Here is a 56,083-nt window from a genome sequence, read left to right as displayed (position 1 = left end):
TCGCCCTCGTTCGGCACGACGAGCACCGGCGTGCCGGCCGACATCACGACCGTCTCCGGAAAACGCTCGGCGACATACGCCTCCGGATCGCCGGGATCGCTCTGGCCGACGATCACGAGGTCCGCCGCGCGCGCGTGCTGCACGACATGCTCGACCGGATCGTCCGACGCGTCGCGCCAGTTGCCCGGCACCTGGCTCTGCGCGAGTTCGGCGCGGAACAGCCGCTCGATCGCGTCGCGGTGTTCATCGTGCAGCTGGCGGTGCTGCTCGAAATAGTCGGCGGTGCCGGCCATCACGTAGAAGCCGCGCGGGTCGGGCGAGAACGTCGCGAACAGGCCGTCGAGATGCGAGCCGAACGTGCGCGCGAGCCGCAGCGCGATCGACAGGCGAACGCGCGAGCGCGCGCTCGCATCGAGGTGGACCAGCAGGGTCTTGTAGCTCATCGCGAAGTCTCCATTGGTCGGTGATGCCGCGGGTGCATCCGCACCGCGGCCAGGCGTCGGGGTGCTTCGAGTCTAGAAATGACGTCGGCCGCACGCTTGATGCAAATCAACAGAGCGGCGGTGGCGGCGCGCCGGCAACGTTCTCGCGCACCAGCCCGTCGCGGCGCGCAGGCGAGCGTCGTGCCGGCGATCGTCAACGATCACGGACGACGACGGTCGGCCGCGCGGCACAGCGAGTCCGCGATGCGAGCCGTTTGAGTCAGGTCAATCGGGCACGACAAGACGCTTTCTACATTGAACGCGGTGGCCGTCCGGCGAACGGATCGTCGGGCGGCGCTGATCGTTCCGTCCGCGCGCGGCGCGGACGCTTCTTCCAGGAGGAATCGCAATGAGCAATCTGACGCGGTATGACCCGTTCTCGATCGACCCGGTATCGGATCTTTTCAACGGGCTGTTTCGGCCGCTGCGCGGCGGTCCAGGCGGCGCGGGCGGCGACGAGAATCCGCTCGCGTCGATCCGGATCGACGTGACCGAGAACGACGGCGCGTACACGGTGAAGGCCGAACTGCCGGGCGTCGCGAAGGAAAACATCGACGTGCAGATCGACGGCAATGTCGTGTCGATCCGCGCGAAGGTCGAGCGCAACGAGGAGAAGAAGGAGGGCGAGCGGGTGCTGCGCCGCGAACGCTACAGCGGCGCGTTCAGCCGCGTGTTCTCGCTGGCGACGGACGTCGATCAGGCGGCCGCCACCGCGCAGTACAACGACGGCGTGCTGTCGCTGACGCTGCCGAAAAAAGCGCCGGCCGAGCAGAAGCGGCTGACGATCGGTTAACGCCAGCCGAGGCGTGTCGCGGCGCGCAGGGCCGCTCGCCGCGACACGGCCGGCCACGGCGCACACGGCGCAGCGCAACAGCCTGCGCCGTTTTTTTGGGCAAGCGCGATGCATCGTGGAACCGATGCGGCCGACCGAGGCACGACGGCCGGCGATCGAAACACGCTTGATCGACATCAAGCCCGGAGCAAGGTCGTGAGCGATGCTGACGGAACGGATCGGCGTGTCCGCCACGCGCGGCGCGCCGCGATTTCTCCGCAGGTCCACCGGAGCCGCCAGATGAATCCCGAGGCCATGACTGTTTCTCGCACGCATCGCACGCCGCCGTATCCGCGCGTGTTCGCGGTGATCGACGACGTGACCGGACTCGCGCCGCTGGTCGAATGCGCGGCGGGCTGGGCGGGCATCGCGGCCGATGGGGGCAACGCGGCGCGCGTGCGCGTCGCCGCGCTGGCCGGCCGGCCGATGCCGTCGGACGCGACCCCGCACCGGCCGCGGGACGGCCTGTGCGGCACCGCATTGCTGATCGCCGCGTTGGAGACCGCGCGCGACGCGCTCGAAGCGCGCGGCCTCGACGTGGACATGGAACTGCTCGGCGCGGAACCCGACGGCGCGCCGCAGACCGTCGCGCTGGCCCACGCCGCGCGCCGCTGGAATACGCGGTTGCTGATCGGCGGCCCGGACGGCGCCGCGCCGCTCGCGGACGCGGCCGGCTGCCCGGTGCTCGTGCTGCCGCGCGCGCCGGTCGGCGGCGCGAGCCGCACGCCGCCGCAGCGCGTGTTCGTCGCGAGCGACGGCAGCGACGCGTCGGCCGATGCGGTCCGCGAAGTCGCGCGGATCGTCGCGCCGGGGACCGCGGTGCGGGTCGGCTACGTCGCGTGCGAGCCGCAGGCGGGCGCGCATCCGGCGGATTACGACGCGGTCGTGCTGCCGGCCGAACATACCGGCGACGACGTCGCGCACGCCATCGTGCAGGCCGCGCTGCAATGGCGCGCGGATCTGCTGGTGGTCGGCACGCACGGCGGCCATCCGGGCGCGCGCTGGCGGTTCGCGAGCGTCGCCGCGCAGATCGCGCGGCGCAGTCCGCTGCCGCTGCTGATCGTGCCGCGCGCCACGCCCGCAGCGTCCCGCCGTTGATCGCGGCGGACCTTTTCCCCAACGACGAACGGCAACGAGGAGCGCCATCGCGATGGACAAGAAGCTGGACCTGACCGGAATCGTGCTGTTCGCGAGCCTCGCGCTGATCATCGGACTGCAGTTGCTGTCGCTCAGGTCGTCGACGCCGCAGATTGCGTACAGCGATTTCCAGAAACTGCTCGACGAACGCCAGATCGACGACCTGACGATCAGCCCGACGCTAATCACCGGCGGGCTGCGTTCGTCCGACGCGCACGGCTTGCTGCCGGCGTCCGACGCGGCCGCGATCTCGGCCGAGGGCGCGCCGTACCGCTTCACGACGCTGCGCGTCGCGGACGACGGCCTGGCCGCGCGGCTCACGGCGGCCGGCGTCCGCTATCGCGGCGCGACCGACGGCGGCTGGTCGGACTCCTTGCTCGGCTGGCTCGCGCCGCTTCTCGTGTTCGGCCTGCTGTGGGGCTTCATGATGCGGCGCGGCGGCGGCGCGCGCGACTATACCGGCATCGGCAAGAGCAAGCCGCGCGTGTACATGCAGAAGGAGACCGGCACCACCTTCGACGACATCGCCGGCATCGACGAGGCGAAAGCCGAGCTTCAGCAACTCGTGTCGTTCCTGTGCCATCCCGAACGCTACCGGCGGCTCGGCGGCAAGATCCCGAAAGGCGCGCTGATCGTCGGCGCGCCCGGCACCGGCAAGACGCTGCTCGCGAAGGCCGTGGCCGGCGAGGCGGGCGTGCCGTTCTTCACCGTCAGCGGGTCCGCGTTCGTCGAGATGTTCGTCGGCGTCGGCGCGGCGCGCGTGCGCGACCTGTTCGAGCAGGCGCAGCAGAAAGCGCCGTGCATCGTGTTCATCGACGAACTCGACGCGCTCGGCAAGGTGCGGGGCGCGTCGCCGCTGTCCGGCAACGACGAGCGCGAGCAGACGCTGAACCAGTTGCTGGTCGAGATGGACGGCTTCCAGGCGAATACCGGCGTCATCATCCTTGCGGCCACGAACCGGCCGGAGATTCTCGATCCGGCGCTGCTGCGTCCCGGCCGCTTCGACCGGCACATCGTGATCGACCGGCCCGACCTGACCGGCCGCCGCCAGATTCTCGACGTGCATACGCGCCGCGTGAAGCTCGCGCCGGACGTCGATCTGGCCGAACTTGCCGCGCGCACGCCGGGTTTCGTCGGCGCGGACCTTGCGAACATCGTGAACGAAGCCGCGCTGCACGCCGCCGAGGCGGACCGGCCGGCGGTCACGATGGCCGACTTCGACGAGGCGATCGACTGCGCGATGGCCGGCGCCGAGCGCAAGAGCCGCGTAATGAACGAGCAGGAGAAACTGACGATCGCGTATCACGAAGCCGGCCATGCGCTCGTCGCGCAGAGCCGCGCGAACTGCGATCCGGTGAAGAAGGTGTCGATCATTCCGCGCGGCGTCGCGGCGCTCGGTTATACGCAGCAGGTGCCGACCGAGGATCGCTACGTGCTGCGGCGAAGCGAACTGCTCGACCGGCTCGATACGCTGCTCGGCGGGCGGGTGGCGGAGGAACTGGTGTTCGGCGATGCGTCGACCGGCGCGGAGAACGACCTGGAGCGCGCGACCGCGATGGCCTGGCACATGGTCGCGCGTTACGGGATGAGCGAGCGGCTCGGGCTCGTCACCTGCGCGGACGGCGACGGGCAGCCGGGCGCGTTCGTGCCGGCCGGCTACAGCGTGCGCTGCGGGCCGCAGACGGCGCAACGGATCGACGACGAGGTGCGCCGGCTGCTGGACGATGCGCGGGCGAGGGTGGCGAGCACGCTGAGCGAGCGGCGAGCGGCGCTCGACCGGGTCGCGCGGCGGCTGCTCGAATGCGAAGTGCTCGATCATGACACGCTGGTTGCGTTGATCGATGGGACGGAGGAGACGGCCGCGCGGGCGATGCCGGTCGTTGCGGTCGCCGGGAAAAATGCCGAAGCGCTGGTGCCGGCTGTGACGTCCGGTGCGCCGCAGCCGGTTGCGGACGGGGCGGCTTCGTAACGGGGCGGCGTGTCGTAGAAGCATGTCCTGGGAGCGAACCATAGAGTTCGCACAGTGCCCACAATAAATCAATTATTTAGTGAATCGTTCACGCAGTCGAAAGCGGTCCCCGAGTCACCGTCAGTGTGAAATATTCGACCCGCACTTCTGCGCCAACCGAACTGGAAAACGAGGCGATCTTCTTTCGCGGCCAGTCGCTGCCCCAAGGGTGCGCCTCCTCTAGCGCACTGACGGCGGATGTGTATTCGGCGGAATTGAAGTCATCAAGAATTTTCAATCGATAGACTATGTTCTCTGCGGCAAAGCCATTCGCCAGACAGCGCGACGCGCCTTCGAATACCAGTTGCGCCTGATCTGCCCTTGTTGTCGCCGTGCAAGACAATAGCAACGGTTTTCATCCCGGCTTCGACAGCGATTCCGACGAGAAACCAATCGCGAAATGAGGGGTATTGTTTCATTGTGGCTTCCCGTTAGGGGTTCCAGGGGCTGAAGGGAACGACATAATCACCCGAATCACGTCCGCCAAGTCCTCAATTATGGGCGTGAGCCTGGCCACGATGAATCAGGGCGGCTCTCTCGCGTCACGCCTGAAATCACGCACGGCGCGATGTGGTTTCCGATAACCCAGAACTCCGAATAACGAATTCCACCGATACCGCCAAAGCACCGCCCACCTCCACCCCCGCCACTTGACGCACGTCAATCGATCCACCGCTTTGCCCCGTACAGTGGCCTGCATCGCACGGACGTTCACTCCGGAATCCACACCCATGGCCTTACACGATCTGCGCACGAAGATCGCAATCGCGCTCGCACTGCTGCTCGCGCTGACCGCGGCCGGCGGTTACGCGGCGCTGCGCCTGCCGTCGCTGTTCGGCGCGCGGCACGCCGGTCCCGCGCCGATCGACGTGTCCGGCAACATCGAGGCGCACGAGAGCATGCTGAGCGTCACGCAGGTGCAGGCGCCGATCGTCTATCTGCCGTTCGACGAAGGCGCGCGCGTCGCGCGCGGCACGGTGCTCGCGCGCGTGGACGACCGCCTGTACCGCCGCCAGGTCGACATCGACCAGGCGAACCTCGACGTGCAGCTCGCGCAGGTCGATGCGAGCCGCAGCAATCTCGTGGCCGTCGAGCACAGCGTCGTCAGCGACCGTTTCGATCTGTCGGAGAAGCGGCTCGACGCGTCGCGCGCCGACGTGCTGGCCGCGCATCAGGCGGTTTCGCAGCAGAGCAGCGACCTCGCGCGCACCGCCGAGCGCCAGTCCGCCGCGACGCTCGCGCACGACGTCGCCCTCGTCGCCGCCGCGCGCAACAACGTCGCGCTGGCGCTGGCGAACGTCGAGGCGGCGCGCGCGCGTCTGCGCCAGGACGAGACGATGCTGTCGTACACCGAACTGCGCGCGCCGTTCGACGGCGTGATCGCGGTGCGCGAAGCGGAACTCGGTCAACTGGCCGGCCCCGGCGTCGCGATCATGACGCTCGACGAACTCGACCACGTGTGGCTGCGCGCGTACGTGAACGAGCCGGACATCGGCCGCATCCGGCTCGGCGAGGCGGTGGACGTGCGCACCGACGCGTATCCGTCGAAGGTCTATCGCGGCCGCATCAGCTTCGTGTCGCCGCAGGCCGAGTTCACGCCGAAGACCGTCGAGACCCATGCGGAACGAGTGACGCTGGTCTACCGCATCCGCATCGACATCGACAACCCGACCCACGAACTGCTGCCCGGCATGCCGGCCGACGCGTCGATGACCCCGCTCGCGAGCGGCCGATGAGCGCCGCGGCGAACAGCGACGCCGATACGGCCAATACGCCCGCCGCGGCGATCGTGGTGGAGAGCGTCGCGCGCCGCTTCGGCAGACTCGAAGCCGTGCGCGGCGTGAGCGTCACGATCGCCCGCGGCGAAATCTTCGGGCTGGTCGGCCCGGACGGCGCGGGCAAGACGACGCTGATGCGGATGCTCGCCGGCGTGCTGCGGCCGGACGCGGGCCGCATCGTGCTCGAAGGCATCGACGTGGCCGCCGATCCCGAGCGCGCGAAGACGTCGCTCAGCTACATGCCGCAGCGTTTCGGGCTGTATGAGGACCTGACCGTCGCGGAAAACGTGTTCTTCTACGGCGAACTGTTCGAGGTGCCGCGCGACCGCTATCGCACGCGCTCCGCCGAACTGCTCGACGCGGCAGGTCTCGCGCCGTTCCGGCGGCGGCTCGCGGGCCAGTTGTCGGGCGGGATGAAGCAGAAGCTCGGGCTCGTCTGCGCGCTGATCCATACGCCGAAGGTGCTGCTGCTCGACGAGCCGACGACCGGCGTCGATCCGGTGTCGCGCCGCGACTTCTGGGCGATCCTGTACCGGCTGCGCGAGGAAGGCGTGACGATCGTGATGTCCACCGCGTACATGGACGAGGCGGAACGCTGTTCGCGGCTCGCGCTGCTGTACGGCGGCGCGGTGCGCGAATGCGATACGCCGGCGCGGCTGAAGGCGCGGATGCCCGGCGCGCTGCTGGCCGTACAGGCGGACCGTCCGCGCGACGCGTATGCGGCGCTCGACGGCTTGCCCGGCGTGCTCGGCCTGCTGCTGATGGGCGACCGCGTGCACGTGCGCGTCGACGACGCCGCGCGGCGCACGCCGGAAGTGGCGGCGCGATTGAACGAACGAGGCGTCGCGGGCGTGTCGATCGCGACGGTCGAGCCGGGCATCGAGGACGTGTTCGTCGCGCTGATCGGGGAGGCCGCATGAGCGCGAATCGGCGCGATCCGGCCTCCGTGAATGCGGCGGACGGGCAGCCGCCGGAAGGCCCGGTCGTCGTCACGTCCGGCCTCACGAAACGCTTCGGCAGCTTCACGGCGGTGGACCGGCTCGACCTGTCGATCGCGCGCGGCGAGGTGGTCGGTTTCATCGGCCCGAACGGCGCGGGCAAGTCCACGACGATCCGGCTGCTGTGCGGGCTGCTCGCGCCGAGCGCGGGCAGCGCGACGGTCGCCGGCTTCGACGTCGGCACGCAGCCCGAGGCGGTGCGCGCGCACATCGGCTACATGTCGCAGAAGTTCTCGCTGTACGGCGACCTGACGTGCCGCGAGAACCTGCGGTTTTTCGCGGGCATCTATCGCGTGCCGCGCGACGTGCTCGACGAGCGGATGGCGTTTGCGATCTCGATGGCCGGCCTCGAAGGCCGCGAGGACGCGCTGGTCGGCACGCTCGCGGGCGGCTGGCGGCAGCGGCTCGCGCTCGGCTGCGCGATCCTGCACCGGCCGCCGGTGCTGTTCCTCGACGAGCCGACGTCGGGCGTCGAACCGCAGGCGCGGCGGCGCTTCTGGGACCTGATCCATCGCCTGGCCGGTGACGGCGTGACGGTGCTCGTGTCCACCCACTACATGGACGAGGCCGAATACTGCAACCGCATCGCGCTGATCGACGCGGGGCGGCTGATCGCGATCGGCAGCCCCGGCGAACTGCGCGCGCAGCAACTGGGCGGCACGCTGTTCGAGTGCGCGTGTCCCGCGCCGGGCGAGGCGGTCGCCGCGCTGCGCGGCCAGCCGGGCGTGCTCGACGCGTCGATCTTCGGCGACCGGCTGCACGTGCTGGTCGCAAACGGCGGGGCTGACACGATCGTGCAGGCGCTCGCGCGCGCGGGCATCGACGCGCAGCCGCCGCTCGAAATCCGCCCGAGCCTCGAAGACGTGTTCGTGCAACTGGTCGAGCGCACCGAGCGCGCGCGGAGCGCCGCATGAGCCTGCGCCGGCTGATCGCGATGGCGTACAAGGAGACGCTGCAGATCTGGCGCGACCCGCGCAGCCTGGCGATCGCGCTGCTGATGCCGATGATGCAGATGGCGCTGCTCGGTTACGGCGTGAGCCTCGACATCCGCCACGTGCCGCTGTGCGTGCACGACGAGGAGCGCAGCCAGGCGAGCCGCGAACTGGTCGAACGGTTCGTCGCGTCCGGCTGGTTCTCGGCGGTGCGGCTCGCCGGCAGCGAGCGCGACGTGCGCGCCGCGCTCGACCGCCGCGAATGCAGCGGCGTCGTCACGATTCCGGTCGACTTCTCGCGCACGCTCGCGCGCACCGGCAACGCGACCGTGCAGACCGTGTTCGACGCGAGCGACACCAACACGACCAACATCGCGACCGGCTACGCGCAGGGCGTGATCGCGCAGACGACCGCCGACTTCGGTACGCGGTGGGCGCAGGCGCATGGACTTCAGCCGCAGACCTTCGGCGCGGTCGATATCGAATCGCGGGTCTGGTACAACGAGGGGCTCGACAGCCGCAACTTCATCATTCCGGGCGTCGTCGCGGTGATCCTCGCGCTGGTCGGCGCGCAGCTCACGTCGCTGACCGTCGCGCGCGAATGGGAGCGCGGCACGATGGAACAGTTGATCTCGACGCCGGTGAAGCCGCTCGAAGTGATGTTCGGCAAGCTCGCGCCATACTTCGCGATCGGCTTCGCGAACGCCGCGTTCTGCCTCCTCGTCACCGTGTACTGGTTCGGCGTGCCGTTTCGCGGCAGCGTGCTGACGCTGCTCGCGATCACCGCGCTGTTCACGCTGGTCGTGCTCGGCATCGGTTATCTGATGTCGGTGCGGATTCGCAGCCAGCTCGGCGCGAGCCAGATCGCGCTGCTGCTGACGATGATGCCGACCACGATGCTGTCCGGCTACACGTTCGCGATCGAGCAGATGCCGAAGCCGGTGCAGGCGGTCACGTTCCTCGTCTACGCGCGTTATTACGTGACGATGCTGCGCGCGGTGTTCCTGAAGGGCAGCCCGCTCGCGGACATCGGCTGGCCGTTCGCGGCGCTCGCGCTGTATGCGGCCGTGATCGTGTGGCTCAGCGTGCGCGCGTTCCGCAAGCACCTCGACTGACCGGACGCGACCATGTTCGAACGCGTGCACGCGATGCTGGTGAAGGAGTTCCTCGAACTGCGCCGCGACCGCTGGGCGATGTTCCGGCTCGTCGTGCCGCTCGCGATCCAGGTGCTGGTGTACGGCTACGCGGCGACCTTCACCGTGAACCACGTGCCGACCGCCGTGCTCGACCTCGACCACAGCGCCGCGAGTCGCGAGCTGGTGTCGCACTTCGTCGCGACCGGCCGCTTCGACGTGATCGACGCGGCGCACTCGCAGCGCGAACTCGGCCGCGACGTGGACACCGGCCGCGCGAGCGTCGCGGTCGTGATCCACGCGGGTTTCGCGCAGTATCTGCAGAACGGCCGGCGCGCGCCGTTGCAGGTGATCGTGGACGGCACCAACTCGAACACCGCGCTGATCGCGCTCGGCTACGTGAACCAGGTGGTCGCGCAGTTCCAGGCCGACTGGGCGCGCGAAGCGTGGCCGCGCGACGCGGGCGCCGCGCCGCCCGCGCTTGCGGTCGCGCTGCACGAGCGGCCGTGGTTCAACCCGGGCATCGACGACCGCTGGTTCTTCATCCCGGGCGTGGTCGGCACGCTGACGCTGATCCAGGTCGTGAGCCTGACCGCGTTCGCGGTGGTGCGCGAACGCGAGGTCGGCACGCTCGAACAGATCATGGTGAGTCCGATCCGGCCGGTCGAATTCATCCTCGGCAAGACCGTGCCGTTTTTCCTGATCGGGCTGGGCGACGTCGCGATCGTGACCGCGATCGGCATCGGCTGGTTTCGCGTGCCGTTCGTCGGCAACTGGCTCGTGATGCTCGCGGCCGTCACGCTGTTCCTGCTCGCGACGCTCGGCATCGGCCTGCTGCTGTCGACGTTTTCGCGCACGCAGCAGCAGGCGTTCGCGCTGAACTTCTTTCTCGTGAATCCGCTGTTCATCCTGTCGGGTTTCGCGTTTCCGATCGACGCGATGCCGCGCGTGCTGCAATGGCTGACGTTCGCGAACCCGCTGCGTTATTTCCTCGTCGTGCTGCGCGACGAGTTCCTGAAGGGCGTCGGCATCGGCGTGCTGTGGCCGCAGTTCGCCGGGCTCGCGGTGCTCAGCGTCGTGATGCTCGGCGCGAGCGTGCTGCGGTTCCGCAAGTCGCTGGATTGAGCGCGGCGTCCGCGGGCGCTTGACGTGAATCAAGCGGTTAACGGCGAGCCATAGCACCCTCGCCGTATGGACCGCGACGGCCGTGAAGGCGCGCGGCGCGGACGGCACAACGAACCAGGAGAAAGCGATGGACTGGCTGGCGGAGTTCTTCAGGCAAAAGACGGCGACGATCAACCTGTCGTTGTGGGCGTATCCGCCGCTCGCGCTCGGGCCGGACGGTCCGGTCGCGCCGCAGGGGTACTGCCTGCCGTATCCGGGCGTGCCGCTCGCATATGTGCCGGCTTCGACGGTCGAGCGCGACGGCGCGACGTGGACGCTGCCCGCGCATTACCGGACGAGCGGGCCGCTCGTCACGCATATTGCCGGGCCAGGCGACAACGGCGGCGGCGCGCCGGCGCTGTTCCGCTCGGTCGCGATCTATGCGCCGTCGCCCTTGAACGAGCACGCGCTGGTCCGCATCAACGACACGTTTGCGTTCGTGCCGCTCTTTTCGGCCGACGGCGCGCCGGGGTTCACCGGCACGAGCTTCGGTGAAACCGGACTCGATGCGCTGCCGCCGTCGATGAAGCTGCCGTGGACGTTCGATGGCTACGTGACGATCTGAACGACGACAACGACAAAACCACAGGGAACCCGATGACCGGCATCGTCACCGTGACGTTGAATCCCGCGATCGACGTCGCAACGTCCGTCGCGCAGGTGACCGACACGCACAAGCTGCGCTGCGCGTGTGCGCGGCGCGACCCGGGCGGCGGCGGGATCAACGTCGCGCGCGTGATCCGGCGGCTCGGCGGCGACTGCGTGGCGCTGTATCTCGCGGGCGGCGCGGTCGGGCAGATGCTGCAACGGATGCTCGACGCGGAACAGGTGCGCAGCGCGTGCATCGGGATCGCCGGCGACACGCGCGAGAACTTTTCGGTGCGAGAGACGACGACCGGCCGCGAATATCGCTTCGTGCTGCCGGGGCCGGTCGTCGGCGCGGACGAATGGGAGCGGGTGCTGCGCCACGTCGAGTCGCTCGATCCGCCGCCCCGTTATCTGGTGCTGAGCGGCAGCCTGCCGCCGGGCTTGCCCGACGACGCGTATGCGAACCTCGCACGGATCGCCCGCGCGCGCGGCGCGCGCGTGGTGCTCGACACGTCCGGCCCCGCGCTGAAGAAAGCGTTGAACGAACGCGTATTCCTCGTGAAGCCGAGCCTGAGCGAACTGCGCGAGCTGACCGGCGCGCCGCTCGAAACGGAGGACGAATGGCGCGGCGCGGCCGCGCGGATCGTTCGCGACGGACGCGCGGAAGTCGTCGCGCTGACGCTCGGCGAACGCGGCGCGATGGTCGTCGCGGCCGGCCTCACGCTGCGCGCGGATGCGCTGCCGATGGCGGTGTCCAGCGCGATCGGCGCGGGCGACAGCTTTGTCGGCGCGATGGTGTGGGCGCTCGATCGGGGCGATGCGCTCGACGTCGCGTTCCGTCATGCGGTCGCGGCCGCGTCCGCGACGCTGCTCGCGCAAGGCACCGCGTTGTGCCGGCCCGACGATCAGCAGCGGCTGTATCGGGTGCTTCAGGACCAGCCGCTGCACGACAGCCGGGCCGGCCCCACTCCGGCGACGCTCTGCGTGGAAGCCAGCCCGCGGCTGTAAGTCCCTCTTCAAAGCGTATCCGGCGATACCGCGTTACCGCATGCGCGACGCTCGTTGTGCAAACGGGCCACGCTTCTGCTTCGGACATCGACGCACACCGATGTCCGGCTGGATCGTCGCGCATCTGTTAGCTCCGCTTCATACGCTGTGCAGCGCGCGCCGCTTACCGGCGCGCGGCGCGGCCGTTACGCTTCGTTCATGGCGCGCCGCGTCCCGTGGCGCGCACGAGCGGAACCCTCATGGCGAAGCTGATCGCGAGGTATCGGCATCCGGACGATCCGGCTGCATTCGACCACCACTACTTCAACGTGCACGTGCCGCTCGCGCGCCAGTTGCCGGGGCTGACCGGCTACGAGGTCAATCGCGGCGACGTGGGTGGCGGCGCATGGCATCTCGTCGCGATCCTGACGTTCCGCTCGTTCGACGCGATGACGGCCGCGCTCGAATCGGAGATCGGCCACGCGGCGCACCATGACCTCGCGAATTTCGCGGGCGCGGGCGTCGAAGCGATCGCGTTCGACACGCAGGCCGCGTGAGCGACGGCCGCCACCATTCAACATCGGGCCATGCAACGCGATGCGTGTTCGGCCCGTTCCTTCGAGGAGTCCACGATGAGCAACGAACAGCCGTTCAAACGGGTGTGGCTAATTACCGGCGCGGCGCGCGGCCTGGGCGCACAGATTGCCGGCGCGGCGCTCGCGGACGGCAACGCGGTGATCGCGGCCGGCCGCAATACGGCGGCGATCGTCGAACGCTTCGGCGACAACCCGGCGGTATTGCCGGTGAAGCTGGACGTGACCGACGAAGCGCGGGCCCGCGCGGCGGCCCAAGCGGGGCTTGCCCGTTTCGGCCGCATCGACGTGCTGGTGAACAACGCGGGTTTCGGGCTGCTCGGCGCGGTCGAGGAGTCGAGCGACGCCGAAGCGCGGCGCATGTACGACACGAACGTGTTCGGCCTGTTGAACGTCACGCGCGCGGTGCTGCCGGCGATGCGCGCGCGGCGCTCGGGGCATGTTATCAACGTGTCGTCGATCGGCGGCTTTCGCGCGTCGGCGGGGTTCGGCGTGTACTGCTCGACGAAGTTCGCCGTCGAGGGGCTGACCGAGGCGCTGCACGCGGAACTGGCGCCGCTCGGCATTCACGCGACGGTGATCGAGCCGGGTTACTTCCGCACCGAGTTTCTCGATGCGTCGTCGCTCGTCGTGTCGCCGAACGTGATCGCGGATTACGCGGCGACCTCGGGCGCGACCCGCGAGCGGGCGGCGGGATTGAACCGTCAGCAGCCGGGCGATCCGGCGAAACTCGCGGCGGCGCTGGTGACGCTGGTGGACAGCAACGAGCCGCCGCTGCGGCTGCCGCTCGGCAACGATACGCTGGACGCGATTGCGCGGAAGCTCGCTTTTGTCGCGACGGAGACCGATGCGTGGAAGGCGCTGGCTTCCTCTACGGGGTTTGCGGGGTAGGGGCGATGACGCGACGCGTGGGTCGATGTAACGCCGACGCGTCGTTTGAAGCCGTGCGGTTTTCGTTGCGAGGCCGTGCCGTCGCAGGCATTCCCAACCGGGTTTGACGGCCGATACGTGCGCCTTGTGCGCAGACGTATCGCGCATCGCGCCGAACACGATGCGACGAACGGCGCGACAGGGTCCGACCATCCGCATCCACAGCCGCATAAAAAAACGCGACGCCCTCCGAAGCAGCCATCGGCCGCGCCATCGGGCGTCGCGTCATCCGTCAATACGACGGGCGATCAGCGCCGTTCAACCTTCCGGAAAGTCCGCGCCCGCCGACACCGTCTCCCAGCCGTCGAAATCGCGCTTCAACGCATCGAGCTTGAGCCGCGCGTTCGCGAGCGCGGCCTTGCCGAGCAGCAGGCGCAGCGGCGGGTTCTCGCTCTCGACCGTCTTCACGATCGCGTCGGCCGCGCGCACCGGGTCGCCCGGCTGTTTGCCGCTATAGCCGCGGATCATGTCGGTGCGGGCCTTCGCGGTGTTCGCGTAGTCGTCGATCGTCTGCGGCGCCTGGTTCGCGGAACGGCCCGCCCAGTCGGTGCGGAACGGACCCGGCTCCACGACCAGCACCTTGATGCCGAGCGGCGCGAGTTCCTGCGACAGCGACTCGGACAACGCCTCCACGGCGAACTTCGTCGCGTTGTAGAAGCTGAGCGCCGGGAACGCGATGATCCCGCCGACCGACGAGATGTTCACGATCGTGCCCGAACGCTGCTTGCGCATCTGCGGCAGCACCGCGCGGGTCATGTCCGCGAGGCCCCACACGTTGATGTCGAACATCGTGCGGACTTCGTCGCGCTCGCTTTCCTCGAACGAGCCGAAGTAGCCGATGCCCGCGTTGTTCACGAGCACGTCGATGCGGCCGAAGCGTTCGATTGCCGCGCGCGTCGCGGCCTCGATCTGCGCGGCCTTCATCACGTCGAGTTCGAGCACGAGCGCGAGGTCCGCGTACTCGTTCGCGAGATCGGCGAGCGTGGACGGATTGCGCGCGGTAATGACGGTCGGGTAGCCGAGGCTCAGCGTCTTGCGCGCGATCTCGCGGCCGAAACCGGTCGAGCAGCCGGTGATGAACCAGACGGGCTTGTCGTTCTGCGTAGCCATGAGTGCTCCTGTTTTCTGTGAACTGCATGAAGCGCGGATGCGCGGCGGCCGGCAAACGGAATACGGCCGCCGCGTCGCGCGGGATCTCGTGATTGTGGCGGTGCGCGGTCCTTCGCGCATCCCCCTGTGCGTGCATACCTTTTTAAGCGGTACTGCAAGCGGACGGCGTAAATCGTTTCAAGCGGGCTTTATGCGGGCCTCCAGCCGGCTTCACGCGGCGCCCGCCGTGTCGTGCTCGTAGCGCGGTGCGCCGTTCGGCCGCGCGCCTGGCGACGCCGCATGCAGCGAGTCGGCGGCAAGCGGTCCTTCCGCTAACCGGCCGTCCGCGAAATGCAGCACGCGGTCCGCGAAGCGCGCGGCCGACGGCCGGTGCGTGATGAACAGGCAGGTGCGCCCGGCGAGCCGTTCGCGCAGGCCCGCGAGCACCGCCTGTTCGGTGTGCGCGTCGAGCGCGGACGTCGCTTCGTCGAGCACGACGATCGGCGCGTCCGCGAGCAAGGCGCGCGCGAGCGCGATGCGCTGCCGCTGGCCGCCGGACAGCTTCACGCCGCGCTCGCCGACCATCGTGTCGTAACCGTCCGGCAACGCCGCGATGAAACGATCCGCATGCGCGGCCCGCGCGGCGTCCTCGACTTCCGCGCGGCTCGCATCGGGCCTCGCATACGCGATGTTGTCGAACACCGTGCGATGGAACAGGTCCGGCTGCTGCGCGGCGACCGCGATCGCGCCGCGCAATGCGTTCAGCGGCACCGTCGCCGTATCGACGCCGTCGATCGCGATGCGGCCGTGGTGCGGCTCGTACAGCCGTTGCAGCAGTTTCACCAGCGTCGATTTGCCGGTGCCGCTCGGCCCCATCACCGCGACGATCTCGCCGGGCTCGATCGACACGTTCAGATGCTCGCAGATCGCGCGCTTCGCGCCCGGATACGCGAAACCGACGTCGTCGAACACGATCCGGCCGCGCGTGAACGGCGATTCGTCGTTCATCGGCGCGACGTCTTCCGATCGTTCGTGCCGCAGCGCGACCGCATCGGATACGTCGTCGAAACCGCGCTGCAACTGCCGCACGTTCTCGCCGACGTTGCGCAGATAACCGCTCATCACGAGAAACGACGTGATCGCAAACGCGATGTCGCCCGCGTCGGCGCGCGCGTGGGTCCATGCGTTCAGCATCGCGGCGGAAAGCCCGGCGAGCAGCGCGAGCAGACACAGGTTCTGCAGCAGCCCCATGTCGATGAAACGGTTCCACGTGACGAGGATCGACGCGCGCCACGCGGCGGTCGCTTCGGCGATCCGCGCCGCTTCGCGAGGCTCGGCCGCGAAACTCTTGACCGCGCCGTTCGCGCCGAGCGAGTCGTTCAGCATGCCGCTCAACAGCCCGTCGCGCCGGTTCGACAGAAGATTCGCGGGCCGCACGTAGCGCACCGTGAGCAGCACGCTGCCGGTCACGAACACGCAGACGACGCCGAGCGCGACGAGGCCCGCAACCGGCTCGCGCCAGCACAGCGCGACGCACAGGCCGACCAGCACGACGAGCGACGGCACGAGCCAGATCGTGAATGCGTCCGTCACCGCGTCGTAGCCCCACATCGCGCGGACGACGCGCCGGATCGTCTCGCCGCCCGCGTGGTTCGCGTGCCATTCGGCGGGCGCGGCCTGCAGGCGGCCGAACACCTCGTTCGTCATCGCCTCCATGTTGAACGCGGCGATCCGCGCCCACAGCCGGAACGCGACGTTGCGGACGATCGCATACGCTGCGAACAGCAGCAGGTAGGCGCGCCAGGCGAGCCATGCGCGCGGCGCGTCGGCGGGCAGCGGCGCGACCGCCGCGATCAGCCGCGACGACGCCATCGGCAGCGACAGGTCGAGGCCGGTCCATACGAGCGTCAGCACGCACGCGAGTGCGAACGTGCGCCGGCGTTTCATCCAGAACGACCAGACGAACGCGAGCACCTCGCGGTTGGTGACGGAGCCGGGCGCGGCGCCGGGTTGCGGGTTAAAGAACGTCATTGTCGGGTGGCGGCGCGCGGCATGAAATGCCTGCGCCGGGGTCTTGCGTGGGTTCCTGTGGGAGCGACGAAGGCGGTTTCGGCGCGCGCGCTACGGGGCGGCCTGCCCGAAAAAACCTTTCATTTGCGTTATTGTCGCGAGACGCGGGCAAACAGCGATGCGCCGATGCGAGCCGCAGTATCGCATCCGCGCGCGAGCGGGAGCGAACAGATTTGCTTCAAAGCGTGTTAAGCGCCGTTGCATAGGCAGCGCGGGCCGGATCGATTACCGTGCGCTTCGGCCGGCTGCCGGTGGGGCGGCCGCGCGAATTTCGACAGCAACCATCTTGCATGGGATCGGCGTAAGCGGAGTAAGCGCTGAAGCGCTAACCCCGATCGACAGGAGCATCGAGCGATGACGAAACAGGACAACCCGGCTCGCGGGCCGGCGCCGGACGACGACGCGGCCCCGTCCGCCGGCGAACACGGCGCGCGCAGCGGCATGTCGCGGCGGCGCTTCTTGCAGTCGGCCGGCGCATCGGGCCTCGCGGCGGCGGGCGGCGGCCTCGTGCCGGCCGCATCCGCACAGGCAGCGGACGCGCCGCCGGCGGACACCGCTGCGGCCGCCGACACGGCCGCGCGCGACGGTTATCCGGTGCGGCTCATGGTGAACGGCGTCGAACGCCGGCTGCGCGTCGCGCCGAATGCGATCCTGCTTGACGTGCTGCGCGACGAACTCCAACTGACCGGCACGAAAAAGGGCTGCGACCACGGCCAGTGCGGCGCGTGCACGGTGCACGTGAACGGCGTGTCGGTGAACTCGTGCCTGTCGCTCGCGGTGATGCACGACGGCGACGCCGTGACGACCGTCGAGGGGCTGTCGCGCAACGGCCGCCTGCATCCGGTGCAGCAGGCGTTCTGGGATCACGACGCGTACCAGTGCGGCTACTGCACCGCCGGCCAGATGATGAGCGCGGCCGCGGTGATCGCGGACACGCGCATCCCCGCCGACGACCATTCGCTGCGCGAAGCGATGAGCGGCAATATCTGCCGCTGCGGCGCGTACAAAAACATCGTCGCGGCGATCCAGCAGGCGCGCGGCACGACGCGGAGGGCCGGCTGATGCGAACCTTCGACTACGTCCGCGCGACCGGCATCGACCACGCGCTCGCCGCGTTCGCGGCTCCTCCGCCCGGCGGTGACGCGGTGTTCCTCGCGGGCGGCACGACGCTGCTCGACCTGATGAAACTCGACGTGATGCGCCCGGCGCGGGTCGTCGACATTCACCGGCTCGGCCTCGACCGCATCGACGTGCTCGACGACGGCCGCGTGCGCGTCGGCGCGATGGTCACGAACACGGATCTCGCGCGCAACGAGTCCATCCGCCGCGCGTATCCGGTGCTGTCGCAGGCGCTGCTGTCCGGCGCGAGCACGCAGCTGCGCAACAAGGCGACGACGGCCGGCAACCTCATGCAGCGCGTGCGCTGCGGGTACTTCCGCGACGGCGTGTCCGCGTGCAACAAGCGCGAACCCGGCTCGGGCTGCGCGGCGGTCGGCGGCGCGAACCGCAACGTGCATGCCGTGCTCGGCGGCTCGGACCAGTGTTTCGCCGCGCATCCGTCCGACATGTGCGTCGCGATGGCCGCGATCGGCGCGACGATCCGCGTGCAGGGGCCGAGCGGCGAGCGCGACATCGCGTTCGGCGATTTCCATCTGCTGCCCGGCGCGACGCCGTGGAAGGAACACGCGCTCGCGGACGGCGAAATCATCACGCACGTGACGCTCGACGCGCCGCTCGCGCACGGCCGCTCCGCGTATCTGAAGCTGCGCGACCGCGCGTCGTATCAGTTCGCGCTCGCATCGAGCGCGGCGATTCTCGTGGTCGACGGCGGCACGATCCGCGATGCGCGGCTCGCGCTCGGCGGCGTCGCGACGAAACCGTGGCGCGCGACGAACGCCGAAGCGGCGCTGAAGGGCCAGCCGGCCACCGTCGAAACGTTTCAGCGCGCGGCGGCGGTCGCGTTCGACGGCGCGCGCTCCTATGGACAGAACGGCTTCAAGATCGCGCTGGGCCAACAGGCGATCGTGCGCAACCTGTCGTCGCTCGCCGGCTGAGGGAAACATGAACATGAATGAACCGACTACCCCGCAAAGCGTCGGGCAATCGCTGCGGCGCGTCGACGGCCGGCTGAAGGTGACCGGCGCGGCCCTCTACACGGCGGACCGCAACCCGCCCGGCATGGTGTACGCATACGGCGTGTTCAGCACGGTCGCGAGCGGCCGCGTGCTGCGCATCGACACGACCGACGCGCGCCGCGTGCCCGGCGTGATCGACATCTTTCATCACGAGCATTTCCCGCGCCTTTATCGCGCGCCGCGCTCCGCGATCTCGCCGGCCACGATCCTCACGTCGACCGTCACCGACGAAAGCCGGCTGCCGTTCGAGGACGCGACCGTTCGCTACGCGGGCCAGTTCGTCGCGCTCGTCGTCGCGGACACGTTCGAGCACGCGCGCGAAGCCGCGTTCCGCGTGCACGTCGACTACGCGACGAACAAGGCGCTCGCCGGGCTCGACCAGGGGCTCGCGGCCGGCGAGCCGCGCGACGGCGGGCGCGGCCATTCGCGCGGCGACCCGCAGCCCGCCTTCGACGGCGCGCCGCACCGGATCGACCTCGCGTACCGCACGCCGGTCGAAACGCACAACCCGATGGAACTGCACGCGAGCGTCGCGTCGTGGCAGGGCGATTCGCTGCATCTGTACGAGGCGTCGCAGGGTGTAACGGTTCACCGCAACACGATCGCGCGCGTGTTCGGCCTCACGCCGGAACAGGTGACGGTCGAAGCGCCGTTCATCGGCTCCGGGTTCGGCAGCAAGCTGTTCATGTGGCCGCATTCGGTCGCCGCGAGCGCGGCGTCGCGCGCGGTCGGGCGTCCGGTGAAACTGGTCGTGCCGCGCGCGCAGATGTTCACGACGACCGGCCATAGGCCGGAAACGTTACAACGGCTGCGCCTGTCCGCCGACGCGGACGGCAGGCTCACGTCGCTGCGGCACGAGTCGGTGAACACGACGTCGTTCACCGACCAGTACACCGAGAACTGCGGAGGCGTGTCGCGTTCGCTGTACTCGTGTCCGAACGTGCTGGTCAGTCATCGCACGATCCAGGTGAACCACGGCTCGCCGACGTCGATGCGCGCGCCGGGCGCGGCGCCCGGACTTTTTGCGCTCGAATCCGCGATCGACGAACTCGCGGAGCAGGCCGGCATGGACCCGATGCAGTTCCGGCTGCTGAACATTTCGACGCGCGACGAGGCGGCGAACCTGCCGTGGTCGAGCAACCATCTGCGCGAAGCGATCGGGCAGGGCGCAGAGCGGTTCGGCTGGGCGCGGCGCGACCCGCGCATCGGCGCGATGCGCGACGGCCACGAGGTGATCGGCTACGGGATGGCCGCGTGCAACTGGGACGCGTACCGCACGCCGGCCGAGGCGCGCGTGCAGTTGCGCGACGACGGCACCGCATCGGTCACGTGCGCGATCCAGGACATCGGCACCGGCACGTACACGATCGCCGCGCAGGTCGTCGCGGAACTGACCGGGCTGCCGGTCGAGCGGATCGAGGTGAAGCTGGGCGACTCGTCGTTCCCGGCCGCGCCGGTATCCGGCGGATCGTGGGCGACCGCGAGCGTGATGCCGGCGATCGCGGAGGCGACCCGCAACGCGATCGCGCAACTGCGCACGTTCGCGACCGCGAGCAATGCGATCTTCGCGGGCGACAAGCCGGAGTCGATCCGCTTCGAGCAGGGCCGTCTGATCAGCGGCGCGCGCCCGGTGGATTTCGCCGCGGTGCTGAAAGCGCAGCGGCTCGCGAACGCGGAAGGCTACGCGCACACGCAGGGCGCGCCGACCGGCCAGTATTCGTTCCGCTCGTTCGGCGCGCATTTCGTCGAGGTGCGCTGGGACCCGGGCATCTCGCATCTGCGCGTCGCGCGCGTGGTCAGCGCGATCGACGTCGGCCGCGTCGTCAACCCGCTGACCGCGCGCAACCAGGTCGAAGGCGCGGTCGTGATGGGCGTCGGGATGGCGTTGTTCGAGGCGACCGAATACGACTCGCGCACCGGCGTGCCGGCGAACAACAACTACGCGGAATATCCGGTGCCGGTGCATGCGGACCAGCCGGACATCGACGTGATCCTGCTCGACTATCCGGACTTCGCGCTGAACGAGTTCGGCGCGCGCGGGATCGGCGAGATCGGCATCACCGGCCTCGCGGCGGCGGTCGCGAACGCGGTGCATCACGCAACCGGCAAGCGGATTCGCGATCTGCCCATCACGCTCGACAAGCTGATCGACGTCGAGCATCCGTTCAGCGCGTGACGGGCGTGCGGCGGCGATCCAATGGAAACGTCGCCGCGCATCGAAGCCGCGTTACATGCTTGTGCTTCGAAGAAGCCCCGCGCCGGATCGTGAACGTCCTCGCGCCGCGCGAGCGGCCGGGATATCAACCCGTCAGCAGATCGGCTTCCGGATGCGCGGGCGTCCACTCCTCGCGCAGGAAGTCGATCAGCGCGCGCAGCTTCGCCGGCACGCGGCGGCGCGACGCGTAATACAGCGTGAAGCCGGGCAGCGGCGGACTCCAGTCCGCGAGCAGCCGCACGAGCCGGCCCTGTTCGACGAGGCGCTCGACGTAGCCGTTGATCATGTAGACGATCCCGATGCCGTCGAGCGCCGCCTGCACGAGCGCCGCCGAATCGTTGACGATCAACTGGCCGTTCACCGCGAGGTCGATTGCTTCGCCATCCTTGCTGAACGACCAGCGTTCGATCTGGCCGCTCGTGCGGTGGCGGAACGACACGCACTCGTGGTTCATCAACTCGCGCGGATGCGCGGGCGTGCCGCGCCGCTGCAGATAGTCGGGCGCCGCGAGTATCCATGCGGCGATCGGCGGCCCGACCTTCACCGCGACCATGTCGCGCTCGACGAGATCGCCGAACCGGATGCCCGCGTCGAAGCCGCGCCCGACGATATCGACGAGCGTGTTGTCGATGCACAGGTCGATGCGGATATCGGGGTAACGGTCGAGGAAGCGGCGCAGCACCGGCTGCATCACGATCATCTGCCCGGCGCGCGCGACGTTGATGCGCAGCACGCCGGCAGGCCGCTCGGCGGCGGAGCCGAGTTCCTCGGACGCGAGGACCAGTTCGCGCACGGCCGGGCCGATCCGTTCGAAATACGTTTCGCCTGCTTCGGTGAGGCTGACGCCGCGCGTGTTGCGGTTGAACAGCGCGAGGCCGGTCCGGCGTTCGAGATTGCGGATCGCCTGGCTGACCGCGGAAGGGGACACGCCGAGCTTGATCGCCGCGGCGGAGAAGCCTTTTTCTTCGGCGACCGCGATGAACGTCGCGATGCCGTCGAGATAATCCTGTTGCATGCGGGCACTCCGGAATGCAGATGTGCCGGGCCGGAGTCCGGCGGTTCGGCTGAAGTTGCGCGTCGGATGATAGCAGCTATGGCTGCGATGCCGCGCGGGGCTTACTTTCCGGTAGGTCGCTTACTTTCTCGTGCGTTCTTGCTGCGCGAGCGGGGCGCGCGGACAATCTCCGGACTGTCGTTTGTTACGAATCTGCCACGAGGACCCATGCGAAATGAGCGTGCCGCTACCCGAATCCATCACCGCGTTTTTTCATGCGAGCAACGACGGCACCGCAGCCGCGCCGCTGAAAAACGCGTTCACCGCAAACGCGGCCGTCGTTGACGAACACCAGACCCATCAGGGTTACGAAGCGATCGAAGCGTGGCTGGCCGATGCGCAGCGCAAATACGCGTACACGGTCGAGCCGCTGTCCGCGACGACGGACGGCGACACCATCACCGTGCTCGCGCGCTGCGCCGGCAACTTTCCGGGCAGCCCGGTGCAGCTCGAACACGTGTTCAAACTGTCCGGCGACCGCATCGCACGCCTGGAGATCCGCTGATGACGACTCGACTCGAACTGGCGGGCAAACGCGCGCTGATTACCGCCGGAACGAAGGGAATCGGCCATGCGGTGGTCGAACGGTTCCGCGAACTCGGCGCGACCGTGTTGACGACCGCGCGTTCGCAGCCCGCAACCATGCCCGATGAGATGTTCGTCGCGGCCGACCTGACCACCGTCGAGGGCTGCGAAGCGACGGCGCGGGCGGTGAACGACCGGCTCGGCGGCGTGGATATCGTCGTGCACGTGCTCGGCGGATCGTCCGCGCCCGCCGGCGGCTTCGCGGCTTTGAGCGACGCCGAATGGCAAAAGGAATTGAACCTGAACCTGTTCCCGGCCGTGCGGCTCGATCGCGCGCTGCTGCCCGGCATGCTCGCGCAACGCGCGGGCGTGATCGTCCACGTGACGTCGATCCAGCACCGGATGCCGCTGCCCGAATCGACGACCGCGTATGCGGCGGCGAAGGCCGCGTTGTCCACGTACAGCAAGAGCCTGTCGAAAGAGGTGACGCCGCAGGGCGTGCGCGTGGTGCGCGTCTGTCCGGGCTGGGTGGAAACCGACGCGGCGGTCGCGCTCGCGCAGCGTCTCGCGGACGACGCCGGCACCGACTATGAAGGCGGCAAGCAGATCATCATGAACGCGCTCGGCGGCATTCCGCTCGGCCGTCCGGCGAAACCCGCCGAAGTCGCGGACCTGATCGCGTTCGTCGCGTCGCCGCGCGCGTCCGCGATCAGCGGCGTCGAATACGTGATCGACGGCGGAACGGTGCCGACCGCTTGACGCCGCGCGCGGAAATCGTTTCAACCGGCGGATAAACCCGGCATCGCGTCAAAACGCGCCCGCGAAAACGGGCGCGCTCGACCTCAGATGAACGTAAAGACCTGCTCGCGCGGCAAACGGGACTTCGGAAGCGCGGCGTTGAAATCCTGCTCGCTGCGATAACCGAACGACGCCAGCACGACGCTCGTCAGGCCGCGTTCGCGCAGCCCCAGTTCGAGGTCGAGCGCGCGGGCGTCGAAGCCTTCCATCGGCGTCGCGTCGATGCCGAGCATCGCCGCGCCGAGCAGCAGGCCGCCGAGCGCGAGGTACACCTGCTTCTCCATCCACTGCGGGATGTCGCGCTGTTCGTAGCGATGGATGTCCACGTACGAGCGGCGGCTCTTGTCCTGCCCGGCCTTCGCGCCTTCGATCCGGAAGCGGCCGTCGCGCTCTTCCTGCGCGAGGATCGCGGCCAGATGCGCGTCGTCGATGTCGCTGTGCATGCACAGCGCGATCACGTGCGACGCGTTCAGCACCTTCGGCTCGTTGTACGCGAACGCGCCGGTGGTCGCCTTCGCGATCCGCGCGCGGCCCTCGGGCGTCGATGCGACGACGTAGTGCCACGGCTGCGAGTTCACGGACGACGGGCTTTGATGCAGCACCGACAGCAGCGCGTCGATCTGCTCCTGCGGCAGCGGGCGGCCGCCCTCGAAGGCCTTGACGGTGTGGCGCGCGTGAACGGCATCGGACAGGTTCATGACTGACTCCTTGTTTGAGAGGTAAAAAAAAACGGAATGCGGGCGGTTCAGCGCGTCGGCGCGGGCGGCGCGTCGATGCGCACGCGAAACAGCGCATACGGCTTGCGGCGCAGGTCCTTGCCGCCGTGGAAGCCGGGCTGCCGGTGCAACTGGTTCGCGGTGAAGTACAGGTAGCCGTCGGGGCCGACGGACAGCGTGTCGGGCCACAGCACGCGCGGGTCGTGCACGATCGTCGTCCAGCCGCCGTGCGGCGCGAGCCGGCGGATCGAATCGTGTTCGTAGTCGCCCGCGTACACCGCGCCGTTCGCGTCGGATTCGAGGCCGTCCGATGCGCCTTTTTCGCCGAGGTCCTTCACCGCGGCCGCGAGTTGCGGCTCGCTGACCGACGCGTCGCGCAGCAGCGCGGTCGGCACTGCGTACAGATGGCGGCTCGACAGCGGGCAGTAGTAGAGCGTCTTGCCGTCCGGCGACAACGCGATGCCGTCCGACGCGACGACGAACGGTTTCGTGTTGCCCTTCGCGTCGCGCTGCATCAGCGCGTCGCCTTCGACGACCGGCACGAACGACGTATCGGCGGACGTGGACGGATCACCGGTCAGCCGCCGCATCGCGCTGCCGGTATCGAGGTCGATCACGATGATGCCGCCGACGCCGCTCAGCGACGAGTCCGTCACGTACGCGACGCCGGCCCGGCCGAGGCGGAAGTCGAAGCGCACGTCGTCCACGTAGGTCTGCGCGCGCATCACGTTGGCCGGGAACACCACCGTCTTCACGATCCGGTTGGTCTTCAGGTCGATCGCGACCAGCTTCGCGCCGCCTTCGACCGGGCTCGAAAAGTTTGGCGCGGCGGTGTCGAGCACCCACACGCGGCCCTGGCCGTCCGCGACCACGCTCTGCACGCTCAGGAAGTGATCGGCCGGATGCCGGTCGTCCGCGCGGTTCACCGCGGCGTCCGGATACGGCACGACCTTGCCGTCGCGCAATTCGCCGACCGTGAACGGCACGTCGTCGCCCCAGCGCGGGAAGTTCACGAAGATGCGGCCGGTTTCGGTCACCGTCACGCCGGTCGGCATCGGGCCGTCGAAGGTCGCGACCGTTTCCAGCGCGCCGTATGCGCGCTCGGCCGCGAGCGGCGCGGCATTGCCTTGCGCGGCGAAGCTGCTCGCGGCGGACGCCATGGCGGCGAGTGCGAACGCGAGGGTCCGCGCGCGCCGCGCGAAGCGCGCGGGCGACCCCGACGCGTTGAAATGCGAATCAGGCATGATTTGTCCTGTCGGGGCGCGGCGCGCCGCAGCGCGGCCGCGGGTTGTCCGAACCGGTTTCGCCGCCGCGCTCAGAAGCCTTCGAGCACGATCTTGCCGCGCGAGCGGCCGCTTTCGATCAGCGCATGCGCGCGGCGCAGGTTGTCCGCGTCGATCCGGCCGAAGTGCTCGCCGGTCGTCGTGCGCAGCGTGCCCGCGTCGATCAGCGCGGCGACGCGCTCCAGGATCTCGTGCTGGCGGATCATGTCCGGCGTCTCGAACAGCGAGCGCGTGAACATCAGCTCCCAGTGCAGCGACACCGCCTTGCGCTTCAGCGGCACCGCGTCGAGCGTGTCGGGGTCGTCGATCACGCCGAGCCGGCCCTGCGGCGCGAGCGCCTCGACGATCTGCGGATAGTGGCTGTCGGTCTGCGTGAGGCTCGCGACGTAACGCACGCTCGGCACGCCGAGCGCGCGCAGCCCTTCGAGCAGCGGCCGCGAATGGTCGATCACGTCGTGCGCGCCGAGCGCCTCGACCCATGCGCGCGTTTCCGGACGCGACGCGGTGCCGATCACGCGCAGCTTCGTCAGCTGGCTTGCCAGTTGCGTGAGCATCGAGCCGACGCCGCCGGCCGCGCCGACGATCAGCAGCGCATCGCCTGCGCCGCCGCCCTCGGTGACGCCGAGCCGGTCGAACAGCAGTTCCCACGCGGTCAGCGACGTGAGCGGCAGCGCGGCGGCGTCCGCGTCGGAGAGCGACGACGGTTTGCGGCCCGCGATGCGTTCGTCGACGAGCCCGTATTCCGCATATGCGCCCGGCCGCGCGATCGAGCCCGCGTAGAACACGTCGTCGCCCGGCTTGAACATCGACACGTCCGCGCCGACCGCCTCGACCGTGCCGACCGCGTCCCAGCCGAGCACGCGCGGCTTGTCGGTCGGCGAGCCGGCGCGGACCTTCGTGTCGACCGGGTTGACCGCGATCGCGCGGATCTTCACGAGCAGGTCGCGCGGACCCGGCTCGGGTTTCGGCAACTGCGTTTCGAACAGCGACTGCGGGTTGTCCGCGGCGAGGCCGTGCTGCGTGTACACGATGGCTTTCATGCTGGGCTCCATGCGTTGGGGTTCGGTAACGGCCGTGGCCGGGAAGCGGAAAGAAGCGGCCGGCCGTCGGGCATGGACAGCATCATCGGTTCTGCGCGGCTTTCGAAAAACCGGGACAATCGGGCAGGACTTTCACTGCAGGAATGAAAATGATCCGATTCGACGACCTTGCGCTGTTCGCGAGAACCGCGGCGCTCGGCAGCTTCTCGAACGCGGCGCGCGAGGCCGGACTGCTGCCGGGGCAGGTCAGCGCCGCGATCCAGCGGCTGGAGCGCGAACTGGACATCCGCCTGTTCGCGCGCTCGACCCGCAGCCTGCGGCTCACGGCCGAGGGGGAGCAGTACCTGCCGTACGCGGAGGAAGTGCTGTCGACGCTGAAGGAGGGGCGCGAGCGCCTGCACGGCGAGCGCCATGCGCTGCAGGGGACGCTGAAGATCGCCGCGCCGTCCGACCTCGGGCGCAACGTGCTGCTGCCGTGGATCACCGGGTTCCGCGAAGCGCATCCGAAGCTGGTGCTGAAGCTGTTCCTGTCGGACCACGTGGCCGACGTGTTCCGCGACCCGGTCGACATCGCGATCCGCTACGGCGTGGCCGGCAACGCGAGTTACGTCGAACTGCCGCTCGCGGCGAACAACCGGCGCGTGCTGGTCGCGTCGCCGCGGTATCTGGAGCAGCACGGCCGGCCGGCGACGCTCGACGAACTGGTGATGCACCAGTGCCTGCCGTTTTTTCTCGGCGGGCGCGTGTACGACCGCTGGGCGTTTCCGGCGAGCGGCGTGCGCCGCACGGTGACGGTGAAGGGCGCGCTGCTGTGCGACGACGCGGACATCGCGCGGCGCTGGGCCGTCGATGGGCGCGGGATCGCGTACAAGTCGTGGATCGACGTGTGCGACGACGTGGTCGCGGGGCGGCTCGAAGTGCTGCTGCCGGACCAGCCGGGCGAGGTCGCGCCGCTGAATCTCGTCTGTCCGCATCGGCGGCAGTTCTCGCCGGCGGTGCGTTATCTGCATGCGGCGCTGCGCGAGCGGATTCTCGCGATGACCGCCGCGATGCGCGAGCATGCGGCGTTTCAGGACGCGTAAGCGAAGGAGCGGGCGAGGGCGCTTGCGGCCGTTCGGGGCAAGCGCCGCGCAGCCGCCAAGCGTGCCCAGCGAAACGCCGACGCCCTGCGCGACAGCGACGCGACGCAGCCATGTCGCCGCGCGCGGCGGATTGCGGCGACGGCGTAACGGCGCGCGGCGGCATGACGGCCCGCCGCGCGCAGCGGCGTTCGCGCGCGCCGGTCAGAACAGCTGGCGCAGTTGCAGCGAGCCGGTCTGCGACACGAAGTGCGAACCGGCCTGCAGGTCGTAACGCGCGGTGAGGCTCAGATTGTTCGCGCGCAGCAGCGTGACACCGAGTTGCAGGTTCGCGAGGTCCGACACCGGCGACGCGCCGACCGTCGTGAACGCCGTTTCGCCGACCGGGTCCGCCGCGAAACGCGCGCCGGTGACGGCGCGGTCGTGGTCGTACTCGTGGGTCCACTGCACCTTCAGGTACGGAATGATGTCGCCGTAGCGGCTCGTGAAGCCCTTTTCGAGCTTCACGCCCGCGTTGCTGCGCACCGACGTGCTGTGCGACGCATCGACCGCGAGCGCCGCGCCGTTGCCGCCGCTCTCGGTGTACGCGTTCTGGTGCAGGTAGCTGTACGCGAGGCTGACGAGCGGCGTCAGCGTGAAGCCGCCGAGCGCGAGCGGGTAGCCGAACTCGGCGCTCGCCGCGTACTGCTGGCCGTTGAACTGGCCGTTCGCGGCGCCCGAGAAGCCGTCGAAGCCGATTTCGCGGGTCGAGTCATAGCGTTGCAGCGTGACGCTCGCCGCGAGGTTCACGTACCACGGCTCGCCGCTGTAGCTCGCGTAGCCGATCAGGCCGTAGCCGTTCACGCGCGTCGAGTCGCCCGCGCTGTCGTCGGTGTTGTTGACGGCGGTGTTCGTGTAGCTGAACGCGCCGCCCGCGCGCCAGCGTTCGCCGAACGCGCGGTCCGCGCCGACCAGCAGGCCGCCGTAGTTCGCGCTGTAGCCGTCCACGTTGTCGTCGATCCCCTGGCTCGCGTGGCCGCCGAAACCCTGGCCCCATACGCCCCAGCCCGGACCCGCGTCGCCGGTTGCGATGCCGGTCGCGCCGGCCGCCTGCGCGACGCGCAGGCTGTCCGCGTGCGACGTGGCCACGTTCATCGCGTCGAACGTCGGCGCGGCCGCCGCGCGGCTCGACGACAACTGCGCGGCCGGCGCGAGCTGCGCGCCCGCGCGCGTCGCTTCGCTCTTCGTGCCGAGACTGAGCGCGGTCGCCGCGTTGAACAGGTTCAGCAGCGCCGGGCTCACGCCCGAGTAGTGCGACAGCCCGGACAGCGACGCCGAGGCGTTCGGCGTCGTCGCGAGATTGCCCGCCGGCTGGCCGGCGAGGTTCACGACGAGGTCGCTGCGGCCGTTCACGCTGACCTGCTGGCCGAACAGCAGGCCGTCGAAACCCGCCGCCGAGTAGTTCAGCGTGCCGGCGTTGTAGTCCGTGCCGCTGGCCGACGCGTCCGCGACGACGAACCGCTGGCCCGCCGCGAACCCGTAGCTGCCGGTCTTCACGAGCGACACCGACGAGCCGGCGTCCATCGTCGCGCTACCGGCCACGACGAGGCGGCCGTAGCCGCTGTCGGCGCCCGCGTTGCCGGTCGCGACCGCGTTGTTGCCGACGCCGATGCGCAGCGTCGCGTCCGCGCTCTGGCTGTAATTGCCGCCGACCGACAGCGTGCCGCCGCCGCTGCCCGGCGCGACCGCGCCCTGGTTCGCGACGTTGCCGGCGATCGTGCCGTAGCCCGCGAGCGTCGCGCCCGCGTTCACCTGCACGTCGCCGGTCAGCGACGCGTGCGAGCCCGCCGCGCTGCCGACCTGCAGCGTGCCGGCCGACACGAGCGTGCCGCCCGAATAGGTGTTCGCGCCGTCCAGCACCAGCGTGCCGGTGCCGGTCTTGGCGACGCCGAAGACGGCGCCCGCCGCGTTGCCCGCTTCGCCGATCGCGCCGGCCTGGGTCGCGACGTCCGAGCCGTCCACTTCGAACGCCGTATTGCTGCCGAGCTTCACCGCGTTCGCGACGTCGACGCCGTTGCGGTAGCCGACCGTCGCGCCGTCGAGCGTGTTCAGCGTGCCGGTGCCGAGCGCGCTGCTGTTCGCGAGTACGAGCGTGCCGCCGTCGAGCGTGGTGTCGCCGGCATAGCTGTTCGCGCCGGACAGCACGACCGTGCCCGCGCCGATCGCCACGCTCGCGAAGTTCGAGATCGAGCCGCCATAGCTGAACGTGCCGCCGGCGCCCGGCACGATCGTCAGCGTGCTGGTGCCGGTGCCGCCGGAGATGTCGCCGTTGATGGCCGCCGCGCCGCCGAGAATCTGCAGGCTGCTGTTGCCGCTGCCGAGATCGACCGCCTTGCCGCTCGCGTCCGCGGTGATCGTGCCGTAGTCGATCACCGTCGCGTCGTTCGCGCCGGTGTTGACGGCCGCGGCCGTCGCGCCGCCGCCTTCGAGCACGCCGCCCGCGAGGTTCGTGATCGTCAGCGAGAACGGGCTGGCCGCGCCGGTCACCGCGATCGCGGAGTCGCTGTCGCCCCGGATGAGCCCGCTGTTCACGATCGACGTGTTGCCGTAGATGCCCTGGACCGCAATCGGGTCGCCGCTCGTCGGGTCCTTGTCGAGGCCCGCGAGCGTGATGCCGCGGCCGGTGCCGCTGTTGGCCGTGCCGTCCGCGTTGGTGGCCGAGTTCTTGCCCTCGATCACGCCGCTGTTCACGATCGTGCCGCCGCCGACCGTCACGCCTTCGCTGACGTCGTCGTACGAGTGCGTCGATACGATCGTGCCGGTGTTCGTCAGGTTCACGAGGCCGTCCACATCCACGCCGTCGCCGTCGGCCGTCACGCCGTTGCCGGAGATCGTGCCGTGGTTCACGATCGTCACGACCTCGTTCGCGTTGAAGCCGTCCACGTTGATGCCCGAGCCGTTGTCACCCTGGATCGTGCCGCCCTTGTTGTTCGTCACGTTCAGGATGAAGGTGCCGTCGGTCGTCACGTCCGAATTGCCGCCGGTAATGCCGTGGCGCGCGCCTTCGATGAGGCCGGTGCCGGCGGTGGTCGCGGTGCCGGTCGTCGCGTTGACGATCGTGATGCCGCTGTTGCTCTGCGCGTCGACGCCGTCGCTCGAACTGTCGCTGCCCGGCAGGTTCATCGAGCGGATCGTGCCGTCGTTGTACACGAAGCCGTTCACGCCGGGACGCACCGCGTCGGCCTCGGTCGCGAGAATCTGGCCGGTCGCGTAGTTGTACAGCACGTTGCTGCCCTTGGTGATCGCGTTGAAGTCGATCGCCTGCGCGCCGCCCGCCGACACGTTGTTCGAGATCAGCGTGCCGGAGTTGTAGAACGTGACGTTGCTGTCCTTCTTGTTCATCTGTATCACGTCGTCGTCGGTCGATTCGATCGTCGCGCCCGCGTTGTTCGTGACCGTCAGCGTGAGGCCGCCGGTGTTGTCGCGGATCGCGCGGCCGGTGCCGGTCTGCTCGATGGTGCCGCTGTTGGTGATCGTCGCGTCGCCGGTCACGGTGATCGCCACCGAGTCGTCGGACACGTTCAGCGTGCCGCCCGCGTTCACGACGCCGCTCGAACCGCCGTCGCCGAGCGTCTGCGCGTTCGTGTTCGTCTGGCCGTCGGTCACGGTGAACGATGTCGGAGCGGACTTCGCGGCCGCGTAGTTCTGGGCGAATACGGTGAGGGTGCCGAGCACGGCGAGGAGAATCTGTTTTTTCTTCATCGGTCTGTCGTAGCGTGCGGTCGCAGGCAGCGCCGCAGTCGTTCGTTATCGGCCATGCGCGGGGGAAGGCGGGCGGACACGCGTCCTGCCGCATCGCGCGCGGTAAGGGAATCGCAAGGGCGCAGCGCGGATGCCGCTGCGTGACGCAGGTTGCCGCCGGTGGGCGGAGAGGACGACCGCCGATTGTGTGCCGCCGGTGTGACAGGATTGTTAACGTTTGGCAGCGCCTGGGATCGGGGAGGGCGCGCGGCCGCCCGGATTGCCGCGCGCGTCGCCTCGACCGCGGAGGACGACGAAGCGATTCTTCACACCCATGCAGGCACGCAAGCGTCTGTACGCGCCGAACGTGCGCCGGCCCGCATTGCCGCGCAGGTTCGCGCGGCCGCGCGCGGCGAACCGGCTATCATGGCCACGGCTCTGCGCGCGGCGGACAGCGCGGGCGCAGACGTTTCCACGCGATCGGGAGACGGTATGAGTCGGAACGTGGTCGATTTCGCACGCCGCATCCGGCGCAGCGAGGGCTTCAAGTCTCTGGTCGCGACGCCGGGGCGGCTCGCGATCCGCGCGCAGCAGCGCCTGAACCACGGCGTGTTCTCGATCGAGATCCGCGAGATTTCCGGTTTTTTCTCGGTGCTGCAGATGGTGCTGTTCGTGTTGATGTACTGCGACGAAAAGCATCTGTTTCCCGACATCTCCGCGCGCGGGAAGATCTACGGCGACCCGTCCGGCCGGACCGACTGGTTCGGCGCGCTGTTCGAGCCGGTCGGACGCGGCGCGGCCCCTTCGCCGGCGCGTAAGGTCAGGACCTCGAAGGTCGCGGACCTCGTCCATCTCGGCTTCCGGAAGCGTTACGAGCGGCGGCTCACGATCGACGACGCGAACCGGCTGTTCCTGTCGTATTACCGGCCTTCGGCGTCGGTGACGGAGGAGGTCGATGCGCTGTGCCGGTCGCTCGATATCGGCGCGACGACGCTCGGCGTCCACTTTCGCGGCACCGACAAGAAGCTCGAAGCGGTTCCGGTGTCGTGGCAGGATTTCTGCGCGCTCGTTGCGAGCGTGCTGCGCGAGAACCCGCAACTGACGAACGTGTTCGTGTCGAGCGACGAAGCCGCGTTCATCGACTACTTCACCGCGCAGCCGTTCGGCGTGCCGGTCCACGTGGCACCGGCGCGGCATCTGGCAAGCGGCGGCCTGCCGGTGCATTTCTCCGGGCATCCGGGCCTTGCGATCGCGCGCGAGGCGCTGGTCGCGTGCCTGCTGCTGTCGCGGTGCGGCTATCTGGTGAAAACGCCGTCGTATCTGTCCGGGTGGTCGAAAATCTTCAATCCGGCGTTGCCGGTCAGGCTCGCGTCGCCGCCGCGGCCCGACGCATTCTGGTTTCCGGACAGCCAGTTGTGGACCGAATCGGCATCCGCCGCCGCCGCGCAAGCGCCGGCGGCCGGCGAAGACGCATTCGCGAACGCGAGTCCGAACGGGGCTTGATTCCGCGCTGTTCCGACGGCCGGAGGCGCGCTGGAAAAGCGCCGGGCGTTGGGGCCGCGGCTGCGGCAGGTTGCCCGCGTGCACGGCCGCTTGCGGCGATCGACGCGATAATACGGCTTCCGCGTGGCCGAACCGGAATCGACTTGCCGCACCCGCATCGGGCGGGGTGCTTCAGCATCGAGGCCGAGGCCGCCGTTCCGTCGGAGGCGCACCGTGACGTTGGCGTTGAAGAAACTGCTCCTGATTCCGGTTCTGCTGATCGCGATCGCGCCGGGCATCGCGCGCAGCGCGCAGGTGGACGACCAGTCCGATCCGCAGGCGCTGATCCGCACCGCGACCCAGCAGGTGCTGGACGAAGTCCGCGAGCGGGCGATCGCGCCGACCGACATTCCGCGCATCCGCGCGGTCGTGAACCGGGACATCCTGCCGTATGTCGATTTCCGGCGCACGACGCAACTGTCGATGGGGCGCCACTGGCGCAGCGCGACGCCCGCGCAGCGGGACAAGGTGACCGAGCAGTTCCAGTTGCTGCTGATTCACCTTTATTCGGGCGCGCTCGCGCAACTGAAACCGGACCAGCAGATTCAATATCCGCCGATGCGCGTATCGGCGTCGGAGACGGACGTCGTCGTGCGGACCGTCGCGCTGGCGAACGGGAAACAGTACGAGATCGACTACCGGCTGTACCGGACGCCGGCGGGCTGGCGCGTATACGACCTGAACGTGCTGGGCGCGTGGCTGATCCAGACCTACCGGCAGCAGTTCAACGAGACGATCCAGCAGAGCGGCGTGGACGGGTTGATCCGGTTTCTCGTCCAGCGGAATACGGAACTGGCTGCCGGCGGGGGCAACGGCTGACGGGTTTCGTTGCCATGCCGGCCCGGCCGATCAGCCGGGATCAATCCGCGACGAGAAATTTCGAGCGGTCGGCCTCGTCCTTGATCCAGTTCGGCGGTTTGCCGCGTCCGGACCATTCCTTGCCGCTGACGGGATCGCGGTAGCGGGCCGGCGCCTTCGTTTTTTCGTCCGGCGCGTGGCCGCCGACCTCGGTCAGCGTGATTCGGTGAGCCTGCATCTTGCGGACTATCTCATCGAGCACGCTCAGCCGTTCTTCCTTGAACGCCTCTTCGAGCTGCGCATTGAGTTCGTCGCGCTGCGCGATCAATTCCTTGTAGCTGGCCATTGCGGTTGACTGTGATGGTCGGTTGGGTTGAGCGGGAGCGTTGGGAGTTTAACGCGTTCGGGGTGAGGTTTAGGGAGTTGATGAGGGAGCGGTGTTGCTTCTGATGTCTCCGCCAAGTTGAACCTGTCCACCTCGCGCATCGTCATCGTGATCGTCCCAGTCGCGTTCATCGCCGGCTCCCAGAGCGGATGTCCGGCGTTCAAACTACCTAAAACACGACATTTCTATTTAGCGGAAACCCGACATTTCTATTTGGGACCTACATCTGAAATGTTGATAATTTGTGTTATGTAAAATTAAGGAAATTGCCAAAACGATAAAACCTGACGGATTACGTTGGATTATCAACGAAAGCGCGGGTGGCAGACCAGAGCCCACCACCCGCTTCCCCCACGATTACTGCGCCAGCCGCGACTTCAACTCGCCGCCCATCGCCTTCATCGCCGCCTTCGTCGGCGCATCGTCAGCCAGCGCGTTCAGCAGACCGAAGTCGTGAATCGTGCCGTTGTACCGCGTGGTCGTCGCCTCGACGCCGGCGGCGTCGAGCTTGCGCCCATACGCTTCGCCCTCGTCACGCAGCACGTCGAACTGCGCGACCTGGATCAGCGCCGGCGGCAGCCCCTTCAGCTCCGACGCCGGCGCACGCAGCGGCGACGCGTAGATCTCGTTGCGCTGCTTGTCGCTCTTCGTGTACGCGTCCCAGAACCACTTCATCATCGGCCGCGTCAGGAAGTGTCCCTGCTGATACGCGTTGTACGAGCCGTCGTTGAAGTTGTGGTCGGTGACCGGCCACAGCAGCCCCTGGAAGCGGATCGCCGGGCCGCCCTTGTCCTTCGCCATCAGCGCGACCACCGTCGCCATGTTGCCGCCGACGCTGTTGCCGACCACCGCGAGCCGGCTGCCGTCCACGCCGATCTCGTCGCCGTGCGCCGCGACCCACTTCGTCGCCGCATACGCCTGATTGATCGCGACCGGATACTGCGCTTCCGGCGACGGCGTGTAGTTCACGAACACGGCCACCGCGCCCGACTGCACGACGAGGTCGCGCACCAGACGCTCGTGCGTCGGGAAGTCGCCGAGAATCCAGCCGCCGCCATGGAAGAACATGAACACCGGCAGCGTGCCCGTCGCGCCTTGCGGGCGGACGATCGTGACCGGCACGCTGAGGCCGTCCTGCTCGATCGTGCGGTTCGACACGTCGATGCCGGACAGGTCGACCTTCACGCCGTTCTGCGCGTCGGTCAGCACCTGGCGCGCCTTCACGGGCGGCAGCGTTTCGAGGCCGGGGCCTTTCTGGCTGTTCAGCGCGTCGAGCAGGTGCGTCGTCGCGGCGTCGGGCGTCGCGGGTGCCGCCGGGCCGGCGGCGAATGCGGCGGACGATGCGGCGACAGCGGCGGCGATGAGCAGGGGCTTCAGGACTTTCATGGCGAACTCTCTTATCTGGTCAGTACGTGAATGAAGGAATGGTTTGAGCGATGGCGAGCGGATCGACGGCTTAGACGAGCGTGAGCGTCACGTCGATGTTGTTGCGCGTCGCGTTCGAGTACGGGCACACGATGTGGGCCTTGTCGACCAGCGCCTGCGCGGCGTCGCGGTCCATGCCGGGCAGCGAGATCTTCAGTTCGACTTCGATGCCGAAGCCGGTCGGGATCGCGCCGATGCCGACGCTGCCGTTCACCGACACGTCCGCCGGAATCGCGACCTTGTCGCGGGCGGCGACGAACTTCATCGCGCCGAGGAAACACGCGCTGTAGCCGGCGGCGAACAGTTGCTCGGGGTTGGTGCCCGCCCCGCCCGCGCCGCCGAGTTCGCGCGGCGTGGTCAGCTTCAGTTCGAGGTTGCTTTCGGGCACGACGGCGCGGCCGTCACGGCCTCCGGTTGCGGTGGCGTTGGCGCGGTAGAGGACTTTGGCGATCGACATGACAGACTCCTTGGTTGAATAAATGACAGGGTTAAAGCGGTTGAAATCGAGGGAGTGGCAGAGGGATCAGCCGTGCGTATAGGACGGGATCTCGTGCGCGGCGCGGGCCTTCGCGAGATCCGCGCGGACTTCGGCGCGGGTCAATCCGGCCGATTCGACGACCTGGGCGGGCTGCGCCGGGTAATACGTCTGCGAGAAATCGGGCAGGCGGCTCGTATCGGCGCCGCGCAGATGCAGGCGCAGATGCGCACGCGCGCTGCCGTGGACGGTCGCGGCGGCGTGCGGCTGCACGTTCGCCGGCGGATAGTCGTGACCGCCGTCCGCGAACGCCGGTGCGGCAATCACGCTGGCGAGGACAAAGGCACCCATCAGCTTCTTGTTCATGATCGACTCCTTCCCAAAAGGGTATCTACTGCTAGATAGATGAAGCTTGCAAAAAAACGGGCGTAGTCGCCGCCCTTTCTGCCTGTCGTCTATCTATCACAAGATAGACGACGGGCCCCGATAAAAGGGCGGCGAACCGCCCTGCTTCCAAAACCGTTCAAACCACCGCGTCAGGTCGTCGTTTTCCAGACCGCCCCAACGTCTTCCAGCCGTGCCTTCGTATGAAACAGCCGGCTGGCGAGCACGCTGCCCTGAAACGCCGCATACATCGCGCGGGCTGCATTCTCCGGCTTGCCGTTCACCGCCAGCGTGCCTTCGCTCGCACCCTGCGCGAGCACCTTCGCGAGCCAGCTTTCGTTGGCCTTGAAGAACGCCTGCACTGCCTGCCGCACGTTGTCCGGCAGCGACTCGATGTCCGCGGCGAGCATCCCGCACAGACAGATCTGGTCGCCGTCGCCGAGCGTGCGGCCGAACAGCTTCGTGTACTTGCCGAGCTTCGCGTCGGCCGGCAGCGCCGGATCAATCGCGCCGAGCGCATCGAGGACGTCCTTGCTGTATTCGTTCACCGCTTCGAGCACCAGGTCGTCTTTCGACGGGAAGTAATAATGGATGCTCGACGTCTTCACACCAACCAGTTCGGACAGATCGCGGTAACTGAATCCGTTGTACCCGCGCATCATCATCAGCGTGATGGCGTGGTCGAGAATCTGTTCGCGGACGGTTGCTGTCGTTTCCATGAGTCGTACTTTATCTACTGGAAGATAGAGAGTCAAGGACTTTTTTCGAAATTCTCCGGGCGCGGCTGGGAGCGCGTCGTGTACGTTGTTCTTTCATTCCGCTTTCCGGCTCGCGTCCGGCACGCTCCGCCCGCGATGAAACCAGCCGTCCGATGCGAAAAAGGCCGGGCCGGCATATCGCTCGACCCGGCCCTTCAGCGCAAAAACAGCCCGCGCTACGTCAGTGCGAATGCCGCGGCTCGCCGCGCTCCGCGATCACCTTCAGATACAGCGTCGCCGGCTCCAGGCACCCGCCGGTGGACAACTGGCCGACGTTCTGCCGGTAAAGCTCCTGCCACGGCGTCTGCGACGGCGGCGCGGTAAACGTCGCGTGTTCGCGGCGGCGTTCGAGTTCCGCGTCGTCGATCAGCACGTCCACGCGGCGCTCGTTCAGGTTGACGCGAATCCGGTCGTTCGTGCGCAGCAGCGCAAGGCCGCCGCCGACCGCCGCTTCCGGCGACATGTTCAGGATCGACGGGCTCGCGGACGTGCCGCTCTGCCGCCCGTCGCCCATGCACGGCAGCGAGTCGATGCCGCGCTTGATCAGCTCGGACGGCGGCGCCATGTTCACGACCTCCGCGCTGCCCGGATAACCGACCGTGCCGGCGCCGCGAATCACGAGAATGCAGTGCTCGTCGATTTCGAGCGCCGGGTCGTTGATCCGCGCGCGGTAGTCCTCCGGCCCGTCGAACACGATCGCGCGCGCGTCGAACACGTTCTCCGCGCCCGGCTCGCTGAGATAGGTCTTACGGAACGCGTCGCCGACCACCGACATCTTCATGATCGCGCTGTCGAAGAAGTTGCCCGACAGCACCATGAAACCCGCGCCGTGCTTCAGCGGCGCGTCGTGCGGGCGGATCACGTCGTTGTCGGCGTCCGGCGCGGCCGACGCGATGTCGCCGACCGTGCGGCCCGACACCGTCAGACACTCGCGATGGATCAGCCCTGCCGCGTCGAGCTGCTTCACGATCGCCGGCACGCCGCCCGCGCGGTGGAAACTCTCGCCGAGGTATTCGCCGGCCGGCATGCAGTTCGCGAGCAGCGGCACCTGTTCGCCGACGCGCTGCCAGTCCGCGAGGCTCAGCTCGACGCCGATGTGCCGCGCGATCGCGATCAGATGCGGCGGGCAGTTCGTCGACGCGCCGAGCGCGGAGGCAACGACGATCGCGTTTTCGAACGCTTCGTGCGTCATGATCTGCGAGGGCCGCACGTCGTCGCGCACGAGGTCGCAAATCCGCTGGCCGGTCTTGTACGCCATCTGACCGCGTTCCCGATACGCGGCCGGAATGCTCGCGCAGCCGGGCAGCGACATGCCGAGCGCTTCCGCGAGACTGTTCATCGACAGCGCGGTGCCCATCGTGTTGCAGTGGCCGATCGACGGCGACGACGCCGTGGTCAGCTCCATGAAGCCTTCATAGTCGATCTCGCCGGTCGCGAGCAGGTTGCGCGCATGCCAGATCACCGTGCCGGAGCCGACGCGCTGGCCGTTGTACCAGCCGTCGAGCATCGGGCCGCCGGACAGCACGATCGCCGGCAGATCGACGGTCGCCGCCGCCATCAGGCATGCGGGCGTGGTCTTGTCGCAGCCGGTCGTCAGCACGACGCCGTCGAGGGGGAAGCCGTGCAGGATCTCGACGAGGCCGAGATACGCGAGGTTGCGGTCGAGCGCGGCGGTCGGCCGGCGGCTCTGCTCCGCGAGCGGATGCACCGGGAATTCCATCGGAATGCCGCCCGCGTCGCGGATGCCCGCCTTCACACGCTGCGCGAGTTCGAGGTGGTGACGGTTGCACGGCGCGAGATCGCTGCCGGTCTGCGCGATGCCGATGATCGGTCGGCCCGACTGCAGCTCCTCGCGCGTGAGGCCGTAGTTCATGAAACGCTCGACGTAGAGCGCGGTCATGTCCGCATGGGACGGATCGTCGAACCATTCCTGGCTGCGCAGCCGTCGCGGGGTGGGTTGAGACATCTCGCCTGCTCCTCCTAAAGATCGGCCGGCCTACTCTGATCGCGGCGCGCGCTCGCGAACGCGGCGCACCCGGCGGCAGGACCGTTACCGGTAACATTCCGACGATGTTAGCATGGCTCGGCGCGCAAACCCAAGGGTTTCGCGCGACGCGGTTGCGGTGGCCAGCGCGAAAAAAGAACCGTGCGAGTCCTGATGGATCCGCGAGACGCGCGAGATGCGCGAGATGCGCGTTACGCGCTCTCGCGCGACACGACCGTGTAGTCGATCCTGACGTTCCTCGGCGCGCGCGCGTCCGCGCCGTCGCCCTGCTCGCGCGCGGCCAGCGTCGCGAGCAGCGTTTCGCCAGTGCGCTCGCCGATCCCGTATGCGTCGACCGACACCGTCGTGATCGTCGGATGGCAGCAGCTCGCGACCTCGAAGTTGCCGAAGCCGGCGATCGCGAGATCGCCCGGCACCTTCAGCCCGCGCCGCTGGCATTCCATGATCGCGCCGAACGCGGACATGTCGCTCACGCACATCACCGCTTCGGTGTCCGGCCATTGCGCGAGCAGCGCGGCGATCGCGGGGCCGCCGTGGCTCATCGTGATCGGCGAATCGCCGAGCCGGATCGCGCGCGGCTCGCCGAGACCCTGCGCCTTCACTTCCATCTGATAACCCTTCAGCCGGTCGAGGCCGCGGCGGTCGAGCGTGCTCGCGCCGCCGATGAAGCCAATCCGGCGATACCCGCGCCCGGCCAGGTAGCGGACCATCTCGCGCGCGGCCTTCACGTTCGAGAAACCGACGGCCGTGTCGATCGGCTCGCTGGGCAGGTCCCACATCTCGACGACCGGAATGCCCGAGCGTTGCAGCAGCGCGCGTGTCGCGTCGGTGTGCTGCGCGCCGGTCAGCGCGATCGCGCGCGGCTGGTGGCGCAGCATCTGCCGCACGAGCCGTTCCTCGCGTTCGAGCGAATAATCGGTGTCGCCGATCAGCAGTTGCAGCCCTTCCCGTTCGAGCACCGCGGTCAGCCCGCCGACGGTGTCCGAGAAGTTCGAACTCGACAGCGACGGCACCAGCACCGCGACGAATTCGGAGCGGCCGGACGACAGCGCGCCCGCCGCCGCATCCGCGACGTAGCCCAACTGATCGACCGCCTGCTGCACCCGCTCGCGCGTCGCGAGCGATGCGCTTCGTCCGGCCAGCACGCGCGACACCGTCATCTTCGACACCCCGGCGAGCCGGGCGACGTCGGACATGCGGGGCGGCCCGGCTTTCGGGGCGGCGGTCGTGACGGTTGTTTTGGTCATCGAATCGGCATCGGCGGAATGGGAAACGACGCATATGATAGCCGCAGACTTCCGCGTTCCGGCCGCGCGCGACGACCTGCGGCGCATCGCGCGTGGTTGCACGCGGCGTGCGCCGCGGCGCGGATGCGGGAATACCCCTGGCGCGATTCATCTTGAATACGCGTTTCGCCGCGTGCTACCTTGTTTACGGTGTTACCGGTAACTGATCGCATCAGACGACGGCCGGCAACCCGCCGCGCCGGCCGATGCCTTTCGTCGCCAGACGGGCACACGCACCACGCCTTCCGTGCTCCGCCTTCCTTTCGCTCCGATGCGCCGGCGAACTAAATAATTTCAATCAAGAGCATTAGTGGAGAAGAGACAGATGAGTTCCGGACAGGTCGTCAGGACCGATGCCGCCGCGCACGCGGCGAATCCCGAGCAGGCCGGCCCCACGGCCGAGCAGTTGCGCCGCGCGATCGTCACCGGCGCGGTCGGCAGCGCGCTCGAATACTACGATTTCGCGATGTACGGACTCGCGTCCGCGCTGGTGTTCAACCGCGTGTTCTTCGCAAGCCTCGGCACCACGGCCGGGCTGCTCGCGAGTTTCGCGACGTTCGGCGCGGGTTTTCTCGCGCGGCCGCTCGGCGGCCTGTTCTTCGGCTCGCTCGGCGACCGCAAGGGCCGCAAGTTCGTGCTGCTGGCGACCGTCACGCTGATGGGCGTCGCGACGACGCTGATCGGCGCGCTGCCGACCGGCCCGATCGGCGCGGTGCTGCTCGTCGCGCTGCGGCTGCTGCAAGGTTTCGGCGCGGGCGCCGAGCAGACCGGCGCGGCGACGCTGATGGCCGAGATGGCGCCGGTGAAGCGGCGCGGCTATTACGCGGCGCTGCCGTTCGTCGGCATCTTCGCGGGCCTCACGCTCGCGACCTTCACGTTCAAGATCCTCCAGTCGTCGATGAGCCCGGACGAACTGCTCGCATGGGGCTGGCGCGTGCCGTTCCTCGCGAGCATCGTGCTGATCGGCATGGCGATCTGGATCCGGCTGCGGCTGAAGGAAAGCCCGGTGTTCGAGCAGCTTGAGCGCAAGCACGAGGTGATCGGCGCGCCGATGCGCCTGATGCTGCGCAAGGGCCGCCGTCCGCTGATCGCGACGACGCTGATGCGCCTCGCGGAAACCGGCGGCTCGACCATCTACACCGCCGTCGCGATCGCGTATCTGTCGAACTTCGTGTCGGTGCAGCAGCACCTGCCGCGCGCGCAGCTCGACGCGATCGGCACGCGCGCGGTGCTGATCGCGAGCCTGCTCAGCATCTTCACGACGCCGCTGTTCGGCGCGCTGACCGACCGCGTCGGCCGCCTGCCGGTGTACCGCGTCGGCGCGGTGTTCTCCGTCGTGTGGGCGATCCCCGCGTGGTGGATGATCAGCACCGCCGATCCGTTCTGGGTCACGCTCGCGCTCGTCGGCGGCTTCTCGTTCGGCGCGAACAGCATGCTCGGCTCGCAGTGCGCGCACTTCGCGGAACTGTTCGGCAACCGCTACCGGTATTCGGGCGTCGCGCTGTCGCGCGAACTCGGCGCGCTGCTGGCGGGCGGCCTCGCGCCGATCCTCGGCCTGTTCCTCGTGAGCCTGTCCGGCGGCCGCTTCTGGGTGATGGGCGTGTACATGGCGACGCTCGCGGTGCTGACCGTGATCGGCACGCTGCTGTCGACCGAGACGCGCCTGCGCGACCTGACCGACCTCGACGATGCGGTCGGCGCGGGTTCGGCCGACGGCTACGCGCGGGAAGCGGCGGCCGTCGCGCGCGGTTGAGCACGCGGCGCAGCGCACGTCGATCCGGTTGCGATCGTGGCGCGGCCGCCGTCTTCGCTCACGGACGATGGCCGCGCCGCGATCGTCAGCCGGCGTCGCTGACGCGCCGTTCCAGTTCGAGCATCAGGCCGCTGTGATCGACGTCGCCGTCGTGGTTCAGCAGCGCGTCGAACAGCCCTGCCGTCAGATGCGCATACGGCGTCGGGCTGCCGGTCGCGTTGGCGGCGTCGATCGCGTTCGCGAGATCCTTCAGGTGCGTCGCCGAACGGCCGCGCGGCGCGTAGTCGCGCTCGACCATCCGCGCGCCGTGCAGACGCAGGATCGGGCTGTCCGCGAAGCCGCCCGCGAGCGCGGCGATCACCTTCGCGGGGTCCGCGCCGCCGCGCCGCGCGAGCAGCAGCGCCTCGGCCACCGCGCCGATCGTCGCGCCGACGATCACCTGGTTCGCGAGTTTCGTCAGTTGTCCCGAGCCATGCGGACCGACGAGCGTCGGCCGGCCCATGCAGGTCAGCATCGGCAACGCGCGCTCGAACACGTCCGCGTCGCCGCCGCACATGATCGCGAGCGTGCCCTGCTCCGCGCCGGCCGTGCCGCCGGACACCGGCGCGTCCAGATAGCGGACGCCGTGTGCCGCGAGTTGCCGCGCGTGGTCGCGCGCTTCGGCCGGACGGATCGAGCTGGTGTCGACGACGATCGCGCCGGGCGTCAGCGCGTGTTGCACGGCCGGGTCCAGCAGCACGCGCGCAACCGCCGGGCCGTCCTGCAGCATGGTGACGACGAACTGCGCGCCGGCGACCGCTTCGGCGGCGGTTTCGGCGACGCGCGCGCCGTCGGCTTCGAGTTCGCGCGCCTTCTGCACGGTCCGGTTCCACGCGTTCATGCGATAGCCGGCCCGCAGCAGGCGACGCGCCTGGCGCGCGCCCATCAGGCCGATGCCGAGGAACGCGATCGTCGTTTCGTTCGCGGCCGGGTTCGGGTTCGTCTGGGTCGGGGTGGTCGGGATCAACTGCGTCTCCATTGAATGCCGGTGCGCGCGCGGGCTGTCGTCCGCACCGGTCCTGTTGTGAATGAAGTCCTTCTGCCCGGGAGGTTCCGGGTGTTCATGTTACCGGTATCAAGTTTTTACTTCCATCCTTCCAGTCACGTTCACCGATACACCGATACGAGAATGAGCCAACCTCACCTGCTGGTCGTCCAGCGTTACCCCGATAACGACATGGAACAACTCGCGCAGCATTACACGCTGCACGTGCTGTCCGATTCGGCTTCCCCCGAACGGCTGCTCGCCGAAGTCGCGCCGCACGTGCGCGCGGTCGCGACGAACGGCGAGGCCGGCGCGAGCGCCGCGTTGATCGACGCGCTGCCGCACCTCGAAATCGTCGTCTGTTACGGCGTGGGGGTCGATGCGATCGATCTCGCGCGGGCCCGCGAGCGCGGCATCCGCGTGACGAACACGCCGGACGTGCTGACCGGCGACGTCGCGGACATGGGGCTTGCGCTGCTGCTCGCGCTCGCGCGGCAGATTCCGGCCGCCGATGCCTACGTGCGGCGCGGCGACTGGCCGCGCGCGCCGCTGCCGCTGACGCGGCGGGTGTTCGGCGCGCGGCTCGGCATCGTCGGGCTCGGGCGCGTCGGGCGCGCGCTCGCGAAACGCTGCGCGGGGTTCGAGATGGACATCGCGTACCACGACCGCGTCGCGTTCGACGACGTGCCGTATCGCCATTGCGGCAGCGTCGTCGAACTGGCCGCGCGCAGCGACTACCTGGTCGTGTGCGCGGCCGCCGATGCAGGCAACCGGTCGCTGATCGGCGCGGACGTGTTCGATGCGCTCGGCCGCGACGGAATGCTGGTGAACGTCGCGCGCGGCAGCATCGTCGACGAACCGGCGCTGCTGCGGTATCTGCGCGACAGGCGGATCGCGGGCGCGGCGCTCGACGTGTTCTGGAACGAGCCGAACATCGATCCGGCGTTTTTCGCGCTCGACAACGTCGTGCTGCAACCGCACCGGTCGAGCGCGACCATCGAGACGCGCGCGGCGATGGCGGACCTCGTGCGCGCGAATCTGCGGGCGTTTTTCGCGGGGGAACCGCTCGTTACCGAGTACCGGATTGCTGCGTAGCGCCGCGTGACGTGGGCGGGCCGGGCCGTGAAGTCGCAGCACGGCCAGGTCCGGCAACGCGTGGAATCAAGGGCGCGCAGGCGAACCGGCTTGTTCCTGTCGGTCATGGTCTGTGCTTGAGCACTGACCATGACCTCGTCCCCGAAGGGGATGTGCCTCAAGTCGGGAGGACTGCGCGGATGGCCTGGCAACGCGTGACATAGAAAGCGGACGGTACGCACGCGAGCCGGCTTGTCCCAGGCGGTGACGACGCAACGCCCGCATGCCCTCGCCGCCTTCAACCCGCAATCGCCCCGGCCGCCACGCAAAACACGACCACCGCCAACGGCGCAACCTTCCACCGCACGAGCAGCGCAAACGCGACGACCGCGACCACGAAATCGGTCCCGTTCAGCACCGCACTCGTCCACACCGGCGAATAAAGCGCCGATGCGAGCAGCCCGACCACCGCCGCGTTCACGCCGGCGAGCGCGGCGGCCATCGACGGCCGCCGGCGCAGCGCGGTCCAGTACGGCAGCGCCGCGATCACGAGCAACAAACCCGGCAGGAAGATCGCGACGGTCGCGAGCAGCGCGCCCGCCCAGCGATGCGGCTCCGGCTGCGCGACCCAGCCGAGGTACGCGGCGAACGAAAACAGCGGACCCGGCAGCGCCTGCGCGGCGCCGTATCCGGCGAAGAAGCTGTCCGGCGCGACCCAGCCGGTCGCGACCGTGCGTTGTTGCAGCAGCGGCAGCACGACGTGGCCGCCGCCGAACACCAGCGCGCCGGACCGGTAGAACGCATCGAACAGGGCGAACGCATGCGCGGCGGCGGTCTGCCCGGACAACGGCACGCGAATCAGCAGCACGCAGAACAGCCCGAGCGCAATAGCGCCGACCCGGCGCTGCACGCGCGCAACGGCCGGCGGCGGCTCGCCGCGACTGGCGACGCCAGCATCCGCCTCCACGCCCCCCCGCGCGCGGCACGACACCGCCCCGAGCAGCGCGCCGACGCCGATCGCGATGAGTTGCGCATACGGCCCCGACAGCACCCCGAGCAGCACGATCGCGACGACCGCGATCGCCGCGCGCGGACGATCCGCGCAGAGCCGGCGCGCCATGTCCCAGACCGCCTGGGCGACCACCGCGACCGCAACCAGCTTCAGCCCGTGGATCACGCCCGCGCCGACCGTCCCGCCGAGCCGCGGCGCGAGCGCGGCGAACGCGATCATCAGCAGGAACGACGGCAGCGTGAACCCCAGCCACGCGGCGAGCCCGCCCCGCCAGCCGGCGCGGACCAGGCCGATCGAAAACCCGAGCTGGCTGCTCGCCGGCCCCGGCAGGAACTGGCACAGCGCGAGCAGATCCGCGAACGTGTCGTGATCGAGCCAGCGCCGCCGCTCGACGAATTCGCGGCGAAAGTAGCCCAGATGCGCGACCGGCCCGCCGAAACTCGTCGCGCCGAGCTTCAGGAACGCCAGCAGCACCTCGGCGAAACGGCCCGGACGGGCGGTGCTGCGCGAGAGTCCTGTTTCCATCGATGGTCGGGGTTGTGCCGGTGCCTGATTCGCGGCGCGAGGCCGCCACCGGATGCTAAGGAGCGTCGCCGATACGTGTCAACGAAATCCGCGCCACTGTCGCCGTTGACATGAATCAACGGCGCAACGCGTCCCGTTCTTACAGTGGGAACAGTTCGGTCTCGCCGGACCCTGTCCGACGCCGGGCTCACCCGATGGAGCGCACCATGAGCTACAAGACCCTGCTAGTCCACCTCGACACCAGCCAGCGCGCGCAGGCGCGCCTCGACGTCGCACTGCGGCTCGCGCGCCGCTTCGACGCGCATCTGACCGGCATCTTCGCGACGTTCGTGCCGGACCCGCGCTCGTTCTACCTGATGGCCGGGTCCGCCGACTACTTCGATTCGCAGCGTCAGACGCGCGACGAGCAGCGCGCCGCGATCGAGCGGCTGTTTCATGCGGAACTGACGCGCGCGGGCGTCGAAGGCCAATGGCTCGCGCCGGCCGAGTATGCGAACGAAGCCGTGATCCGCGCGAGCCGCGGCGCGGACCTCGTGATCGCCGGCCAGGCCGATCCCGAGGATCCCGAAGCGTATCTGGGCGACCGCTTCCCCGAGGACCTCGTGATGTCGTCCGGACGCCCGGTGCTCGTGATCCCGTATGCGGGCCGCTACGACCCGCTCGGCGACCGCGTGCTGATCGCGTGGGACGGCAGCCGCGAGGCGGCGCGCGCGGTGCACGACGCGCTGCCGCTGCTGCTGTTCGCGTCGCGCGTCAGCGTCGTGCGCGTGAGCACGGCCGGTTCGCCGCCGAAGCCGCAGCGTCCCGGCCTCGACATCGTCGATGCGCTCGCGCGGCACGGCGTGGCCGTCGATGCGGCCGGCATCGTCAGCGACGCCGACGAGACCGCCGGCAACGCGCTGCTGTCGTATGGCGCGGACGCCGGTTACGACCTCGTCGTGATGGGCGCGTACGGCCACGCGCGCTGGCAGGAGCGGATGCTCGGCGGCGTCACGCGCACGATGTTCGAGTCGATGACGCAGCCGGTGCTGATGTCGCACTAGCCGCCCGCCGCCCTGCCCCGAAACGGAGAACCGCCATGTATTCCCGCATCCTCGTCGCGCTGGACGGCAGCGAGACCGCGTCGCGCGCGTTCGACACCGCGCTCGATCTCGCGCGCGACGCCGGCGCGCAACTGCTGCCGCTGTACGTGATCGACGCGCCGGTGCTCGCGTACGACGTGCCGGGCTACGACCCGTCGATCGTCCGCAATGCGTTCGTCGAGGAAGGCGAGCGGATCGCCGCCGACGCGCGCGAGCGGATGGCGAAACGCGGCGTCGCCGGCGAGCCGCGCATCGTCGAGGTGAAGATGCCCGGCGAGGACGTCGCGCACTGCATCCAGCAAGCGGCCGCCGACTGGCATGCGCAGTTGATCGTGATCGGCACGCACGGCCGGCGCGGCGTGCGGCGGATGGTGCTCGGCAGCGTCGCCGAGCGCGTGCTGCGCAGCGCGACCTGCCCGGTGCTGCTGGTGTCCGCGAACATGAAAACAGCCGCGCCGCCAGCCGGCGCAACGAACGCGAACGCGTGAATGCGAATGGCTGTGGCAGTCCGGTCCTGGCCGACGAAGGATGCGCGCAGCCGGCGCGCGACCGTGCGGACCACGCTCGTCCACGACCGCTATCGCAACAGGAAACCGCGCCTTCAGCCATGCGCCGATCGAATCCGCAGTGAGCCACGTTTGGGTCGGGGCACCACGCGCCGCGCCCCCTCGCCGGTGCCGATTGATTTGCCGTTTCAGACTTGCCGCTTCACGGCCGGACAATCGAAGCCAACCTTCGCCGCCGTTCCCCCGGCGCGACGCGTTCCCCGCGCGCCCGTCGCCCCATTCGGCCGCCCGTCGCGAGGACACCACGATGACGCCGGGCCGGACCTCCGCCGATGATCGCTGACGCCCGTCCGCGCGTCGGCCGGACCGCGCTGCGCGGCGTCGTCGCGCGCGTGCGGCAGCCCGAAGTGGCCGCGCTGCTCGCGTTCGTACTCGCGCTCGTCGCGGCCTTCGTGCTGGCCGTGCTCGTCAAATACCAGTGGCAGGAGGCGGCGCAACTGCGCTTCGCGCGCCACACCGCCCAGATCAGCTCGCTGCTGCGCCAGGAACTCGTGACCGCCGACGCGGTGCTGCACGGCGCGCGCGCACTCGTCGAAACGCGGCCCGACGTCGACGGCGCGCAGTGGCAGCACTACGTCGCGAGCATCGATCTCGACGCGCTGCACTCGCCGCTGAACGGCGTCGGTTACGCGATCGTGCGCGACGGCGCGCCGCCCATGGTCGCGCGCTACGCGCCCGCGGCCCGCGCGAACGCGCCGCGCGTTCTGCCCGACGATCCGGCTACCCGCGCCGCGCTGCGCCGCGCGACCGATTCCGGCGAAGTCGCGCTCGCCGCCGCGCTGACCGCCACCCGCGGCGCGCCCGCGCCGACGCTCGCGCTGTACCTGCCGGTCGAAGCGGACGCGGCGGCCGATTCCCGCCCGCCGGCCGGCTACGTGTTCGCGCCGCTCGACGCGCGCCGCCTGTTCGAGCGGCTCGGCATCGCGAACGCGGGCATCGCGCTGACCGCGCGCGCCGGCAACCCGCCGTTCGTCGTGTACGCCGGCGACGCGAATCTCGAAGAAGCGCCGCCGCCGACCGCGCGGTTCACCAGCACCGACACCGTGCCGTTCGGCGGCACGACGCTTTCGCTCGACTACAGCACGAACGGCAGCCCGTCGCTGACCGGCGCGGCCGACGCCGCGACGACCGTGCTGCTCGGCGGCGTCGCGGGGGCGGCCGCGCTCGCGTTCCTCGCCTACGCGCTCGCGCGCCGCGCGGCCGCCGCGCCCGCGCAGCCGGACGAAGCGCGGATGATGGGGATCGTCCGCTCGTCGATGGAAGCGATCATCACCGTCGACGAATCGCAGCGGATCGTGATCTTCAACCCGATGGCCGAACGCGTGTTCGGCCTGTCCGCGATGGAAGCGGTCGGCTTGCCGCTGTCGCGCTTCATCCCCGAGCGGTTTCGCGCGCAGCATGCGCGGCACGTCGAGCGGTTCGGCGTGACCGGCGTCAGCGAGCGGCAGATGGGCCGCCAGCAGCGCGTGCTGTACGGGCTGCGCGCGAACGGCGACGAGTTTCCGATCGAGGCGTCGATCTCGCAGATCCGCGACGCGTCCGCCAAGCTGTACACGGTGATGCTGCGCGACATCACCGAGCGCGTGCGCGCGGAGGACTCGCTGAAGCAGTCGCGCGAGGAACTGCGCGAGCTGTCCGCGAACCTGCAGAACGTGCGCGAGGCCGAAAAAAGCCGCATCGCGCGCGAACTGCACGACGACCTCGGCCAGCAGTTGACCGCGCTGAAGATGGACCTGTCGGCGGTCGAGCACGCGCTCGACGCGCCGGGGCGCGAGCCGCAGGCGTCGGCCGGCGAAGCGGCGCGCGACGAAATCGCGACGCGGCTGCGCGGCATGCGCCGGCTGATCGACGCGACGGTCGCGTCGGTGCGGCGGATCGCGGCCGACCTGCGCCCGGTGATGCTCGACGACCTCGGCCTCGTGCCCGCGATCGACTGGCTCGCGAACGACTTCACGAACCGCTACGGGATCGACGTCGAGCGGCACCTGGACCCCGGCGCGGCGACGTTCTCGAACGCCGGCGCGACGACGCTGTTCCGCATCGTGCAGGAGGCGCTGACGAACGTCGCGCGCCACGCCGACGCGACGCGCGTCGTGCTGACGCTCGACATCGACGCTGGCTGCTGCACGCTGCGAATCGTCGACAACGGCCGCGGCTCGGACCGTGGGGCGGACCGCGTTTCGGACCATGATGCCGGCGCGCGCCAGGCGCCGGCCGGCGACGGCCGCGCGGACAAGTCGTTCGGCCTGCTCGGCATCCGCGAGCGCGCGCACATGCTGGGCGGCGTCGTGCGGATCGACACCGCGCCGGACGAAGGTTTCGCGATCGCAGTGTCGTTCCCGCTGCACGCCTTGCAACCCGTAGAGACGTTTCCATGATCAAGGTACTCATCGCCGACGACCACACGCTGGTCCGCGACGGCCTGCGCCACATCCTGCAGGGCGCGAGCGGCTTCGAGATCGCCGGCGAGGCGAGCGACGGCGCGACGACCGTCGCGCTGGTCCGCGCGCAGGACGCCGACGTGCTGGTGCTCGACCTGTCGATGCCAGGCCGCAACGGCGTCGAGCTGATCCGCCAGATCAAGGACGAAAAACCCGCGCTGCGCATCCTCGTGCTGACGATGCACGCGGAGCAGCAGTACGCGGTGCGCGCGTTCAAGGCCGGCGCGTCCGGTTATCTGACGAAGGAAAGCGCGAGCGCCGAACTGGTCAGCGCGGTCACGAAGGTCGCGTCGGGCGGCGTGTACGTAAGCATGGCGATGGCCGAACGTTTCGCACAAAGCCTGCACGAGCCGTCGGACACGCTGCCGCACCAGCGGCTGTCGGATCGCGAGTTCGACGTGTTCCGCCGCATCGCGGCCGGCCAGACCATCACCGAGATCGCACAGCAGCTGTGCGTGAGCGCGAAGACCGTCAGCACCTACAAGGTCCGCATCCTCGAAAAGATGCAGATGCCGCATGAAGCCGCACTCGTGCGTTACGCGATGCGGCACAAGCTGTTCGACGACGAGCCGTGAACGTCGCGCCAGGCCCCGCCCCATCGGGCCGCGCGCCTCTGACGCGGCGGCATTTCGACGTCCATTTGTAGGAATCGCCCTACAGCCATTCCGCTTTGCGTACCGCGGGTTCGACGTTCGGCCGATAGCTTTTCGGGATGCCGCGGGCAATACTGGTTTCCATGGATGCCAGCCAAACGAACGCGACGCTGAACGTGTTCCTCGTGGAGGACGCGGGGGCGGTCAGGCAGCGGATCGCGGACGCACTGTCCGCGATTCCGCGCGTGGCTGTCGTCGGCGAGGCCGAGGACGCGCCGTCCGCGCTGGACGGCATCCTCGCGACCGGCGCGGACGTCGCCGTCGTCGATCTGCGGCTGATCGACAGCAGCGGCATCGACGTGATATCCGGGCTGTCGCGCGAGCGGCCGGAGGTCGTCAAGCTGGTGTTGACGAACCACTCCGGGCCTGCGTTCCGGGAGGCGTGCGAGACGGCGGGCGCGGACTTCTTCTTCGACAAGACGTCCGAGTTCGACGCCGCATGCCGGACCATCGAAGTGCTGGTGCAAACGCGCGCGGCCCGCCGCGCACCGTGAGCTGGAGACGATCATGTACGCTGCCCCCGCCTGTGAAGCGATTCTGCCCGCCCCGCCGCAGCCGGCGTCCGACGACGTGGAACCGGCACGCGTCGTCGTGCCGGTTCATCCCGTCGAACCGGTCCTGCATGCAACCCTGAACGAAGCCGTGAACGACGCGCCGAAGCGCGCGAACGCGCGCTGCTCGAACTGTTCGCTGCGCGGCGTCTGCGTGCCGGCGGACCTGACGGCCGCCGAACTCGAAAAACTCGATTCGGTGGTCTGCACGACCCGCCCGGTGCGGCGCGGCGACGCGCTGTTCCGCACCCACGACGCGTTCCACAGCATCTACGCGGTGAAGACCGGCTCGTTCAAGACCGTCGTGATGCACCGCGACGGCCGCGAGCAGGTCACCGGCTTCCAGATTCCGGGCGAGCCGCTCGGCCTCGACGGCGTGTGCTCGGGCCGCCACAACTGCGAGGCGGTCGCGCTGGAGGACAGCACCGTCTGCATCATCCCGTTCGCGCAGCTGGAGTCGATCTGCCGCGAGAGCCGGCGGATGCAGCACTACCTGTACCAGTTGATGAGCGGCGAGATCGTCCGCGAGTCCGGGCTGATGATGCTGCTCGGCACGATGTCCGCCGAACAGCGGCTCGCGTCGTTCCTGCTGAACCTGTCCGCGCGGTTCCGCGCGCGCGGCTACTCGGGCGCGGAGTTCAACCTGAAGATGAAGCGCGAGGAGATCGGCTGCTTCCTCGGCATCAAGCTCGAAACGGTGAGCCGGATGTTCTCGCGATTCCAGCGCGAGCGGCTCGTCGAGCCGAGCGGCAAGCAGATCCGGATCGTCGATCCCGAAGGGCTCGCGCGGGTCTGACGCCGCCGGCCCTCGCAACAGAACGCCTGTTGACGCACCGGCCTCCACGTGAGGCGTGCGTGTGTTCGCGGCGCCTTCCCGTGGGCGCCGCTTTTTTTGCGCGTTTTTTCCGCCGCTTTTTCGCCCATTCGCCTGTGGCAACGCATGCCGGCGCGCCGCAGGTAGCCGATTGACTCAAGTCAACGGCTCCGTCGCGTTCGCTGACATCATGAATCTGCGGCGCGCTGCGCCGTCCGCACGGAGACCGACAGATGGATGCCGCCATGCAACGCCCGGTCGTGGATTCCGATCACGGCCGACTCGAACTGTCCGCGAGCGTCGAGGAGCGGCTGCGTTTCGCGCTGCGCTTCGCGGTGCTCGCGCCGTCGAACCACAACACGCAGCCGTGGCGCTTCATCGTCGGCCCCGATTCGGTCGCCGTCTGCGCGGACCGGCTGCGCGCGCTGCCGGTTGCCGATCCGTTCGACCGCGAACTGACGATCAGTTGCGGCGCGGCGCTGTTCAATCTGCGCGTCGCGCTCGCGCGCGTCGGCCTCGCGTATTCGATCGCGCTGTTTCCGTCGAACGCCGATCCGGACGTGCTCGCCGAAGTGCGGATCGTGCCGGACGGCCGTTGCGACGACACCCTGCCCGACCTGTTCGACGCGATCGCGACGCGCGTGACCACGCGCCAGCCGTTCGCCGACGAGCCGGTCGACCAGGCGGTCCAGCAGGCGCTGATCGCGGCGGGTACGGCCGAAGGCGTCGATATCGCGTGCGTGAGCCCGCTGGTCGAGCGCGAGCGCATCGCGATGCTGGTCGCGCTCGCGGATCGCCAGCAGTTCGGCGACCCGCGCTTTCGCCGCGAACTCGCGAACTGGATCCACCCGCGCCGCCGCGAGGACGGCATGCCCGCATATGCGACCGACATGATGCCGCTGCTCGACTTCGCGACGCCGCTCGCCGCGTCGGTCGTGCGCACGTTCGACCTCGGCGGCGGCGTCGCCGCGACGCATCACCGGCTCGTCCTCGGCTCGCCGCTGATCGTCTGCATCGCGACCGGCAGCGACGACCGCGAAGCGTGGCTCGCGACCGGCCAGGCGCTGGAGCGCGTGCTGCTCGCCGCCGCGAGCGCCGGGCTCACCGCGTCGTACCTGAACCAGCCGATCGAGGTGCCGGGGCTGCGCGAACAACTCCCCGCGCTGGTCGGGCTGCAGCCGTCCGCGAATGCGCAACTGCTGCTGCGCATCGGGCGCGGGCCGGACGTGCCGCCAGGCGTGCTGCATTCGCCGCGCCGCGCGCTCGATGAAGTCGTGTCGTGACGCTGCCCGACTTACGTTTCAGAGACCGCACCGTGAAAAACACCGCCCGAGTTCTGTCGCTCCTCGCCGCCGCCGGCTGCGGCGCGGCGATCGCGCTGCCCGCCGCCGCGCAGTCGCGCGAGCCGACCGCGCTCGTCGACCAGCAGCACTGCATGTTCTGCCACACGTCCGATGCGCCGTTCCTCGCGCCGTCGTTCCGCCAGATCGCGGAACGCTATCGCGGCAAGCCCGAAGCCGCCGCGATGCTCGAACAGAAGCTGCGCGTCGGCGGCCGCGCGCACTGGGGCGACATCGCGATGCCGCTGCCGGCCGAACGCGGCGGCCCGCTCACGGCCGACGACGCACACGTGCTGGTCCAGTGGGTGTTGAGCCAATGACACCATGAGCCAGTGACACCACCGAATCCAGCCCGCCACAGGAGTTCGTCATGCGCATCACCGTTCATCTCGACAGCTTCGACCGCATCGACCCGTCCGCGTATGCGATCGTCTGGCTCGACAAGGCCACCGGCAAATGGTCGCGAGAGGGCCACGCGGGCGTGGCGCTGCCCGCCTGGGGGTATTTCGACGTCGCGAACGGCGACACGCGGCTGAACGACGCCGCCGACGGACATCCGCTGTGCGTGCTCGAAGGGCTCGATTTCAGCAAGGACGCCGGCCCGTTCGAAGGCGAGGAAGGCGCGGCGAACTGGTGCGCTAACGCGCACGCCGCGCCGGCGGCCGGCCGCTGGCATGTGCAGTGGATCGACGAAACGGAGTCGGTGCCGGAATACGGGTTGTTTGCCGACGACCACGTGTGAGGCGACCGTCGTACCGCAGGTCCGCCATGCCGGCGTTTTCTGTTCCGGCCGCGTTGCGTTGCATGGTGTTGAGGCCGAACCAGGATGCCCGCGTCGTTGCCAGGCCCCCATCGACCATCGGCGGGCGGCCGGCCGCGCCGCCCTCCTAATGATCGCGCCGCACCGCGCCCGCGCCCGCCGTCGCGAGCCGCAACTCCTTCTCCGCCGCATCGAACGCATCGCGCACCGCCTGCTGCGGGTCGTCGCTTTCGCAATGGCCGATCGGCCTCAGCACGTGGAAATCCGACGAGATCAGGTCGAGCCGCACGTCGTACAGCGGCCGGCCGCCGCGCGGGCGCAACAGCTCGATCGCCAGATGGCAGCCGGCCAGCGCCGGCCCGTAGCGGCCGAGCCGCAGCAGTTGCACGCCCGCTTCCGCCTCGATGGCCGCCGACCCGGCAAAACCGAGATAGACGATCTGCATGCCGATTCCCATTGCGCTCCTCCCCGCTGCGTCGAACCGCGCCGCATCCCGGCAACCGGCCGGCACCTGCTTCGCGCCGCTGCGCTTCATGAACGCCACTGACGCCGCGAACCGGACGTCGCGAGCGCGGCGGCCAAAGCGTCAAACGTCGAATGCGTTCGTGCGCTTCAGCTCGATCCACGTCATCCCTTCGCGCAGCCCTTCGAGCACCGCTTCGCGCTCGCCCGGGAACGTGAGGTAATGCGTGAACGAATGGCGGAACACGTCGTGCCCCGGCACTTCGTGCGTCACATGCACGCTGCAGCGATAACCGCCGCCTTCCGCCGGCGACGTCTCGACGACGACGTTCCAGCTCCCTTCGCTGATGTTGCCTTTCAGTGTCATCTCCACTCTCCGTCGTCTGTTTCGTTCGTTGCGCTCGTTGCCCGCGTTGCGTTGCCCGCGCGGGTCGCGTCAATGCTCGCCATACAGCCTGAAAAAACCGCTGTGCAGCACCACGGGCTGACCACGCGTTTCTTCCAGCATACGCGCAGCCGCGGCTTCTATCGCCGCGCGATGCGCGTCGAACGCGGGGACGAGGTCCGGCTCGCGCAGCGACGCCGCGCCGAAGTGATCTTCGAGCGCCTCCGCGGTGATCGCGCAGCCGACGCGCGCGCCGTCGACGACTGCGTCGAACGTCAGTTCGGGCCGATCCGCGTGGTACGCGGGCCGTTCTGCGGGAAACGCAATGTTCATTTCGATTCTCCGTGATGCTGCGATGCTCGTCCGTTCACGGCAGCACCTGTTCGCCGGCTTCCGCGCCGGACGAACCCGGCGCGCCCGCCGCCCCCGTATCGGGCCGCGGCGGACTCACGAGCAGCGGACAGGTCGTGTCGCGCAGCGCGCGGCTCGCGACGCTGCCCGGCAGCGAATGAACGCGGCCGTGCCGCCCCTGCAACCCCGTCACGACGAGGTCCGCCTGCCACGCCTTCGCGTCGCGCAGGATCGCGGACGGCACGTCGTCCATCTCGTCGGCGGTTGCGATCATCTCGGTGCTCGCGTGTGCGCCGCGCGCCTTCAGCAGCGGTGTCGCGGCGGACAGCGCCGCGACGCCGTCCATTTCGAAGAAGCGGTTCAGCCAGCGCGCGCCCGGCTGCATCGACCGGTCGACGACATAAACGACGCGCAGTTGCACATGAGACGGCAGCACCGCGAGCGCGAGCCGCAGCGCATCGAGCGACGCCGGACTGCCGTCGATCGCGATCAGCGCGCGGTCGAGCGGCGGCTCGCTCAATGCGAGCTGCGCGATCGGCACGTACAGCACCGGGCAATGCGTGACCGCCGCCACTTCCTCCGGATCGAGCCGGCACGCCCAGCGATGGCCGCGCGGATGCGCGCCGAGCGCGACGAGGTCCGCGCGCCATTCGCGCGCGGCGTTGGCGAGCGCATCGGGCGCGCGGGAGCGCAGCGCGGCGAGGTCGAGCAGTTCGGCGTCGGCCACGCAGTGCGCGGCGGCGAAGCGTTGCGCAGCCAGGGCAAGTGCTGCCTGCGCGCCGCGCACCATCGCGGCATGGGTGTCCGCCCAGTCGGGCAGGCTCAGTTTCAACGCGGGAAACAACGCGGCGGGATTCGCGATCAGATCGACGAGCCGGAAACGCGCATCGGGCGCGGCGAGCCGCGATGCAAAACCGGCCAGCGTCGCGAGGCCGCCCGCGCCTTC

General features: G+C 69.2%; 53 protein-coding genes (2 of these 53 running past the window's edge). 31 read left to right on the top strand and 22 right to left on the bottom strand.

Annotated elements, in window-relative coordinates; genetic code table 11:
• A protein-coding gene (locus tag BLV92_RS26680; protein WP_090550999.1) for a universal stress protein crosses the window boundary here: on the bottom strand, positions 1-443 show its 5' portion. Its footprint begins 397 nt before the window's first position; only the first 443 of its 840 coding nucleotides appear in the window; the start codon lies at positions 441-443; its stop codon lies off the left edge, out of view.
• 388 nt (positions 444-831) lie between these two features.
• Between BLV92_RS26680 and BLV92_RS26675 the strand changes: the two genes are divergently transcribed.
• The 3 genes from BLV92_RS26675 to ftsH all read left to right on the top strand — a co-directional run bounded on the left by BLV92_RS26675 (position 832) and on the right by ftsH (position 4,420).
• Positions 832-1,275 carry an Hsp20/alpha crystallin family protein gene (locus BLV92_RS26675; RefSeq protein WP_090550996.1) on the top strand — a complete coding sequence of 148 codons (444 nt, stop codon included), beginning with the start codon at positions 832-834 and terminating at the stop codon, positions 1,273-1,275.
• Positions 1,276-1,569: 294 nt separating this feature from the next.
• Positions 1,570-2,412, top strand: a complete 843-nt coding sequence (locus tag BLV92_RS32760) for a universal stress protein (protein ID WP_244283924.1) — start codon at positions 1,570-1,572, stop codon at positions 2,410-2,412.
• Between the two features lie 52 nt (positions 2,413-2,464).
• Positions 2,465-4,420, top strand: a complete 1,956-nt coding sequence (gene ftsH, locus BLV92_RS26665) for an ATP-dependent zinc metalloprotease FtsH (protein ID WP_090550992.1) — start codon at positions 2,465-2,467, stop codon at positions 4,418-4,420.
• Positions 4,421-4,683: 263 nt separating this feature from the next.
• On the opposite strand, the gene BLV92_RS31815 is transcribed toward ftsH, so the two are convergent.
• Complete coding sequence (locus BLV92_RS31815; protein WP_143040735.1) at positions 4,684-4,878, bottom strand: hypothetical protein; 195 nt, start codon at positions 4,876-4,878, stop codon at positions 4,684-4,686.
• A 312-nt stretch (positions 4,879-5,190) separates the two neighbouring features.
• Between BLV92_RS31815 and BLV92_RS26660 the strand changes: the two genes are divergently transcribed.
• The 9 genes from BLV92_RS26660 (at position 5,191) to BLV92_RS26620 (ending at position 13,523) form a co-directional block, all read left to right on the top strand.
• Positions 5,191-6,195 (top strand): HlyD family secretion protein, encoded by a 1,005-nt coding sequence (locus BLV92_RS26660; RefSeq protein WP_090550989.1) that lies wholly within the window; start codon positions 5,191-5,193, stop codon positions 6,193-6,195.
• Complete coding sequence (locus BLV92_RS26655; RefSeq protein WP_090550986.1) at positions 6,192-7,157, top strand: ABC transporter ATP-binding protein; 966 nt, start codon at positions 6,192-6,194, stop codon at positions 7,155-7,157. Before BLV92_RS26660 ends, BLV92_RS26655 begins: the two co-directional genes overlap by 4 nt.
• Positions 7,154-8,149, top strand: coding sequence for an ABC transporter ATP-binding protein (locus tag BLV92_RS26650; RefSeq protein WP_090550983.1), 996 nt, complete (start codon positions 7,154-7,156; stop codon positions 8,147-8,149). Before BLV92_RS26655 ends, BLV92_RS26650 begins: the two co-directional genes overlap by 4 nt.
• Positions 8,146-9,282, top strand: a complete 1,137-nt coding sequence (locus tag BLV92_RS26645) for an ABC transporter permease (protein ID WP_090550981.1) — start codon at positions 8,146-8,148, stop codon at positions 9,280-9,282. Before BLV92_RS26650 ends, BLV92_RS26645 begins: the two co-directional genes overlap by 4 nt.
• A gap of 12 nt (positions 9,283-9,294) precedes the next feature.
• Entirely contained in the window at positions 9,295-10,425 is a 1,131-nt protein-coding gene (locus BLV92_RS26640) for an ABC transporter permease (protein ID WP_090550979.1), read from the top strand.
• A 127-nt stretch (positions 10,426-10,552) separates the two neighbouring features.
• Positions 10,553-11,029 carry a hypothetical protein gene (locus BLV92_RS26635; RefSeq protein ID WP_090551492.1) on the top strand — a complete coding sequence of 159 codons (477 nt, stop codon included), beginning with the start codon at positions 10,553-10,555 and terminating at the stop codon, positions 11,027-11,029.
• Positions 11,030-11,061: 32 nt separating this feature from the next.
• A complete protein-coding gene (locus tag BLV92_RS26630) occupies positions 11,062-12,060 on the top strand; it encodes a 1-phosphofructokinase family hexose kinase (protein ID WP_090550976.1) in 999 nt (332 codons plus the stop codon).
• Positions 12,061-12,299: 239 nt separating this feature from the next.
• Positions 12,300-12,596: an EthD family reductase gene (locus BLV92_RS26625; protein ID WP_090550974.1), complete on the top strand. Its 297-nt coding sequence runs from the start codon at positions 12,300-12,302 to the stop codon at positions 12,594-12,596.
• Positions 12,597-12,671: 75 nt separating this feature from the next.
• Positions 12,672-13,523 (top strand): oxidoreductase, encoded by an 852-nt coding sequence (locus BLV92_RS26620; RefSeq protein WP_090550971.1) that lies wholly within the window; start codon positions 12,672-12,674, stop codon positions 13,521-13,523.
• Between the two features lie 297 nt (positions 13,524-13,820).
• On the opposite strand, the gene BLV92_RS26615 is transcribed toward BLV92_RS26620, so the two are convergent.
• Both BLV92_RS26615 and BLV92_RS26610 read right to left on the bottom strand, forming a co-directional pair.
• Positions 13,821-14,672 (bottom strand): oxidoreductase, encoded by an 852-nt coding sequence (locus BLV92_RS26615; RefSeq protein ID WP_090550969.1) that lies wholly within the window; start codon positions 14,670-14,672, stop codon positions 13,821-13,823.
• 210 nt (positions 14,673-14,882) lie between these two features.
• The gene (locus tag BLV92_RS26610; RefSeq protein WP_090550966.1) at positions 14,883-16,682 is read right to left on the bottom strand and encodes an ABC transporter ATP-binding protein; all 1,800 of its coding nucleotides are present in this window, start codon (positions 16,680-16,682) and stop codon (positions 14,883-14,885) included.
• Positions 16,683-17,075: 393 nt separating this feature from the next.
• On the opposite strand from BLV92_RS26610, the gene BLV92_RS26605 reads away from it, so the two are divergent.
• The 3 genes from BLV92_RS26605 to BLV92_RS26595 are packed head-to-tail and all read left to right on the top strand — an operon-like array spanning position 17,076 to position 21,032.
• Complete coding sequence (locus tag BLV92_RS26605) at positions 17,076-17,783, top strand: (2Fe-2S)-binding protein (RefSeq protein WP_090550963.1); 708 nt, start codon at positions 17,076-17,078, stop codon at positions 17,781-17,783.
• Positions 17,783-18,775, top strand: a complete 993-nt coding sequence (locus BLV92_RS26600) for an FAD binding domain-containing protein (protein ID WP_090550962.1) — start codon at positions 17,783-17,785, stop codon at positions 18,773-18,775. The genes BLV92_RS26605 and BLV92_RS26600 overlap by 1 nt, the downstream gene beginning before the upstream one ends.
• Before the next feature lie 7 nt (positions 18,776-18,782).
• The gene (locus tag BLV92_RS26595) at positions 18,783-21,032 is read left to right on the top strand and encodes a xanthine dehydrogenase family protein molybdopterin-binding subunit (protein ID WP_441339234.1); all 2,250 of its coding nucleotides are present in this window, start codon (positions 18,783-18,785) and stop codon (positions 21,030-21,032) included.
• A 124-nt stretch (positions 21,033-21,156) separates the two neighbouring features.
• Here BLV92_RS26595 and BLV92_RS26590 read toward each other — a convergent pair whose 3' ends face one another.
• A complete protein-coding gene (locus BLV92_RS26590; RefSeq protein ID WP_090550959.1) occupies positions 21,157-22,086 on the bottom strand; it encodes a LysR family transcriptional regulator in 930 nt (309 codons plus the stop codon).
• Positions 22,087-22,300: 214 nt separating this feature from the next.
• On the opposite strand from BLV92_RS26590, the gene BLV92_RS26585 reads away from it, so the two are divergent.
• Positions 22,301-22,630 carry a nuclear transport factor 2 family protein gene (locus BLV92_RS26585; RefSeq protein ID WP_090550957.1) on the top strand — a complete coding sequence of 110 codons (330 nt, stop codon included), beginning with the start codon at positions 22,301-22,303 and terminating at the stop codon, positions 22,628-22,630.
• On the top strand, positions 22,630-23,409 hold the full coding sequence (locus BLV92_RS26580) for an SDR family oxidoreductase (protein WP_090550954.1): 780 nt from the start codon (positions 22,630-22,632) through the stop codon (positions 23,407-23,409). The genes BLV92_RS26585 and BLV92_RS26580 overlap by 1 nt, the downstream gene beginning before the upstream one ends.
• An 83-nt stretch (positions 23,410-23,492) precedes the next feature.
• Here BLV92_RS26580 and nfsB read toward each other — a convergent pair whose 3' ends face one another.
• The 3 genes from nfsB to BLV92_RS26565 form a co-directional block, all read right to left on the bottom strand.
• Positions 23,493-24,146 carry an oxygen-insensitive NAD(P)H nitroreductase gene (gene nfsB / locus BLV92_RS26575; protein WP_090550953.1) on the bottom strand — a complete coding sequence of 218 codons (654 nt, stop codon included), beginning with the start codon at positions 24,144-24,146 and terminating at the stop codon, positions 23,493-23,495.
• Positions 24,147-24,193: 47 nt separating this feature from the next.
• Positions 24,194-25,408, bottom strand: coding sequence for an SMP-30/gluconolactonase/LRE family protein (locus tag BLV92_RS26570; protein WP_090550950.1), 1,215 nt, complete (start codon positions 25,406-25,408; stop codon positions 24,194-24,196).
• Between the two features lie 71 nt (positions 25,409-25,479).
• On the bottom strand, positions 25,480-26,487 hold the full coding sequence (locus BLV92_RS26565) for a zinc-binding alcohol dehydrogenase family protein (RefSeq protein ID WP_090550948.1): 1,008 nt from the start codon (positions 26,485-26,487) through the stop codon (positions 25,480-25,482).
• A 149-nt stretch (positions 26,488-26,636) separates the two neighbouring features.
• Here BLV92_RS26565 and BLV92_RS26560 point away from each other — a divergent pair, with 149 nt between their 5' ends.
• The gene (locus BLV92_RS26560; protein ID WP_090550945.1) at positions 26,637-27,569 is read left to right on the top strand and encodes a LysR family transcriptional regulator; all 933 of its coding nucleotides are present in this window, start codon (positions 26,637-26,639) and stop codon (positions 27,567-27,569) included.
• A 201-nt stretch (positions 27,570-27,770) separates the two neighbouring features.
• Here the strand turns inward: BLV92_RS26560 and BLV92_RS26555 are convergent, their stop codons facing one another.
• Positions 27,771-31,307, bottom strand: a complete 3,537-nt coding sequence (locus BLV92_RS26555) for an autotransporter domain-containing protein (RefSeq protein ID WP_090550942.1) — start codon at positions 31,305-31,307, stop codon at positions 27,771-27,773.
• A 471-nt stretch (positions 31,308-31,778) separates the two neighbouring features.
• Between BLV92_RS26555 and BLV92_RS26550 the strand changes: the two genes are divergently transcribed.
• Together BLV92_RS26550 and BLV92_RS26545 are read left to right on the top strand one after the other, a co-directional pair.
• Positions 31,779-32,789, top strand: coding sequence for an O-fucosyltransferase family protein (locus tag BLV92_RS26550; RefSeq protein ID WP_090550940.1), 1,011 nt, complete (start codon positions 31,779-31,781; stop codon positions 32,787-32,789).
• A gap of 225 nt (positions 32,790-33,014) precedes the next feature.
• Entirely contained in the window at positions 33,015-33,647 is a 633-nt protein-coding gene (locus tag BLV92_RS26545) for an MlaC/ttg2D family ABC transporter substrate-binding protein (RefSeq protein WP_090551488.1), read from the top strand.
• Positions 33,648-33,687: 40 nt separating this feature from the next.
• On the opposite strand, the gene BLV92_RS26540 is transcribed toward BLV92_RS26545, so the two are convergent.
• The 7 genes from BLV92_RS26540 to BLV92_RS26510 all read right to left on the bottom strand — a co-directional run bounded on the left by BLV92_RS26540 (position 33,688) and on the right by BLV92_RS26510 (position 40,254).
• Positions 33,688-33,972 (bottom strand): H-NS histone family protein, encoded by a 285-nt coding sequence (locus BLV92_RS26540; protein WP_090550937.1) that lies wholly within the window; start codon positions 33,970-33,972, stop codon positions 33,688-33,690.
• A 396-nt stretch (positions 33,973-34,368) separates the two neighbouring features.
• Positions 34,369-35,397: an alpha/beta hydrolase gene (locus tag BLV92_RS26535; protein WP_090550936.1), complete on the bottom strand. Its 1,029-nt coding sequence runs from the start codon at positions 35,395-35,397 to the stop codon at positions 34,369-34,371.
• Between the two features lie 70 nt (positions 35,398-35,467).
• Entirely contained in the window at positions 35,468-35,893 is a 426-nt protein-coding gene (locus BLV92_RS26530; RefSeq protein WP_090550933.1) for an organic hydroperoxide resistance protein, read from the bottom strand.
• A gap of 66 nt (positions 35,894-35,959) precedes the next feature.
• A complete protein-coding gene (locus BLV92_RS26525) occupies positions 35,960-36,277 on the bottom strand; it encodes a DUF4148 domain-containing protein (protein WP_090550931.1) in 318 nt (105 codons plus the stop codon).
• Between the two features lie 170 nt (positions 36,278-36,447).
• Positions 36,448-37,014, bottom strand: a complete 567-nt coding sequence (locus BLV92_RS26520) for a TetR/AcrR family transcriptional regulator (RefSeq protein WP_090550928.1) — start codon at positions 37,012-37,014, stop codon at positions 36,448-36,450.
• 220 nt (positions 37,015-37,234) lie between these two features.
• On the bottom strand, positions 37,235-39,019 hold the full coding sequence (locus tag BLV92_RS26515; RefSeq protein WP_090550926.1) for an IlvD/Edd family dehydratase: 1,785 nt from the start codon (positions 39,017-39,019) through the stop codon (positions 37,235-37,237).
• 230 nt (positions 39,020-39,249) lie between these two features.
• Positions 39,250-40,254, bottom strand: coding sequence for a LacI family DNA-binding transcriptional regulator (locus tag BLV92_RS26510; protein ID WP_090550924.1), 1,005 nt, complete (start codon positions 40,252-40,254; stop codon positions 39,250-39,252).
• A 415-nt stretch (positions 40,255-40,669) separates the two neighbouring features.
• On the opposite strand from BLV92_RS26510, the gene BLV92_RS26505 reads away from it, so the two are divergent.
• Positions 40,670-42,097, top strand: a complete 1,428-nt coding sequence (locus BLV92_RS26505) for an MFS transporter (RefSeq protein ID WP_090550921.1) — start codon at positions 40,670-40,672, stop codon at positions 42,095-42,097.
• 85 nt (positions 42,098-42,182) lie between these two features.
• Here BLV92_RS26505 and BLV92_RS26500 read toward each other — a convergent pair whose 3' ends face one another.
• Positions 42,183-43,103, bottom strand: a complete 921-nt coding sequence (locus tag BLV92_RS26500) for an NAD(P)-dependent oxidoreductase (RefSeq protein ID WP_256216285.1) — start codon at positions 43,101-43,103, stop codon at positions 42,183-42,185.
• Positions 43,104-43,265: 162 nt separating this feature from the next.
• On the opposite strand from BLV92_RS26500, the gene BLV92_RS26495 reads away from it, so the two are divergent.
• The gene (locus BLV92_RS26495; protein WP_090550916.1) at positions 43,266-44,216 is read left to right on the top strand and encodes a 2-hydroxyacid dehydrogenase; all 951 of its coding nucleotides are present in this window, start codon (positions 43,266-43,268) and stop codon (positions 44,214-44,216) included.
• A 277-nt stretch (positions 44,217-44,493) separates the two neighbouring features.
• Here BLV92_RS26495 and chrA read toward each other — a convergent pair whose 3' ends face one another.
• The gene (gene chrA / locus BLV92_RS26490) at positions 44,494-45,732 is read right to left on the bottom strand and encodes a chromate efflux transporter (protein WP_090550913.1); all 1,239 of its coding nucleotides are present in this window, start codon (positions 45,730-45,732) and stop codon (positions 44,494-44,496) included.
• Between the two features lie 206 nt (positions 45,733-45,938).
• Here chrA and BLV92_RS26485 point away from each other — a divergent pair, with 206 nt between their 5' ends.
• The 9 genes from BLV92_RS26485 (at position 45,939) to BLV92_RS26445 (ending at position 53,921) form a co-directional block, all read left to right on the top strand.
• On the top strand, positions 45,939-46,775 hold the full coding sequence (locus BLV92_RS26485) for a universal stress protein (RefSeq protein WP_090550911.1): 837 nt from the start codon (positions 45,939-45,941) through the stop codon (positions 46,773-46,775).
• A gap of 35 nt (positions 46,776-46,810) precedes the next feature.
• Positions 46,811-47,302 carry a universal stress protein gene (locus BLV92_RS26480; RefSeq protein ID WP_090550909.1) on the top strand — a complete coding sequence of 164 codons (492 nt, stop codon included), beginning with the start codon at positions 46,811-46,813 and terminating at the stop codon, positions 47,300-47,302.
• 350 nt (positions 47,303-47,652) lie between these two features.
• Positions 47,653-49,758, top strand: a complete 2,106-nt coding sequence (locus tag BLV92_RS26475) for a PAS domain-containing sensor histidine kinase (protein ID WP_090550907.1) — start codon at positions 47,653-47,655, stop codon at positions 49,756-49,758.
• Positions 49,755-50,396, top strand: coding sequence for a response regulator (locus tag BLV92_RS26470; RefSeq protein ID WP_090550905.1), 642 nt, complete (start codon positions 49,755-49,757; stop codon positions 50,394-50,396). The genes BLV92_RS26475 and BLV92_RS26470 overlap by 4 nt, the downstream gene beginning before the upstream one ends.
• Before the next feature lie 161 nt (positions 50,397-50,557).
• Positions 50,558-50,968 carry a response regulator gene (locus BLV92_RS26465; protein ID WP_090550903.1) on the top strand — a complete coding sequence of 137 codons (411 nt, stop codon included), beginning with the start codon at positions 50,558-50,560 and terminating at the stop codon, positions 50,966-50,968.
• Between the two features lie 40 nt (positions 50,969-51,008).
• Complete coding sequence (locus tag BLV92_RS26460) at positions 51,009-51,821, top strand: helix-turn-helix domain-containing protein (RefSeq protein ID WP_373681845.1); 813 nt, start codon at positions 51,009-51,011, stop codon at positions 51,819-51,821.
• A 251-nt stretch (positions 51,822-52,072) separates the two neighbouring features.
• On the top strand, positions 52,073-53,122 hold the full coding sequence (locus BLV92_RS26455) for an Acg family FMN-binding oxidoreductase (protein WP_090550898.1): 1,050 nt from the start codon (positions 52,073-52,075) through the stop codon (positions 53,120-53,122).
• 89 nt (positions 53,123-53,211) lie between these two features.
• Positions 53,212-53,499: a c-type cytochrome gene (locus tag BLV92_RS26450; RefSeq protein WP_243842622.1), complete on the top strand. Its 288-nt coding sequence runs from the start codon at positions 53,212-53,214 to the stop codon at positions 53,497-53,499.
• Between the two features lie 50 nt (positions 53,500-53,549).
• Positions 53,550-53,921 (top strand): DUF3564 family protein, encoded by a 372-nt coding sequence (locus BLV92_RS26445; RefSeq protein WP_090550896.1) that lies wholly within the window; start codon positions 53,550-53,552, stop codon positions 53,919-53,921.
• A 145-nt stretch (positions 53,922-54,066) separates the two neighbouring features.
• On the opposite strand, the gene BLV92_RS26440 is transcribed toward BLV92_RS26445, so the two are convergent.
• The 4 genes from BLV92_RS26440 to BLV92_RS26425 form a co-directional block, all read right to left on the bottom strand.
• Entirely contained in the window at positions 54,067-54,396 is a 330-nt protein-coding gene (locus BLV92_RS26440) for an HPF/RaiA family ribosome-associated protein (protein ID WP_090550894.1), read from the bottom strand.
• Between the two features lie 129 nt (positions 54,397-54,525).
• A complete protein-coding gene (locus BLV92_RS26435; protein WP_090550891.1) occupies positions 54,526-54,768 on the bottom strand; it encodes a UDP-glucose 4-epimerase in 243 nt (80 codons plus the stop codon).
• Positions 54,769-54,837: 69 nt separating this feature from the next.
• The gene (locus BLV92_RS26430; RefSeq protein WP_090550889.1) at positions 54,838-55,119 is read right to left on the bottom strand and encodes a DUF1488 family protein; all 282 of its coding nucleotides are present in this window, start codon (positions 55,117-55,119) and stop codon (positions 54,838-54,840) included.
• Between the two features lie 34 nt (positions 55,120-55,153).
• Positions 55,154-56,083 carry the 3' portion of a universal stress protein gene (locus BLV92_RS26425; RefSeq protein WP_090550886.1) on the bottom strand. 60 nt of this gene lie beyond the right edge of the window, so 930 of the gene's 990 nt are visible here — the last part of the coding sequence; its start codon lies off the right edge, out of view; the stop codon is at positions 55,154-55,156.

Source organism: Paraburkholderia caballeronis, from assembly GCF_900104845.1.
Lineage (GTDB): Bacteria > Pseudomonadota > Gammaproteobacteria > Burkholderiales > Burkholderiaceae > Paraburkholderia > Paraburkholderia caballeronis.
The sequence above is the reverse complement of the archived record's forward strand: the minus strand, read 5'-3'. Positions and strand labels throughout refer to the sequence as shown.

Excerpts from the sequence above, each read along its gene's own strand:
- BLV92_RS26675 (WP_090550996.1), top strand. The coding sequence starts at position 832 with ATGAGCAATCTGACGCGGTATGACCCGTTCTCGATCGACCCGGTATCG.
- BLV92_RS32760 (WP_244283924.1), top strand. The coding sequence starts at position 1,570 with ATGACTGTTTCTCGCACGCATCGCACGCCGCCGTATCCGCGCGTGTTC.
- ftsH (WP_090550992.1), top strand. The coding sequence starts at position 2,465 with ATGGACAAGAAGCTGGACCTGACCGGAATCGTGCTGTTCGCGAGCCTC.
- BLV92_RS31815 (WP_143040735.1), bottom strand. The coding sequence starts at position 4,878 with ATGAAACAATACCCCTCATTTCGCGATTGGTTTCTCGTCGGAATCGCT.
- BLV92_RS26660 (WP_090550989.1), top strand. The coding sequence starts at position 5,191 with ATGGCCTTACACGATCTGCGCACGAAGATCGCAATCGCGCTCGCACTG.
- BLV92_RS26655 (WP_090550986.1), top strand. The coding sequence starts at position 6,192 with ATGAGCGCCGCGGCGAACAGCGACGCCGATACGGCCAATACGCCCGCC.
- BLV92_RS26650 (WP_090550983.1), top strand. The coding sequence starts at position 7,154 with ATGAGCGCGAATCGGCGCGATCCGGCCTCCGTGAATGCGGCGGACGGG.
- BLV92_RS26645 (WP_090550981.1), top strand. The coding sequence starts at position 8,146 with ATGAGCCTGCGCCGGCTGATCGCGATGGCGTACAAGGAGACGCTGCAG.
- BLV92_RS26640 (WP_090550979.1), top strand. The coding sequence starts at position 9,295 with ATGTTCGAACGCGTGCACGCGATGCTGGTGAAGGAGTTCCTCGAACTG.
- BLV92_RS26635 (WP_090551492.1), top strand. The coding sequence starts at position 10,553 with ATGGACTGGCTGGCGGAGTTCTTCAGGCAAAAGACGGCGACGATCAAC.
- BLV92_RS26630 (WP_090550976.1), top strand. The coding sequence starts at position 11,062 with ATGACCGGCATCGTCACCGTGACGTTGAATCCCGCGATCGACGTCGCA.
- BLV92_RS26625 (WP_090550974.1), top strand. The coding sequence starts at position 12,300 with ATGGCGAAGCTGATCGCGAGGTATCGGCATCCGGACGATCCGGCTGCA.
- BLV92_RS26620 (WP_090550971.1), top strand. The coding sequence starts at position 12,672 with ATGAGCAACGAACAGCCGTTCAAACGGGTGTGGCTAATTACCGGCGCG.
- BLV92_RS26615 (WP_090550969.1), bottom strand. The coding sequence starts at position 14,672 with ATGGCTACGCAGAACGACAAGCCCGTCTGGTTCATCACCGGCTGCTCG.
- BLV92_RS26610 (WP_090550966.1), bottom strand. The coding sequence starts at position 16,682 with ATGACGTTCTTTAACCCGCAACCCGGCGCCGCGCCCGGCTCCGTCACC.
- BLV92_RS26605 (WP_090550963.1), top strand. The coding sequence starts at position 17,076 with ATGACGAAACAGGACAACCCGGCTCGCGGGCCGGCGCCGGACGACGAC.
- BLV92_RS26600 (WP_090550962.1), top strand. The coding sequence starts at position 17,783 with ATGCGAACCTTCGACTACGTCCGCGCGACCGGCATCGACCACGCGCTC.
- BLV92_RS26595 (WP_441339234.1), top strand. The coding sequence starts at position 18,783 with ATGAACATGAATGAACCGACTACCCCGCAAAGCGTCGGGCAATCGCTG.
- BLV92_RS26590 (WP_090550959.1), bottom strand. The coding sequence starts at position 22,086 with ATGCAACAGGATTATCTCGACGGCATCGCGACGTTCATCGCGGTCGCC.
- BLV92_RS26585 (WP_090550957.1), top strand. The coding sequence starts at position 22,301 with ATGAGCGTGCCGCTACCCGAATCCATCACCGCGTTTTTTCATGCGAGC.
- BLV92_RS26580 (WP_090550954.1), top strand. The coding sequence starts at position 22,630 with ATGACGACTCGACTCGAACTGGCGGGCAAACGCGCGCTGATTACCGCC.
- nfsB (WP_090550953.1), bottom strand. The coding sequence starts at position 24,146 with ATGAACCTGTCCGATGCCGTTCACGCGCGCCACACCGTCAAGGCCTTC.
- BLV92_RS26570 (WP_090550950.1), bottom strand. The coding sequence starts at position 25,408 with ATGCCTGATTCGCATTTCAACGCGTCGGGGTCGCCCGCGCGCTTCGCG.
- BLV92_RS26565 (WP_090550948.1), bottom strand. The coding sequence starts at position 26,487 with ATGAAAGCCATCGTGTACACGCAGCACGGCCTCGCCGCGGACAACCCG.
- BLV92_RS26560 (WP_090550945.1), top strand. The coding sequence starts at position 26,637 with ATGATCCGATTCGACGACCTTGCGCTGTTCGCGAGAACCGCGGCGCTC.
- BLV92_RS26555 (WP_090550942.1), bottom strand. The coding sequence starts at position 31,307 with ATGAAGAAAAAACAGATTCTCCTCGCCGTGCTCGGCACCCTCACCGTA.
- BLV92_RS26550 (WP_090550940.1), top strand. The coding sequence starts at position 31,779 with ATGAGTCGGAACGTGGTCGATTTCGCACGCCGCATCCGGCGCAGCGAG.
- BLV92_RS26540 (WP_090550937.1), bottom strand. The coding sequence starts at position 33,972 with ATGGCCAGCTACAAGGAATTGATCGCGCAGCGCGACGAACTCAATGCG.
- BLV92_RS26535 (WP_090550936.1), bottom strand. The coding sequence starts at position 35,397 with ATGAAAGTCCTGAAGCCCCTGCTCATCGCCGCCGCTGTCGCCGCATCG.
- BLV92_RS26530 (WP_090550933.1), bottom strand. The coding sequence starts at position 35,893 with ATGTCGATCGCCAAAGTCCTCTACCGCGCCAACGCCACCGCAACCGGA.
- BLV92_RS26525 (WP_090550931.1), bottom strand. The coding sequence starts at position 36,277 with ATGAACAAGAAGCTGATGGGTGCCTTTGTCCTCGCCAGCGTGATTGCC.
- BLV92_RS26520 (WP_090550928.1), bottom strand. The coding sequence starts at position 37,014 with ATGGAAACGACAGCAACCGTCCGCGAACAGATTCTCGACCACGCCATC.
- BLV92_RS26515 (WP_090550926.1), bottom strand. The coding sequence starts at position 39,019 with ATGTCTCAACCCACCCCGCGACGGCTGCGCAGCCAGGAATGGTTCGAC.
- BLV92_RS26510 (WP_090550924.1), bottom strand. The coding sequence starts at position 40,254 with ATGTCCGACGTCGCCCGGCTCGCCGGGGTGTCGAAGATGACGGTGTCG.
- BLV92_RS26505 (WP_090550921.1), top strand. The coding sequence starts at position 40,670 with ATGAGTTCCGGACAGGTCGTCAGGACCGATGCCGCCGCGCACGCGGCG.
- BLV92_RS26495 (WP_090550916.1), top strand. The coding sequence starts at position 43,266 with ATGAGCCAACCTCACCTGCTGGTCGTCCAGCGTTACCCCGATAACGAC.
- chrA (WP_090550913.1), bottom strand. The coding sequence starts at position 45,732 with ATGGAAACAGGACTCTCGCGCAGCACCGCCCGTCCGGGCCGTTTCGCC.
- BLV92_RS26485 (WP_090550911.1), top strand. The coding sequence starts at position 45,939 with ATGAGCTACAAGACCCTGCTAGTCCACCTCGACACCAGCCAGCGCGCG.
- BLV92_RS26480 (WP_090550909.1), top strand. The coding sequence starts at position 46,811 with ATGTATTCCCGCATCCTCGTCGCGCTGGACGGCAGCGAGACCGCGTCG.
- BLV92_RS26475 (WP_090550907.1), top strand. The coding sequence starts at position 47,653 with ATGATCGCTGACGCCCGTCCGCGCGTCGGCCGGACCGCGCTGCGCGGC.
- BLV92_RS26470 (WP_090550905.1), top strand. The coding sequence starts at position 49,755 with ATGATCAAGGTACTCATCGCCGACGACCACACGCTGGTCCGCGACGGC.
- BLV92_RS26465 (WP_090550903.1), top strand. The coding sequence starts at position 50,558 with ATGGATGCCAGCCAAACGAACGCGACGCTGAACGTGTTCCTCGTGGAG.
- BLV92_RS26455 (WP_090550898.1), top strand. The coding sequence starts at position 52,073 with ATGGATGCCGCCATGCAACGCCCGGTCGTGGATTCCGATCACGGCCGA.
- BLV92_RS26445 (WP_090550896.1), top strand. The coding sequence starts at position 53,550 with ATGCGCATCACCGTTCATCTCGACAGCTTCGACCGCATCGACCCGTCC.
- BLV92_RS26440 (WP_090550894.1), bottom strand. The coding sequence starts at position 54,396 with ATGGGAATCGGCATGCAGATCGTCTATCTCGGTTTTGCCGGGTCGGCG.
- BLV92_RS26435 (WP_090550891.1), bottom strand. The coding sequence starts at position 54,768 with ATGACACTGAAAGGCAACATCAGCGAAGGGAGCTGGAACGTCGTCGTC.
- BLV92_RS26430 (WP_090550889.1), bottom strand. The coding sequence starts at position 55,119 with ATGAACATTGCGTTTCCCGCAGAACGGCCCGCGTACCACGCGGATCGG.